Here is a 55,713-nt window from a genome sequence, read left to right on the forward strand (position 1 = left end):
CCGCAGACCGCGCCGGTCGCCGGTCCCGCGGGCAGCGGCGGACGGCCCGGTGCGTCCGTGGTGAGCATCGCGTAGCCGGGGAAGAGAGGAAGCGGTCCAGGAGGCGTTCACCACGGCCGTTCAGCGCTGGCCGGAGACGGGCGTGCCGCCGAGCCCGGCGGGCTGGATCATCACCACCGCGCGCAACCGCGCGATCGACCGGCTGCGCCGCGAGTCCTCCCGTGAGGCCCGACACGCCGAGGCCGCCCTGCTGAACGCCGCCGACGCACCGGCCGAGGAGGGCCCCGTGCGAGACGACCGGCTCCGCCTGATCTTCACCTGCTGCCACCCGGCGCTCGCTCCGCAGGCCCAGGTCGCCCTGACCCTCCGCCTGCTCGGCGGACTCACCACACCCCAGATCGCCCGCGCCTTCCTGGTGCCCGAGCCGACCATGGCCCAGCGCATCGTCCGCGCCAAGGCGAAGATCCGCGACGCCCGGATCCCGTACCGCGTGCCCCGCGACGCCGACCTCCCGGACCGGCTCAAGGGTGTCCTGGCCGTCGTCTACCTGATCTTCAACGAGGGGTACGGCGGCGACCCCGAACTCTGCGTGGAGGCCGTACGCCTCGGCCGTCTCCTGGCCGAACTCATGCCGGACGAGCCCGAGGTCCTCGGCCTGCTCGGGCTCATGCTTCTCGTCGAGTCCCGCCGGACCGCACGCCAGGGCGAGCACAGCGAACTCGTCTCCCTGCCCGAGCAGGACCGCGCTCGCTGGGACCGCGAGTTGATCGTCGAGGGGCAGGCCCTGGTCCGCCGGTGCCTGCGCCGCAACCAGCCGGGCCCGTACCAGATCCAGGCCGCCGTCCAGGCCGTCCACAGCGACGCACAGACCGTCGAAGCCACCGACTGGGGCCAGATCCTGCGGCTGTACGACCAGCTCATGGCGGTCGCCCCCAGCCCGGTCGTGGCCCTCAACCGGGCGGTCGCCGTGGCCGAGACCGCGGGCCCGGCCCCGGCCCTCGACCTGGTCGACGCCCTCGACCTCACCGGCTACCACGTCTTCCACGCGGTCCGCGCGGACCTGCTGCGCCGCCTGGGGCGTACGAAAGAAGCGGCACGGGCGTACGAGACGGCGGCCGAGCTGACCGGGAGCGCGGCGGAGCGGGCGCATCTCGAAGCTGCGCGACGGGAACTCGACGTCACCTGAGCGACCATGCTCAAGGCCGCACGGCGTCCAGTGATCGACTGTGGTCATGGCGTACGGCATCCAGTGATCAACCGTGGTCATGGCGCACGGCGTCCAGTGACCGACCGTGGTCAAGGGCGCACGGCATCCAGCTGCGTGAGCACGTCGAAGTCCACCCCGTCCGCCCGCGCGAGATAGATCCGCTGGTGGACGTGACTGCCGCGCAGGCGGAGCAGGCCGCGCGGTCCCTCGTAGGAGACCGAGTCGGCCGTCGCGCCGATCGCTGTGACGTCCAGTGTTCGGGCCCGGGTGATGAGCGCGGCGAGCAACAGGACGCCCTCGTAACACGATTCGCCCAGGCTGCCGGGCGCGGGCGCCTCGACGCCGAACCGGCCCGCGTACTGGCCGTGGAAGTCGAGAGTGTCCTGGTTGGCGAGCGAGGAGAAGAACCCGGCGGTGCTGTAGAGATCGGCGGTGGCCGTCGGGCCGCTGGCCATCAGCATGTTCTCGTCCATCAGCGTGCTCAGCCGCAGACAGCGCGCGTCGAGCCCGGCCGCGGCGAACGCGCGGTTGAAGCGCACGGCGTCGCTGCCCACCAGCAGCATCAGCACCGCGTCGGCCTCGGAGTGTTCGATGCGGCGCAGCACGTCGTCGAAGTCATGGGTGCCGAGGGGCAGGTAGGAGCGCCCGCAGATCCGGCCGCCCGACTCGTGGGCGTAACCACGTGCGGCCTGTGCCGTGCGGCGCGGCCAGACGTAGTCGTTGCCGACCACGAACCAGCGGCGCACCTTGCGCTCCCGTGCCAACAGCCGCATCGCGGGCCGGAGTTGGGCGTCGGGCGTCTCGCTGGTGAGGAAGACACCGTTGGTGTGCTCACCGCCCTCGTAAAGCGCCGTGTACACATACGGCACCCGGTGCGCGATGCGCGGCGCGAGGGCCTGGCGCACCGAGGAGATGTGCCAGCCGGTGACGCCCTGTACGACCCCCAGGTCCACCAACGCCTCGACGCGGTCGGCGATTTCGGCGGGTTCGGCGCCGCCGTCCACGGGCAGCAGGCGCAGTTCCTTGCCGAGGATCCCGCCCGCGTGGTTGATCTCCTCGGCGGCAAGGCGCGCGCACAACTCGCAGGCGGGCCCGAAGATCCCGGCGGCGCCCTGGAGGGGGAAGACCAGGGCCACGCTGAGCACGGTGTCGTCGACGGTGAACCAGTCGAGAGGGTGGGGGTCGAGCTGGAACATGCGGTCATGATTCCGGGTCCGCCCGGTGAACTCCAGCCCGTCTCGTGGTGCGGTCGGTTCGGTGACGGGATCCGGGTCCGGTGATGGGATCCGGGGCCGGGGACGGTACCTGTGGCCTGCGGGAGGGCACTTGTACGATGGATCCACCCGGGACCGAGGAGAACGATGCCTGCCTCATCTGCGCGTCAACCCCAGGACCTGCTGCAGTTGTTGACGCGCGCGGAGCGTGTGGCCGCGCGGCGGCTGCGGTCCGTGCTCGACGAGGAAGGCTGCTCGCTGGACGCGTGGCGGGTGCTCACCCTGCTCTCCGACGGCAAGGGGCACTCCATGACGGCGGTCGCCGAAGCCGCCTTCCTGCCCGCGCCGACGCTCACCAAACTGGTCGACCACCTCGTCGACCAGAACCTCGTCTACCGCCGCGTCGACCCCCTGGACCGCCGCCGCATCCTCGTCGACCTCACCCCGCGCGGCCAGACGTACTGGCGCCGACTCAGCCGCGAGGTCCGCTCCCGGTGGCCGGTGCTGAACGAGGGCGACGACGAATTGCTGCGGGCGCTGCTGGGGCGGCTGGTGGAGACGCTCGAAGAGACACCGGCAGTCGATTCGGCCTAGAGCCGTCATGGGCAGCCTCGGGGCACCTCGCCTTGGTCGCCTTGGTCGCCTTGGTCGCCTTGGGCCACCTTGGGTCATGAAGCGATCGCGGGCCGTGGTTCCCGGCGATCCGGAATGACTTCTGTACCTTAATGGTTGCTAATTACATCGAGTAGCACCGACCGCACCCGTCCCGGCCCGGCAGGGCCCGCGCACCACCAGCGAGGCAAAGTGAACCAGTCCGCCCCCGAGCAGCCCGCCGACATCGTGGCCCGGCTGCGCGCCACCTTCCGCACCGGCCGCACCAAGCCCGTCGAATGGCGCACCACCCAGCTGCGCCGACTGCGCGAGATGCTCACGGAGCACGCCGACGACCTGGCCGCGGCCCTCCACTCCGACCTCGGCAAGAGCGCCGCCGAATCCCAGCGCACCGAGATCGGGTTCACGGTCCGCGAGATCGACCACACCCTCGACCACCTGGCCGACTGGCTGCGCCCCGAGCCCGCCCCGGTGCCCGAGCGGCTCGGCGCCGACGCCACGGCCTGGACGCAGTACGACCCGCTCGGCGTCGTGCTCGTGATCGCCCCCTGGAACTACCCGCTCCAGCTCCTGCTGACCCCGGTCGTCGGAGCGCTGGCCGCCGGCAACGCGGTGGTCCTCAAGCCCAGTGAGCTGGCGCCCGCCACCTCCGCCGCGGTGGCCCGGCTGATCCCCGAGTACCTGGACACCGACGCGGTCGCCGTCGTCGAGGGCGCCATCCCGGAGACCACGGCCCTGCTGGCCGAGCGGTTCGACCACATCTTCTACACCGGCAACGGCGCCGTCGGCCGGATCGTGATGCGGGCCGCCGCCGAGCACCTCACCCCGGTCACCCTCGAACTGGGCGGCAAGTCCCCGGCGTTCGTCGACCGCGACACCGATCTCGACGTCGTCGCCGACCGGTTGGTCCGCGGCAAGTTCCTGAACGCCGGCCAGACCTGCGTCGCGCCGGACTACGTCCTGACCGACCCGGCCACGGCCACCGCCCTGGAGTCGGCCCTGGTCAAGGCCGTCGACGGGCTCTTCGGCGCCGACCCGAAGGCCTCCGGCGCGTACAGCCGGATCATCAACGAGCGCCACTTCGACCGGCTCTCCGGCCTGCTCGACTCGGGCCGCGTGGTCCTGGGCGGCGACAACGACCGTTCGGTGAAGTACATCGCGCCGACCGTGCTCGCCGACGTCGACCCCGAGTCGCCGGTCATGCGGGAGGAGATCTTCGGCCCGATCCTGCCCATGGTCACGGTGTCCGACCTGGACGAGGCGATCGGCTTCATCAACGACCGGGACAAGCCCCTCGCGCTGTACGTCTTCTCCGAGTCCGACGAGACGAAGTCCCGGATCGCCGGCGAGACGTCCTCCGGCGCCGTCGGCCACGGTCTCCCGCTCGCTCATCTCACCGTCTCCGACCTGCCGTTCGGCGGGGTGGGGGAGAGCGGCATGGGCAACTACCACGGCCGCTACTCCATCGAGACGTTCAGCCACCGCAAGGCGGTCCTGCAGAAGCCGCTGAGCTGACCGACCGCGTCCGAACGCATCCGAGTGGGGCCCTTCGGGGCCCCACTTTCCGTATGCGCCACGGCGGTTGACTGGTCTACACCCTTGACTGGTACAGACCAAAGGAGTTGAGTGTGGCACCACAACCCCCCACCACGGCCGCACCCCTCGCCGGGTGCGGCCGTGCTCCGTAAAGGAGTTGATCCTTGTTCAGGCAACGCATCGCCGCGCTCCTGGCCACGCTCGCCCTCGGAAGCACCGCCCTGGTCCTCCAGTCGGCCCCCACCGCCTCCGCCGCGAGCTTCGTGGTGAGTGAGGCGCAGTTCAACCAGATCTTCCCGGGCCGGAATTCGTTCTACAGCTACAGCGGTCTGACCGCTGCCCTGTCCGCGTATCCCGGATTCGCCAACACCGGCTCCACCACGGTCAAGAAGCAGGAGGCTGCAGCCTTCCTCGCCAACGTCAGCCACGAGACCGGCGGGTTGGTGTACGTGGTCGAGCAGAACACCGCCAACTACCCCCACTACTGCGACTGGAGCCAGTCGTACGGCTGTCCGGCCGGGCAGGCTGCCTACTACGGCCGTGGTCCCATCCAGCTGTCCTGGAACTTCAACTACAAGGCAGCCGGCGACGCCCTGGGCATCAACCTGCTGGGCAATCCGTGGCTGGTCCAGAACGACTCGGCCGTGGCTTGGAAGACCGGCCTCTGGTACTGGAACACCCAGCGCGGTCCGGGCACCATGACGCCCCACAACGCCATGGTCAACAGCGCCGGCTTCGGTCAGACCATCCGCTCCATCAACGGCTCCCTGGAGTGCGACGGCAAGAATCCCGCGCAGGTCCAGAGCCGCGTCAACGCGTACAACCGGATCACGTCCATCCTTGGCGTCAGTCCTGGCGCCAACCTCTACTGCTGACGGCGGTCCGCAGCGTCACGACCGCGGCGGGCGCCCTGTGCGCCCGCCGCGGCACGACGGTTCGGCGTAACATCCGTGCGGGAGTCGGGCCGGGCGTTGCCCACGGCAATGGATGCAATGTATACGTTGTGCATGCCTTCTGCCGGTGACCGTTCCGAAGAACGTCCAGGGATGCACAACCAGGCCGAGATCGCCTATCGGCGGCTGCGCGAGCGGCTGCTGGACGGGCACTACGCCCCGGGCGACCGGCTCACCGAGCTGGGCATCTGCGAGGACCTCGGCATGAGCCGGACCCCGGTCCGTGAAGCGCTGCGCCGGCTGCAGAGCGACGGTCTCGTCAGCTCGACCGGCAGGGGAGTGGTCGTCAGCTCGCTCTCCCCTCAAGAGATGCTGCACGCCACGCAGTTGCACGGTGCGCTGGACGCGCTCGCCGCCAAACTCGCCGCGACCGCGCAGCGCGACGGGCAGTTGTCCCCGGCGCAGCTCAGTGGCTTGAAGGAGGCGTCGCGTCGGGTGGAGGAGCAGGCCGAGTCCAGCGACCCGGCGGGCGCCTGGCGCGCGAATCTCGACTTCCACATGACGCTGGCCCGTCTCTCGGGCAACCCGCTGCTGGTGGACACGCTCGACCGCATCTGGACGCGGTTCGCCATCGTGAGCCTGAGCAACATCAACCGGCGCAGGGATCTCACACCCCGCCAGCACGACGCGATCGTGAGCGCCATCGTCGACGGCGACCCCGAGCGCGCGGAGGCCGCGGCGGCCGAGCACGTCCGCGAAGCGGCGGCGATGTACGAGGAAGGCCCCCGCTGACCGAGGGGTGAGCCCGTCCCTCTCGCGGGCCGGCAGCCCCGGGTCTGGGCCAAGGAGTGCGGTCGTCCCGGCCGAGGGCTGAGTCCGTGCCGGCCCAAGGGTGAGCCCGTCCCGTAGGGAGGACGAGTCCTGTGCCGGTCGAGGACTGAGTCCGTCCCGTCGGGAGGGCAAACCCGTGCCGGTCGAGGACTGAGTCCGTCCCTTCCGCAGGCCGCGTCTCGCGTCCGCCCCGTCCCGCCCCCCTGCGCCGGCCGCCTCGCGCCACCCGCCCGCAAGGGTCGGAGACCTTTTGCGGCAACCCTTGTCCGATCCCTTGTCGAGGCTTCGCGTGCAATGTATACATTGCACATCAGCGGCAAGGGCGCCCGCGGCAGCCCTGGCCGAAGGACTCATCACCGGGCGTGTCCGCACGTCCGGGGAGACGCTCAACGCGCACGGGACATGCGCCAACGGTCGCCTCCGGAACCGAAACTGACGAGCCGTCACCGCTTCCGGTTGCCGCCTTCCGTCTCGCCATCACGATCACCAATTCGAGGTGAATGTCATGCCAGGATTCGGCCGAAGCGGACGACCCACCGCCCTGCTCAGTGCGACCGCGGCGGTACTGCTGCTCGCCACGGCGTGCGGCTCGGGGACGGGATCGAGCAGCGGCGCCATCAAGATCGGCGCCTCGCTGCCGCTGTCGGGCCCGGTCGCCGACGCCTCCAAGCCGGCGTACGAGGGCTACAAGGTGTGGCTCGACCAACTGAACGACAAAGGCGGCCTGTTGGGCCGCAAGGTCGAGCTCAAGGTGCTCGACGACGGCTTCGACCAGAACACCGTCGTCACCAACTACAACCGCCTCATCAGCCAGGAACGCTCCGACCTGCTGCTCGGCACCTTCTCCTCCAAGCTCAACCTGCCGGCCTCGGCGGTGGCGGAGCGGAACAAGATGCTCTACGTCGAGCCTTCCGGCGGCGCCGAGGAGATCTTCACCCGCGGCTACGACTACTTGTTCTTCGCCCAGCCCAGCACCTCGCTGGACCTGCCGGACCAGTTCGTCCAGTACATCAAGTCGCTCCCCGCCGACCAGCGGCCCAAGACCGCCGCCTATCCCACCCAGGACGACCCCAACACGGACGTCACCATCGAGGAGTTCCGCAAGGAGCTGACCGCGCTCGGCGTGAAGACGGTCTACAGCGAGAAGTACGCGCCCGAGACCGTCAACTTCGACCCCATCGCCAGCGCCATCGCCCGCAAGAAGCCCGACCTGATCATCCATGGCGCGGTCACGGCGGCCGACGGCGCGGGCCTGGTCAAGGCCCTGCAGAAGCAGCAGTTCAGCCCCAAGATGATGTTCCAGACCAACGCCCCGAGCCTCATCGGGTCCTACCCCAAGGCGATCGGCGAGAAGAACACCGAAGGCATCTTCACCTCCGCCGCCTGGAGCCCGAAGGCCGACTACAAGGGCAACGCCGAGTTCGTGGCGGCGTACACGAAGGCTTACGGCGCGGCGCCCGGCGACGACGCGGCGAACGCGTACACGGCGGGCCAGGTGCTGGAGGCCGCGGTCGAGGCCGTCGGCAGCCTCGACCAGGACAAGCTCGCCGACTGGCTGCACTCGCACACCGTGCAGACCATCGTGGGCCCGCTGAAGTGGGACAAGCGCGGGGTGCCCGACGGCAACATGCTGCTCGCCCAGTGGCAGGGCGGGAAGTTCGAGTTCGTCGCTCCGGCCAGTCAGAAGACCGTGGACACGGTGGTCAACCCCAAGCCCGGGTGGTCGTCGTGAGCGAACTGCTCCAGACGCTGATCCTGGGTCTCCTGATCGGAGGCGTGTACTCGCTCGCGGCCTCCGGCATGACCCTGATCTTCGGCGTGATGAAGGTCGTCAACCTCGCTCAGGGCGGCATGCTCATCCTCAGCGCGTACCTCACGTACACCCTGTGGGAGGCCACGGGCATCGACCCGCTGCTCCTGGTGTTCATCACGACACCCTGTCTGCTGGTCGTCGGCTGGGTCACGTACTACGTCTTCATCGAGCGGTCGCGGACCACCGATCCCTCGATGGCCCTGGTCACGACCTTCGGTCTCACCCTCGTCATCAAGGGCGTCATCGCGCTGATCTGGGGAAACGAGCCGAAGTCGGTCACCCCGGGCTACGCGAACCGGTCCTTCTCGGTCCTCGGACTGCGCTTCCCGCAGGCCCAGGTGTACGCCTGTCTGGTCGCGGCGCTGGTGCTCGCCGGGCTGTACCTGCTGCTGCGCCGGACCTGGCTCGGGCGGTCCATCCAGGCCACAGCGTCCAGCGCGGAGGGCGCCCGGCTCATCGGCATCGAGGTCCGCACCGTATGGGCCGCCGCGTACGCGCTCGGCGTGGCGGCGGCGGGCGCCGGCGGCACGCTGCTGAGCGTGCTGTACCCGTTCATGCCCAGCTCGGCCGACCACTGGATCGGCCTCGGGCTGTCGATCATCGTGCTCGGCGGCATGGGCAGTCTGGCCGGCAGCGTGCTCGGTGCGCTCGCCATCGCCCTCGCCGAGTCGCTGACCTCCACCTACATCGCCCCCGACTGGGCCGCGGGAGTCCCGTACCTGGCCATCATCGTGGTGCTCGTGGTCCGCCCGCAGGGCCTGCTGGGTGCCCGGCTGCGAGAGGACATGAGCCGCGCATGACCATCAACCGCCTGCGGATCTACGGGATCGGACTGGCCGCCGTCGGCCTCGCCGTCCTCCCGCTCGTCAACGACAACGCCTATGTGCAGAACATGGCGATCATGGCGTTCCTGCTGGCCGTCATGGCGTCCGGCTGGAACATCATCTCCGGCTACGCCGGCTACATCTCCCTGGGACAGAGCGCGTTCCTCGGCGTCGGCGCCTACACCACCGCCCTGATCTCCATCCACACCGGCGTCTCTCCGCTGCTCGCGGCCCCCGTGGGCGGTGTCGTCGCGGCGGCCTCCGCCCTCCTGCTGGGCCTGGTCGGCCGGCGCACCCGGGGCATCGCCTTCGTCATCATCAGCTTCGCCTTCCTGGAGTTCATGTCCCTCGTGGTCTCCAACTGGGGCTCGCTGACCAACGGCAACCACGGACTGGCACTCCCACTGCCGAGTTGGGACCGCGCCTACCTCAACTGGCCTTTCTACTACTACCTGTTGGCGCTGCTCGTGCTGACCGTGTGGGGTTCGTGGGCGATCCGCCGCTCCAAGTTCGGCATCGGACTGATGGCGCTGCGCGACGACGAGTCGAAGGCCGACGGCATCGGACTGCGCACCGACCGCTACAAGATGTTCGCCTTCGCGGCCAGCGCCTTCCCGATCGGCGTAGCCGGGGGGATCTACGGCTACTACATCGCCTTCCTCGAACCGGCGGCGATGTTCGACATCATCATCGCGATGCAGATCGTGCTCGCCGCGCACCTCGGCGGGGTGGGCACGCTGTGGGGGCCGGTGCTCGGCGCCTTCATGCTGGAGCCGCTGAACCAGTTCACCAACCAGACCCTCAGCGGTCCGGACGCCGGTTCCTGGCGGCTGATCATCTACGGGGCCCTGCTCGCGGCCATCGTCCTGTTCTTCCCCAAGGGCGTGCTCACCGAGGGCGCCGCGTGGCTGGCCCGCCGGCGCCGCACCGGACCGCAGGCGAAGGCAGGTACCCGGCTGACCCCGGTCCCCGCCCACCTGCCCGCCGCCGCACTGGTCCGGGACCGCGTCCCCACGACGACCGAGGCACCGCTGCTGCGGGTGACGGACCTGAGCAAGTCCTTCGGCGGAGTACGAGCCGTCGACGGCTGCTCGTTCACCGTCGCGCGCGGCTCGATCACCGGACTGATCGGGCCCAACGGGTCGGGAAAGACAACGGTGTTCAACCTCCTCGACGGCTCGCTCGCCGCCGACCAGGGCACCATCCACCTGGGTGAGCGGCGCATCGACCGGCTGCCGCGCTGGCAGCGGGCGCACGCCGGACTCGCCCGCACCTTCCAGGCGACCAGGGTCTTCCCGCAGCTCACCGCGCTGGAGAACCTCGCCGTACCCAGCCGCTCGTTCTCCACGACCGGTCTCGCCGCCTCGGCGATCAGCGGCAAGGAGGCGGAACGGGCCCGCGAATGGCTCGACTTCGTCGGCATGGCGGCCTACGCCGAACACAAGGCAGGGGACCTGTCGTACGGGCAGCAGAAGCTCGTCGAGCTCGCCCAATCCCTGATGCTGGAGCCGGAGTTGCTCCTGCTCGACGAGCCGGCCGCCGGTATCAACCCGGCCCTCGTGGAGCGGCTCGCCGACATCATCCGCAAGCTCGACGAGGCCGGCACGACCGTGCTGATCGTCGAGCACAACATGCCGTTGGTGCTGTCGCTGTGCGACCACATCCACGTCCTGGCGCAGGGACACGTCATCGCGAGCGGCCCGCCCGGACGCATCGAACAGGACCCCGCCGTGCTGGACGCCTACCTCGGCGACCACACGCCCGGACCGGGCACCAACCCGGCGACCTCGGGAGCCACCGCATGATCACCTTCAAGGACCTGGTGGTCGGCTACGGGCGCGCCGGTGACATCCTGCGCGGCGTCGACTTCACCGCCGCCGAGTCCGCCATCACCTGCATCGTCGGACCCAACGGCGCTGGCAAGTCCACTGTCCTCAAGGCGTGCAGCGGACTGCTGCGCCCGCGTGCGGGCCAAGTACTGCTCGGCGACGAGGAGATCGGCGGCCGGTCACCCGCCGAGATCCTGCGCCGCGGTGTCGTCCAAGTGCCCCAGCACCACGGGCTGTTCCCGTCCCTGAGCGTGCGCGAGAACGTCATGCTCGGCGCGTACGTCAACCGCAAGGAGCGGGTCCGCAACCGGCAACGGTACGACGAGATCGCCGAGTTGTACCCGCTCGTCGCCGAACGCGCGGACGACAAGGCCGCCTCGCTGTCCGGCGGTCAGCGCCGCACCGTCGAGTTCGCACGCGCCCTCATGCTGCGCCCCAAGGTCGTCCTCCTCGACGAGCCGACCCTCGGGCTCGACCCCAAGGCGAGCAAACAGCTTGCCGACTCCGTCACCACCCTCAACAAGGCGGGCGTCACCGTCCTGATGGTCGAGCAGAACGTGCGCTTCGGCCTCACCCTCGCCGACCACGCCGTCGTCATGGAGGGCGGCCGGGTCCTGCACACCGGCGACGCCGACGCCCTGCTCGCCGACCCGCACATGGCCCAACTGTTCTTCGGAGCCCCACCCCGGCAGGAAGCGTCATGACCAGCACCCACCTGAACCTGATCCAGACCATCCCGGCCTCCGGCGCCCGCGCCGCCCAACCCTTCACCGTCGGCGGCCTGGAACTCCTCGCGATCCCCCAACTCGCCTACGACATCCCCGGCACCCCCGCCCACATGAACGGCGGCGACAGCGAGACCGAGACGCTGCTGCTGCGCCGGGACGGCGACCGGTTCGAACCCTGGGGCAGCCTCCCGGACCCCGGCGGCGAAGACGCCGAGTTCTTCACGATCGGCGACCGGTCCTTCCTCGCCGTGGCGAGCATCCGCAACGGCGCCGGGCCCTACGAGTACGCCATCAGCTCCATGCTCCACGAATGGGACGGCATCCGGTTCACGCCCTTCCAGGCCTTCGACGGGTTCGCCGCGAAACAGTGGAAGCACTTCACCGTCGAGGGCCGGCACTTCCTCGCCCTCGCGCAGGGAGTCGCGCTCCCGCACCTCGCCGAGCAGAACAGGCCCTCCGTCATCTACTCCTGGGACGGCACGCGCTTCACGCACTTCCAGGACATCCCCTCGCGCTGGGGTTACAACTGGCACCCGTTCACGGTCGGCGGCCACACCATGCTCGCCCACGCCGACCATGTGGACCCCAGCGTCCTGTACCGCTGGGACGGGTCACGATTCGTGCCGCACCAGACGCTCGCCGACGTGGCGGGCCGAGCCTTCGCCACCTTCGACGACCCCGGCGGTAACGGGACGTACCTGGTCGTGGCCCGCATCGACGACGGCTCGCAGCTCCTGCGCTGGGACCCCGCCGCCGACCGGTTCGTGGAGCGCCAGAAGCTCACCGGCGCGGGCGCCCGCGAACTCGCCCTCCTCCGCACCGACCGCGCGCTCTACCTGATCCGCGTCAACTTCATCCACGGCACGCCGGCCGATCCCACCGCCGCGCTGCTGTCACAGCTCTACCGCTGGGACGGGGAACGGCTGGACGTGATCGAGGAGTTCCCGACGACCGGCGGCACCGACATCGCCGTACTCCCGGGCGCCACCGGCCCGTTGATCGTGCAGACCAACGCGCTGACGGCCGATCTGCGCTTCGCCGCCGAGAGCCGTGTCTACCGCTTCGCCGACTGAAGCCGCCGCCCAGCTGACGGCCATCGCTTCGCCGACCGAAGCCGCCGCCCCGCCGACGGTCCACCGCCGCGCGGACCGAAGCGCCCGCCCCGCGAAGGAGAGATCGACTTGTCCGAACACGAGAGTCGCGAACTCATCGACCTGTTCACCGCGTACACCGCCGGCCCCCACTCCATCGGAGCGCATCTGCGCGCGGCGGCGGCCGAGGCGCACGCCCGCGATCCCCTGCTGGTGGTCACCGGTGCCGACATGGCCCTGTACCCGGGCGACGGACGACCGCCGACGGTCCTGCCCTACCGGCTCAGCAACCGCGGCTTCAAGGAGCTGGCCGCCGTCTCCCACCTGGGCACGGCCCTGGCCTCGCTCGTCGAACTGCACCGCCACGACCCCGGAGGCGTATGGCGGGCCGACGCCGAGAACCTGCTTCATCAGGTACGGCGCTCCCGTGCCGCCAACAGCACCGCACTGTGGCGTGACCGGATCGCGGCCGTCACCCACCGGGGCCGCGAGGAGTCCATCGCGACGATGGTCGACTACGCCTGTGCCGTGACCGAGCGCTATCTCGTCCGCGCGCTGACCGACCCGTCCTGCCTCGATCACCGGACCTTGCGCGAGGAGTACTTGGAGGACGGGCACCCCGAACTCCCGGTCTCCTTCAACCGGATCATGGTCGCCACCTTCTTCCTGGTCGGGATGGACAACGCGCACCGGCTCATCGCCTGGTGCGACGACCAGGACATCGACTGGGCCCGCACCATGGTGGTCGTCGTCGGCCAGATCGGCCGCCCCACCGCCGGCGTCACCTGGCGCACCAACGGCGTCGCCGGCACCGTCCTGGCCGCCTCCCGGCACACCCTGCCGCTGGACCGCCTCTACATCGCCCCGCACGCCCGCGGCTTCGCCACGCCCACCGGGGGAGACCTCACCGAAGTGCGGGCCCTGGAGCCGGTGTTGCGGCAACTGTGGGCCGGTACCCGAGTGACGGTCGAGCTGGGCGGGTCGATGTTCGAGGGTTACCCGGCCTTCTCGCCCGGCGACGACCGCCCCGGACTCCTGGGCGAGCGGACGGTCTCACGGGCCGACGAGGTCATCACCGAACAGCCCCGCATCCGCTCGCCCAAGGACTGGTTCACCCTCGTCACCCGGCTGCGGCTGGTCATGGAGGACCCCCGCCAACTGCTGTCCGGCGCGGTCACCGACTACGCGGCCCAGCAGCTCATCGAGCACGGCAACGACCCACGCGCCCTCACCGTCCCCGGCCTCGACGACGAGCCCTACCCCGCCTACGGCTCCGTCTCCGCGGCGGCCTGACCCGAAAGCGACCGAACCCATGCCTCAACTCCCTTCCTCCGAAGGGTTCCTGGAGCGTCTGCACGCCGGCGAACCCACCCTCATGCTCACCGTCCGCACCGGCCGGACCCTGGACGTCGTCCACATCGCCCGCTCCAGCGGCCACCACAGCATCCTCGTCGACCTCGAACACTCCACCATGTCGACCGACACCGCCGCCCAACTGTGCACGGCCGCCGACAGCCTCGGACTCACGGCACTGGTCCGGGTCCCCGAGCGCGAGTATGGAATGATCGGCCGTCTCCTGGACGGTGGCGCCCACGGGATCGTCGCGCCACGCATCGAGACGGTCGACGAGGCACGCGACGTCGCCCGCGCCTGCCGCTTCGCACCCCGCGGCCAGCGCTCCCAGACCAACATGGTCCCCCAACTCGGCATGCGCCCCACGCCCGCACGCGATCTCAACCCCGCGCTCGACGACACCACGATCGTGCAGATCCTCCTGGAGACACAGGCCGGCATCGACAACGCGGACGAGATCGCCGCCATCGACGGCGTCGACATGCTCGCCCTCGGCGCCAACGACTACACCGCCGAACTGGGCGTGCCGGGACAGTACGGCGACCCGCGCGTCCGCGACGCCGTGGAGACGCTGGCGAACGCCTGCCACAAGCACGGCAAGCTCATGGTGCTCGGCGGCATCGGCGACCCCGCGCTCCTCGACACCCTCGTCCCCCTGGGTGTGAGCCCGCTGCGCATCACGGGCACCGACAGCGCCTTCCTCTTCGAGGCAGCCCACGCGCACGCCCAGCAGGCACTCGCCGAGTTCCGCCGATAGCCGATAACGGCAGCCCCCGCGCATCCCCGGATCCCCCCGACAGTCAGGACGGACGATGACCGCAGACCTTCCCCAGCCGACCCCCATGCGCGCCGCCGAGAGCAACACCAAGCCCAACTTCGAGGTGCCGCCGAACAGTTGCGACACCCACTTCCACGTCTTCGAGCCCGGATACCCCACGGTCCCCGACCCCCTGTACGGATTCCCCGACGGCACGCTCGATCAGTACCTGCGGATGACCGAATGGCTCGGCATCGAGCGCATGGTCCTCGTACAACCCACCTACTACGGCACCGACAACAGCCTGCTCGTCGACGTCCTGAAGAAGGTCGGTCCGCGCTGCCGCGGTGTCGTACGCATCGAAGAGGACGCCACCGACAAGGAGTTGGACGAGTACCACGAGTTGGGCGTGCGGGCGATCCGGCTCGACCTGTTCGCGCGGGCGACCTGGCCGATCGCCGACCTCATCGCGTACGTCCGCAGGATGGCCGACCGGGCGCGGCCGCGCGGCTGGCACCTGCAGTTCTACACACCGGGGACGGTCGTACGGGATCTGCTGCCGTTCTTCGCCGACCTGGAGGACACCTTCGTCATCGACCACATGGGATACATGAAGGAGTCGGACGGGCTGACCAGGGCGGACTTCGACCGGCTGGTGCGGGTCCTGGACGGGGGCAGCTGCTACATCAAGCTCTCCGGTGCGTACCGCATCGCGAAGGACCAGCCGCTGTCCACCGTCGAGCCCCTCGGCCGAGCTCTCGTGGCCGCCCGGCCCGACCGGCTCGTGTGGGGATCGGACTGGCCGCACCTGACCGACGGCCAGCGGGACACCGGCGAACTGCTCAACCTGCTCGCCGACTGGGCACCCGAGGAGGCCGACCGCCGGCAGATCCTGGTCGACTCTCCCGCCAGGCTGTTCTACACGGACTGACCTGCTCTTCTCCCAGGCTGCCCCGCAGGTCGGACGACCCGCGGGGCATACACTTGTCGTGCGCGGCGTTTTACGTATAACCTCACCCGTCAATCGCCCGCGCACCCGCGCCCGTACTCGGCGCACCCGCTAGCCCGCGCACCCGCACAGAGAGGCCCCGATGAGACGCATCGCCCTGGTCACCCTCGTCGTCGACGACTACGACGAGGCGATCCGCTTCTACACCGAGGCCCTCGGATTCCGGCTGGTCGAGGACGAGGCGCGGCCGGACGGTTCCCGCTGGGTCGTCGTCGAGCCGGGGACGGACGGCGCCGGCACGGGGCTCCTGCTGGCCCGCGCCAAGGGCGAGGCGCAGAGCGGCCGGGTCGGGGACCAGACCGGCGGACGCGTCGGGTTCTTCCTGCACACTGACGACTTCGCCCGCGACCACGCCCGGATGCTCGCCGCCGGTGTGACCTTCCTGGAGGAGCCGCGACACGAGAGCTACGGCTCGGTCGCCGTCTTCCAGGACCTGTACGGCAACCGCTGGGACCTGCTCCAGCCCGCGGCCTGATCCGCCCCGCTCGCAGTCTCACCCGAACCTGCTCACCGCCTGATCCGCCTCAGCTCACCGAACGACCGAGGAACGACCCCACATGTCTTCTACGCGCATAGATGCCGACATCATCCGCCGCCTGCCCAAGGCCGTCCTGCACGACCACCTCGACGGCGGCCTGCGCCCCGCCACCGTGGTGGAGCTCGCGGCGGAGATCGGTCACACCCTGCCCACCACCGACCCCGACGAGCTGGCCGCCTGGTACTTCGAGGCCGCGAACTCGGGCGACCTGGTGCGCTACATCGCCACCTTCGAGCACACCCTCGCCGTGATGCAGACCCGCGAGGGCCTGCTGCGCACGGCCGAGGAGTACGTCCTCGACCTGGCGGCGGACGGTGTGGTCTACGCGGAGGTGCGCTACGCCCCCGAGCTGAACACCAAGGGCGGGCTCACCCTCGCCGAGGTCGTCGAGACCGTCCAGGAGGGGCTCGCGGCGGGCATGGCCAAGGCGGCGGCCGCGGGCACTCCGGTGCGGGTCGGCACGCTGCTGTGCGGGATGCGGATGTTCGACCGGGTCGGTGAGGCGGCCGACCTGGCCGTGGCGTTCCGGGACGCGGGTGTCGTCGGCTTCGACATCGCGGGCGCCGAGGACGGCTTCCCGCCCGCCGACCACCTCGACGCCTTCGAGCGACTGCGCCGCGAGAGCGTGCCCTTCACCATCCACGCCGGTGAGGCGCACGGCCTGCCCAGCATCCACCAGGCGCTCCAGGTCTGCGGTGCCCAGCGCATCGGGCACGGCGTCCGGATCACCGAGGACATCGTCGACGGGAAGCTCGGCCGGCTCGCCGGCTGGGTCCGCGACCGCCGGATTGCCCTGGAGATGTGCCCGACGTCCAACCTCCAGACCGGCGCCGCCACTTCCATCGCCGAGCACCCGATCACCGCCCTGAAGGACCTCGGCTTCCGGGTCACCCTCAACACTGACAACCGGCTGGTGTCCGGTACGACGATGACCCGGGAGATGTCGCTGTTGGTCGAGGAGGCCGGCTGGACAGTCGAGGACCTGCGCACGGTCACGGTGAACGCGGTCAAGAGCGCGTTCATCCCGTTCGACGAGCGCAGGTCCCTCATCGAGGACGTGGTCCTGCCGGGTTACTCCGCCTCGCTCTGAAGCATGCCCCGCAGATAGGCGGCCTGTCCGACGTGCTGGAGATCGTCGGACAGGACGCTGACCAGCCGGACCCCGAGGGTGACCGGCGGGTCCCAGCGTTCGTCCACGACGCGTTCGAGGTCCGCGGCGGCCAGATCCCGCAGCACGGTCAGGGTCTGCGCGTGGACGGCGTCGTAATAGCCGGTCAGCAGCTCACCGTCGTCGACCCGCACCTTCGCGACCTTCGCGGCGCTGTGGCCGTATCCGATGTCGTGACGGGGCAGGTCGAGCGCGAACCGCTTCTCCCAGTCCTGGGTGAGCCAGACCTGGTCCAGCCCGAAGGCGTCGGCGACATGGTCGTCCTGGACGCGGGCGAGATGCCAGACGAGCCAGGAGATGGAATTCGCGTCGGGCGTGGGGCGGGTGTTGAGGAGGTCGGGGGCGAGCCCTTCGACCGTGTTGTGGACTTCTTCCTGGATGCGGCTGTAGGAGTCGATGAGGATGTCCTTTGCATGCATGCCACCACCCTCGCAAATCCCGATCGCTCACGCGTCCGGAATCCAGCTCCCGTGGAAACCCAGCGGCACACGCCCCGGCAGATGGATCCGCGCCAACGGTTCGCTCGTGAAATCCTGCGCCGCGAGGATCACCAGGTCGGCCGCCCCGCGGTCCGGGTTGTGCGCGTACGCGATCGCGTAGCCGTCGTCCTCGGCCTTGGCGCCCCGCCGGGGCACGAACACGGCCTCGCCCGCCGCCGCGCCGCGCGGCAGCCGGTGGACCTGGGTGGTCCCGCGCAGCAGGTCGTGTTTGATCAGGGCGTTGCTGAAGGCGCTGTCCGGCGGAGGGGTGCCGTCGACGGCCAGGTACGCCGCCGTCATCTCGGCGGACGCCGCCGTGTACGCGTACCGGTGCCGGCGCGACACCAACTCCTCGCGCACGCGCGGGAATTCCTGCGGCCGGTCGTCGATCGTCCGGGTCCGCACCCGCCCGCCCGGCACGTCGATCGTCCAGCGCTCCAGTGACGCGGTGCCCGCGCCGTAGGGGCCGTCGGCGCCGCGTCCCGCGACGTAGAAGGGCGCCGGGTAGGTCGTCATGTCGACGACCACGGACGAGCCCTCGTCGTAGGCGTTGAGGGTGTGCGAGTAGTACACCGGATCCACCTCGAACCAGCGGACGGCGCCGCCCTTGCGCGGCAACAGGCCGACCCGCATGGGGTGTTGGTCGTTCCAGATGTACGGCACGATGTCGCCGCGCTCGGCTGCCGCCGGGTCGAAGGTGATGGGCACGTCGAAGATCACGACGTACTTCTCGGTGAGCGCGAAGTCGTGCATCATCGGCGCGTCCGCCACCGGGATCCGGGTGGTGCGTACGACCCGTCCGGTGTGGTCGATGACCTGGTGCCGGACGTGGTCCCAGGTCGGGTAGTAGGCGATCGCGTGCAGTTCCCCGGCCACCGCGTCGAACTTGGTGTGCGCGGTGAAGGCCCCCTCCAGCGTGCCCCGGAAGTCGTACGTGCCCACGGTGTTGAGCTCGTGGTCGAGTTCGTACGGCAGCGGTCCGCTCTCCTGGAGCGCGAGGATCCGGCCCCGGTAGGGGATCACGTGAGTGTTGCTGGGGAAGTCGTCCGGCGGCACCGGGCGCGGGTAGGGCTCGCCCAGCTTCTTCGCGACCTGCGAGGAGCGGATCCACCGGTTGCGGTACCACTCGGCGCGTCCGTCGCGCAGTCGCACGCCGTGCACCATGCCGTCGCCGAGCATCCAGTGGTGGGCCCGCGGATCCTCCAGGCCCAGCACGTTGGGGCCGTTGCGCAGGTAGCGGCCGTCGAGGTCGCGCGGGATGCGGCCCGTGACCGGCAGGTCGAAGGCGGTCAGCTCTTCGGTGACCGGCTTGAACGCGCCCTCCAGGAACGGGAAGTGACGTGTCGTCACTTCCGGCTGCGGCTGCCGGGAAACGGCCGACGCCTGGAGGCTTCCCGTGCCGATGAGGCCGCCCGCCGCGGTGATCGCCGCCGCGCCGCGCAGTACGTTCCGTCGTGTGTGATCGCTCATGTCCCGTACTCCTGATCGCAGTTGTCGTGAGGAACAGTCACGATTCTGCGATCGGGATCGGGCCCGGTCAGGAGAGGTGAACACCCTCCGGGGGTGGTGCTAGACCCCCTCTTCCAGCCCTCCCTTTTCGAGCCTGCTCGTCTCCAGCAGGGTCATCAGCGCCCGGGCCGCCGGACTGGTCGCCTGGGGCGGGGGCAGCAGGGCGATGGTCTCGTAGACCGTCTCGCCGGTGCCCTTCACGGGCAGCGCGGTGAGCCGGTCCCGCTTGTGCCGGAAGTGCCGGGGCACGACGGCCACGCCGAGGTTCTCGTCCACCAGGTCCAGGAGGCTGTGCACGTCGTTCACCTCCAGCGCGACCGTGCGCCGCACGCCGGCGGCGGCGAAGGCGGTGTCGGTGGTGCGGCGCGGCCCCCAGTCCGGGTGGAAGTCGACGAACACCTCGCCGCCGAGGTCCTCCGGGGTCACGGCCGCGCCGCCCCGTGCCAGCCGGTGGGTCGGGTGGCACAGCACCGTCATCGGCTCGGCGGTCAGCGCCACCGAGCGCAGCTGGTCGGTGTCCGCCTGCGTCCGGTAGGCGAAGGCGAGGTCGAGCCGCCCGGCCGCGACCTCCTCGGCCAGCTCGCCCGAGCCCGCCTGCCGCAGCCTGATCTCGACGTCCGGGTGCCGGTGCCGGAACGCGGCGAGCAGCTCCGCCACGTGCACGCCCGCGATGCACTGCTCGGTGCCCAGCGAGAGCGTGCCCCGCAGCACCCCCTGCACGGCCGCGACCGCCTCGTGCGCCGACCGCACCTGGGCGAGGATCCGCTCCGCCTCGCCCAGCAGGGCCCGCCCGGCCTCGGTCAGCGTCACCCGACGGGTGGTCCGGACGAACAGGGGCGTCTGAAGCTCGCGCTCCAGGGCCCGGATCGAGGCGGACAGGCCCGACTGGGACACCAGAAGGCGTTCGGCGGCCCGGGTGAAGTGCTGGTCCTCGGCGACCGCGACGAAATGCTGGAGATGGCGCAGTTCCATGATTGAGAAGCCTAGCCGCTGAGTTCCATCGGATTCTCCTGTTGGACCACTGCCCGCAGGTCGCGCGAGAGTGGGTACCCGGTTCCCTGGAACCGTCTTCTCGTGTGCCAACCCCTCTGGAGTCGCGTTGTACACCGCACACCCCGACCGCTACGCGGACATGCCCTACCGGCGCACCGGACGCAGCGGCCTGAAGCTCCCCGCGATCTCGCTCGGCCTGTGGCACAACTTCGGGCCCGACCGTCCCGTCGAGACCCAGCGGGCCATCCTGCGCCGCGCCTTCGACCTGGGCGTCACGCACTTCGACCTGGCCAACAACTACGGCCCGCCGCCCGGCGCCGCCGAGTCCGCCCTGGGCGAGGCGCTGACGGCGGACTTCGGCGGTCTCCGGGACGAGCTGGTGATCTCCACCAAGGCCGGCTATCTGATGTGGCCGGGCCCGTACGGCGAGTGGGGCTCCCGCAAGTACGTCCTGTCCTCGCTCGACCAGAGCCTGAGCCGCATGGGCCTGGACCACGTCGACATCTTCTACTCGCACCGCCCGGACCCGGAGACTCCCCTGGAGGAGACGATGGGCGCCCTGCACACGGCGGTCCAGCAGGGCAAGGCGCTCTACGTCGGCCTGTCCAACTACTCGGCCGAGCAGACCCGCGAGGCCGCCCGCATCCTCGGCGAGCTGGGCACCCCGCTGCTGATCCACCAGCCGCGCTACTCGATGCTCGACCGCCGCCCCGAGGACGGGGGCCTTCTGGATGCCCTCGACGAGCTGAAGGTCGGCTCGATCGTCTTCTCCCCGCTGGAGCAGGGCCTGCTCTCCTCCCGCTACCTCGACGGCATCCCGGAGGGTTCCCGGGCGGCGAGCGACAGCCCGTTCCTGAACTCGGACGCGGTCACCGAGGACCTGGTGGGCCGGCTGCGCGCCCTCGACGAGATCGCCAAGGGGCGCGGCCAGACCCTCGCACAGCTGGCTCTGGCCTGGGTGCTGCGCGGCGGCCGGGTGACCTCCGCGCTGGTCGGCGCGAGCAGTCCGCAGCAGATCGAGGACAGCGTCGCGACCACCCGCAACCTGGACTTCGACGCCGACGAACTGGCCCGCATCGACGCCATCGTCAAGCCGTAAGCCGCTCGCTGACCTCCCAGAGGCGGGCCGCCGCCACCGGGTCCACGGCGTAACCGAGGACGCCGGGCGTCTCCGCACCGGCGCGCCAGGCGTCCTCGTCCGCGGCGGCGACCAGCGGGCTGATGTCGCAGTTCTCGCAATAGTCCCCGCCCCGCCCGTCGAGCCGCGCGCTGGTCGCGCACCAGACACTGGTGGCCGCGCCCTGCTCGATCGTCTTCAGCTGCCGGGCGGGGTCGCGGACCGGGCGGCCCTCCTCGTCGACAGCTCCGGCCGCGCGGATGACGTCGTCGGAGATGTGCTTGGCGAGCCCGGTGTCGATGATCGTGCCCGGGTGCACGGAGAAGGCGCGTACGCCCTCGGCCCGGCCGCGCCGGTCCAATTCCACGGCGAAGAGCGCGTTGGCCGTCTTCGACTGGCCGTAGGCGACGAAGGGCTCGTAGGGCCGGTGCTCGAAGTTCAAGTCGTCGAAGTCGACGCCGGCGAAGCGGAAGCCACGCGACGAGACCGACACGACCCGCGCGCCATGAGCCGCCACAAGGGCCGGCCACAGCCGCTCCACGAGCTGGAAGTGCCCCAGGTGGTTCGTCGCGAACTGCACCTCGTATCCGCGAGCGTCCCGCGTCAACGGGGTCGCCATGATCCCGGCGCTGTTCACCAGGATGTGCAGCGGCCGCCCGGACGCCAGGAACTTCTCCGCGAAGGCGTCGATCGACGCCGGGTCCAGCAGGTCCAGGTGCGCGATCTCGACGCCGGGCACGTCCTTGAGCGCGGCGGCGGCCCGCTCCGGATCCCGCGCCGGTACGACGACCTCGGCACCGGCGTCGTGCAGGACGCGTGCCGTCTCAAGGCCGATGCCGGAGTAACCGCCGGTGACGATCGCGACCTTGCCGGTCAGGTCGATCCCCTCGATCACGTCCTCGGCGGTGGACGCGGCGCCGAAGCCGGAACCCACGGGCTGCTGTGCGGTGGTCATGTCTGATCTCTCCTCGATGTGAACCGTCCTGACCACCGTAGGACGCCGGATCCGCACGATGAATGCTTGAGGATCCGCATTACTTGCGTGATAGTTCGAGCATGTCCGCAGACCCGCTGTCCGACGCCCTCGCCGTCGCCGACGCCCGCAGTGTGCTCTCCGGCGGCTTCACGGCCGGCGGGGACTGGGCGATCAACCTGCGCGGCCGTGACCGGCTGAAGGTGAACGCCCTCGTGCGGGGCGAGTGTCTGCTGTTCCGCGAGGCGGGCGGTGAACCGGTGCGGCTCGCGGAGGGCGACATCGTGGTCTCCGACGGCGCGAAGCCGTACGTCCTGTGCAGTCGGCCCGGCATCCGGCCGCTGGACTCCGCCGACGTCACCGTCGACCCGGTCACCCGCATGGCCCGGCTCGGCGACGGTGAGACGGACGTCGTCTGCGTGTCCGGGCACATCGACCTCAGCCGCGACCGTGGCGACCTGCTGCGCCGGGCCCTGCCGGAACTCGTCCACGTACGGGCCGACATGGCCGAGGCCGGCGCGCTGCGTTGGCTCATCGGGCAGCTGTCGGAGGAGATGACCACGCGCAGGGCCGGGGTCGAGTTCGCCTCGGACCATCTCTCGCAGCTGATGTTCGTCCAGGTGATGCGCGTCTGCCTGACCGAGGCGGACGGGCTGCCGCCCGGCTGGCTGCGGGCGCTGGCCGACGAACGGCTCGCCCCGGCGCTGCGGTTGATGCACGAAGACCCGGCCCACCCTTGGCAGTTGGAGGAGCTGGCCCGGGCGGCCGCGATGTCCCGCACCACCTTCGCCGTACGGTTCAAGGAGGCGGCCGGGGTGCCGCCTCTGACGTACCTGCTGAACTGGCGCATGAGCCTGGCCGCCCGGTCCCTGAGGCAGGACACCGCCCCCGTGGCGGAGCTCGCCCGCTCCGTCGGCTACACCTCCGAGAGCGCCTTCAGCAACGCCTTCAAACGGACGGTCGGCGTGGCTCCGCGGCGGTACCGGGAGGAGGCCGCGGCGGTTGGGGAGGAGGCGGCGGCTAGGAGTTGAGCCGCTCTTCGAGGCGTACGGTCACCTGGTCGCCCTCCGCCTTGCCGATGGCCTTGCGCAGGTCGGCCTTCACGGGCAGTTTGTGCGTGCCGTCACCCAGGGCCATGAACGAGCTGCGGAACGGGTGTCCGTCGATCGTGCCGCGGACCTTGACCAGCCCGCGGGTGCCGAAGAACTCCACCGACCTCGGCCAGACCAGATAGGTCCAGCCGCCCTCGTTCGGGCTCTTGCGCAGGACCGCGGTGAACTCCTCGGCCAGCTTCTCGGTCGTCGTCATGATCGTCTCCTCGCTCCCGGCGGCCAGGTACGCGGCCGTGTGCTCTGCCGTGTACTCAAGAGACCACCGGGAGCGCGAAAACTCATCGCGGACGCCGGCCCTCAGGCCCCGGCGGGCACCCGGTCCAGGAAACCGAGCACGGAGCGGATCCGCCCGTCCGCGTCCAGTGTGATCACGTCGAAGCCCGCCACCGGCGCCGAGCCATCGGCCTCGTTCACCAACTCCCAGGCGAACCGGGCGGTTTCATGGTGACCGTCCACCGCGCCGGCGAGTTTGAAGGAGAATCCGGGGAACTGCTCGTGCGCCCCCGCGATCACGGCCGCGATCTGTTCGTGCCCGCTGACGTCCGTGAGGGGGTCGGTGTAGCCTCCGTCCGCGGCCCACGCGGTGGCGACCGCCTTCGCCAACTCCTCGGGTTCGCCCGCGTTCCAGGCCTCGAAGTAACGGGCGGCGGCAAGCTCGTAACGGTCGGTGTTCGCGGACATGGCGATCAGCCTCCATCGAGGTGGTCGTTGCTGGTCAGGACCCGTGGCCGCGCTCTCGGCGACCCGGTACGACCACCCTGCCCGGCCGTGCGCCGGACGTCGATTACCTCTCGGGTAATGACGGGACCCGTCGCGTTTCGGCCAACTCGACCTGTGAATATGCCAGGAGAGTGGCCGGAAATCCGTGGTGACAGTGTTTCGCAAGTGAACATACTCAACTGTTAGGAACTTCACATCGAGCGAAGAACCGATCACGCACAGCAGTTGGGTAAACCCAGAGCGACACCGCAGCACAGCACATGAGCCGCACCGAAAGCGAGGCCTGCCGACAGGCGTAGGAAGCGACGGGGGAGCGAACGTGCATGACGAGTTCTTATGCCACGTGACGGCATACGGCACCTGCGCGGGCGAGCGCATCGGTGTACCTCTGGGCACCTATCGCGCCCCGACCCTGGCTCTCGCCCTGTGGTGGCTGCGGGACCGCGCGAACTGGATCGCCGACCGTCTGGACCCCCTGCCCGAGGCCGAGCACTTCCCGCCCAGCTCACTCGTCCCGGTCGCGGACACCGTGCTCGACGTGCCCGCCGTGCTGCGTGCCTGGTGCGGCGATGTCACCCAACAGGAGCTGGTGGCCAACGAGTTGGCCGCCGGGCGGCTGGTGCGGATCGCCCTCTATGACGACACCACCGAGTACGAGCTGATGGCCGAGTCCATCGACGCGCTGCGGATGCAGCGGATGAGCCCCGGACTGTACGTGTCGGTCGGCTGACCGGCGGCCCGCTCGCCGCGCCGGGCGCACATGGGTACGAATCGGTAGAATTTCCCGCATGGCAGAGCGGGTGATCGCGCCGAGCGCGCCCGAACTCGTCCTGGAGACCGACACGGGCTCCACGGTGATGAGTCCGAGCCACGACTACCACGTCGGACGTGACCCGATGTGCGACATCGTCATCGATGACGCCCGGGTCTCCTGGCACCACGCGGTGCTGCGCCCCGAGGCCGACCACTGGACCCTCGCGGACGAGAACAGCACGAACGGCACCTACGCCGACGGCCGCCGCGTCCAGGAGTGGGGCGTCGGCGCGGGCAGCGTCATCCGCTTCGGCAACCCCGCCGACGGCCCCCGCGCCGTCCTGGTCGACCGCCCGGCACCGGCCCCGGAGCGCCCCTCGGCGGTCTCCATGCCCCGCCTCACCAGCACCTTCCGTCAGCCCACGACCGTACGACCGTTGCCCGCCCGCACCGTCCGCATCGGCCGCGGCCCCGACAACGACCTGATCGTCGACGACCTCGTCGCCTCCCGCCGGCACGCCGAACTGCGCGCGCTGCCCGACGGCACCTACGAGATCGTCGACGTGGGCAGCCACAACGGCACCTTCCTCAACGGCTCACCCGTCACCCGCGCCCCGCTCGGCCCCGGCGACATCGTCGGCATCGGCCACTCCGCGTTCTGCCTGGTGGGCGACGAGCTCCAGGAGTACGTCGACACCGGCGAGGTCTCCCTCGACGTCCAGGACCTCACGGTCGCCGTCGACCGGGGCCGCAAGACGCTGCTCGACCACGTGGCGTTCCCGGTGGGGGAGAAGTGCCTGCTCGCGGTCGTCGGCCCCAGCGGCGCCGGGAAGTCCACACTCCTGGGCGCCCTCACCGGCCAGCGCCCCGCCGACCACGGCACCGTCCTCTACGACGGCCGCGACCTCTACCGCGACTACGCCGAACTGCGCCAGCGCATCGGCCTCGTCCCCCAGGACGACATCCTGCACGCCCAGCTCACCGTCCGCAGCGCCCTGTCCTACGCCGCCGAACTGCGCTTCCCGCAGGACACCGCGAGGGCCGAACGGCGGGCCAGGGTCGACGAGGTGATCCGCGAACTCGGCCTGGAGGAGCGCGCGGGACAGCACGTCCACAGCCTCTCCGGCGGGCAGCGCAAGCGGGTCAGCGTGGCCCTGGAACTGCTGACCAAGCCGTCCCTGCTCTTCCTGGACGAGCCGACCTCGGGCCTGGACCCCGGCATGGACCGCTCGGTGATGCACATGCTGCGCGGCCTCGCCGACGACGGCCGCACGGTCATCGTCGTGACCCACAGCGTGCTGAGCCTGGACGTCTGCGACCGGCTCCTCGTCCTCGCCCCCGGCGGCAAGGTCGCCTACTACGGCCCGCCCGAGGACGCCCTCGCCTTCTTCGGCTTCGAGCAGTGGCCGGAGGCCTTCGAGGCCTTCGAACGGGACCGCGACCGCGACTGGGCGGGCGACTTCCACGTCTCGCCCTTCCACCGGCAGTACGTCGCCGACTCCTCCGCGCAGCCCCGCGTGGACCGGTCGGGTCCTGTGGTGTTCACCCCGCCGCCCCGCCCGCGCAGTCGAAGTGCCCAACTCCGCACCCTGATCCGCCGCTACACCGCCGCCCTCGCCGCCGACCGCACCTTCCTCGCCATCATGATCGCGCTGCCGTTCGTGATGGGCGCCATGGCCCGGGCCCTTGCGGGCAGCAAGCTGACGCAGGAGACCGCGATGAACGCGCTGCTCATCCTGTGCGTCGGCGGAGTCCTCACCGGAGCGGCCAACGCGGTGCGCGAGCTGGTCAAGGAACGCACCATCTACCAGCGCGAGCGGGCCGTCGGCCTGTCCAGATCGGCGTACCTGCTCTCGAAGGTCGTCGTGCTCGGCACGATCACCGTGCTCCAGGCGGTCGTACTGACCCTGGTGGCGCTGCTCGGCGTCGACCTCAACGCGCCCGGTGGCGAAGGCGTGTTGATGCCACCCCTTGTCGAAATCACCGTGGCGGTGGCCCTGTTGGCCTTCACCGCGATGATGCTCGGCCTGCTGGTCTCGGCCCTGGTGCGCAAGGAGGAGGTGACGATGCCGCTGCTCGTGCTGCTCGCCATCGTCCAAGTCGTCTTCTGCGGCGCCCTGTTGAAGCTGCACGGCGTGCCGGGCCTGGAACAGCTGTCCTGGCTGGTGCCCTCCCGCTGGGCGCTCGGCGCGATGGCCGGCACCGTCGGACTGTCCCGGATCGTGCCGGGCGAACTGACCGGCGACCCGCTGTTCCGGCACTCGACCGGGGTCTGGCTGCTCAACATCGGCATGCTGATCGTCCTGTCGGCGGTCTTCGGCTGGGCGGTCTCCCGGCTGCTGCGCCGGCACGAACCCGCCGTGATGCGGAAGTAGGGGTGGCCGCCCGATGACGACCCCCGGCTTCCGGCCCACCCACGTCGTCCCCCAGCACGGCATGCCCGCCTGGGAGGCCCCCGACCCGGCCCGCCCCACCATGCCCCTCGACCCGCTGCTGCCGGTCCAGCTCGTCGAGCGGCGCGGCGACTGGGGACACGTGCAGTGCGCCAACGGCTGGTCGGCCTGGGTCGACGGCCGCCATCTGGTCGCCGTACCCCAGGACCCGCCCACCACCGGCGACCCCGAGGCCCGCACGGCCGACCCGCGCCCCCTCATCGCCCGCGCCGAACAGACGCTGGCCCACTACCGGGCCGCCGTCGAGGAGTTGGCGGGCGGCGGCCTCGACGGTGAGACCTTCCGCGTCCGCACCCGGGGCCTGCGGATCGGGATCGTCGTCGACGGAGAGTCGGTGTGGCTCTACGACACCGACCACGGCCGCTGGGTCTACGGCGACGGAACCCGCCTGAGCACCTACGCGACGGACGACGGACCCCGCGCCGCCGCACCGGACCCCGGCCACGGCCGAGCCGCGGCACCGGACCCCGGCCACGCCCCCACCCAGGTCGTGAGCCCCGATGGCCCGTGACACGAGCCTCTTCTCCGGCCGCCCCTCCGAGCTGATCGGCCGGCAGGTCGCCGGCTACCGCATCGAGCGCGAGATCGGCCGGGGCGGCATGGCCGTCGTCTACCGGGCCCGCGATCTGCGCCTGGACCGCGCGGTCGCGCTCAAGCTGCTCGCCCCGGAACTCGCCCGCAACGACACCTTCCGGCTCCGCTTCACCCACGAGTCCCGGGCCGCCGCGGCCATCGACCACCCGCACATCGTGCCCGTCTTCGAGGCGGGCGAGACGGACGGCGTCCTGTACATCGCCATGCGCTACGTCGAGGGCAGCGACCTGCGTCATCTCCTGGACCGCCAGGGCCCGTTGGCGCCGCCCGCCACCCTGCGCATCGCCGCCCAGGTGGCCTCCGCGCTGGACGCGGCGCACGACCACGGCCTGGTCCACCGGGACGTGAAACCGGGCAACATCCTGGTCGCCCGCGGCACCGACAGCGACCACCCCGAGCACGTCTACCTCACCGACTTCGGCCTGACCAAGAAGTCCCTCTCCCTGACCGGCTTCACCTCGGTCGGCCAGTTCGTCGGCACCCTCGACTACGTGGCCCCCGAGCAGATCTCCGGCCGCCCGGTCGACGGCCGCTGCGACGTCTACGGCCTGGCCTGCGTCGTCTACGAGTCCCTGGCGGGCCGCCCGCCCTTCCGCCGCGACGACGACATGGCTCTCCTGTGGGCCCACCAGTACGACGAACCGCCCCCGCTGACCGAATCCCGCCCCGACCTCTCCGCACCGGTCGACGCGGTGTTCGCCAAGGCCCTCGCCAAGTCACCCGACGACCGCCACGACTCCTGCCTCGCGTTCATCACCGCCCTGCGCTCCGCCACGAACGGCGAAGTGCCGGATGCCCACCCGCCGACCGAGGTCGACCTGCGCGTGGTGGCCCCCGGGAAGGAGCGCCCCGCACCGCCACCGCGCTGGGCGGCGCCGGTCTTCGGAGGCCGTCGCTAACGCCCGGCCCGCGCACCCCGCCGTCGCACCGGCTTCGCCAGGAGCGCGCCCAGGAAGCCCGCCACCAGTCCCCACGCGAGGGCGAGGCCCAGCGCGGACCACACCTTGGGCTTGAGGAACAGGTCCCCGGACAAGCCGCCGCCCAGGTCGCCGATGCCCAGGACGGAGAGCCCGTAGTGGGCGGAGATCCGGCCGACCAGGCAGATCATGAGCACGGTCAGCGCGAGGGCGACGGCCATGTGCAGGGCGTGCTGCCAGGCGCGGACCCGGGCCGGGGAACGGGCGGCCATCACGAACGCCGCGGCCAGCAGCAGGACCGCGTCGACGGCCACCAGCCACCACACGTTGCCGTCGTGCTCGGCGAGGGTGCGCACGTTGAGCGTGGAGACGTCCGGGGTGCGCAGCGCCTCGTCGAGGACGTGCGGCATGGGCAGGCCGAACGGTCCCTCCACCCGGCCGCTCCACGTGACACCGAGGCCGAGCGTGAAGGCGAGCCAGACCAGGTTGGGCAGACCGAGCAGGAGCACGGCGAGCGTCTCGGGGGCATGCCCCTTCGTCGCCGCGGTCACCAGCGCGACGACGGCGCCCAGAGCGACGTACGCGAGAAGTAGGACGACCATGGCGTACGCGGCCGGTCGGACCGACTCCTGGAAGCGCAGCAGGCGTCCCGGCAGCGGCGCTCCGCGTGAGACCAGCAGAGACAACACCAGTACGCCCGCCAGCCACAGCAGGCCGAAGAACAGGGTCTGCGGCACGTCCGTCGTGAAGCCGACTTTGGGCGAGGCGTCCAGGAGGTCGCCGAGATCGCCGAGCGTGCTGTCACCGACCGAGAGCTTGAAGGTCTGCCGGGCGCCGAAGGCCAGGCCCAGCAGCGCGAGCAGCCACAGCACGGCGAGCCGCACGGCCCAGCCGACCAGTTCCGGCGTCCCGGCGACCGCCCGGTGCCGCAGCGGCCGTAGAAAGCCCACGGCGAGGACGAGAGCGCCGGCGAGGGTGACGGAGAGCGGGATGACCGTCAGGCCCGCCTTGGTGTCGGCGAGATCGCCGGCGTTCCCGGAGAGCTCGATCGTGCCGCCGACCGCCGTGACCACCGTCGCCGCGACGACCCGCGGGAAGGCGCCGTCCGGAAGATCCGCCGCCCCGGCCGCCCACAGCCCCAGGGCCGCGACGACCCCCATCACAAGGATCGGGGCCAGTACCGCGGCCAGTGCCTGGAGCCAGCCGTGGCGGGCGAATGCCTGGTGGGAGGGGGTTCGGAGGCTCACTCTCGCCACGCTAGACAGCCTCGGCGCGGCCCGCCCGCCGGGAGGGCCGTCCGCGTCGGCTTGCGAGCGACACCGAACCGGAGCACACAATGGGCACAAGGCATGACATTGCGGCCAAATCGGGGCGAGCCGCAGGAACCGCGTCGGGAAGAAGACCTCGTGAGCGTCGAACCGCCGTCATCCGGCCGCCCCACAGGCCCGCCCTCAGGACCCCTGTCGGGCCCCTCCGAGCCGCCCTCGGGTCCGCCCTCCCAGCCACCCGGCAGCAGCGGTGGCACACCGTCGCCGGAACCCCACCATCCCTGGTGGAAGTCCGCGCCCCGGGTCGCGATCATCGCCACCGTCGCGGTGGCCGCCGTGGTGCTGGGCCTCGTGTTCTCCCGCTCCGACGGCAGTTCGAACAGCGCCTCGGACAGCGGCGGCGAGGTCTTCCTCCAGTCCGCGGCCAAGACGGGCCCCGATCCGTTCACGGAGTCGACGGCCAAGGACAGCTCGGCCGCGCCCGTCTCCGCGAGCCCGGCCACCGAATCGGCGCCCGCGAACGCGGTACGCGGGGTCGACGGCGGAGCGGCCGGACTCTACGGCGGCAGCCTCAACGTCTCCGCCTGTGACGTGGAGAAGCAGATCAAGTCCCTCCAGGCGAACCCGTCGAAGAACCGGGCCTTCGCCTCGGTCGAGGGCATCCAGCCCGACCAGGTCCCGAGCTACCTGCGCTCCCTCACGCCCGTGCAACTGCGTATGGACACGCGCGTCACCAACCACGGCTACCGCAACGGCGCCGCCACCAGCTACCAGGCCGTCCTCCAGACCGGTACCGCCGTCCTCGTCGACGGCCACGGCGTGCCCCGGGTCCGCTGCGCCTGCGGCAACCCGCTCACCCCGCCCGTCGCCCAGCGGACCGCACCGAAGCCGACGGGCGACTCCTGGGCCTCGTACCGCTCCTCGAACGTCGTCGTGGTCACCCCCGCACCGCAGATCATCAACATCTTCGTGATCTACGACCCCCACCACGACCAGTGGATCGCCCGGCACCGCGGCGACACGGGCCACAAGGACGAGCACACCAAGCCGCCGGTGGACCATCCCTCGCCGTCGGTCAGCGTGTCCACCCCGACCTCGCCGTCGACCTCGACGTCCGACTCCCCGTCGCCGTCCCCGTGCGTCTCCTCGCCCACCGCGAGCCCCGGCACCGCGACCCCTTCGGGCAGCCCGTGTCCGTCGACGTCGACCGCCCCCTCCTCGAAGACACCGTCCTCCGAACCGCCCACCAGCGAGCCGGAGTCGTCGGGTTCCTCGGCCTCCGAGCAGCCGATCGCCCCGGACACGGCAGACACGACGACGGCCTCGAACTCCTCCGCGCCGGGGCTCGCGTCGACGTACAGTGCTCCGGGGTCGTCCGCCACCACACCGGCGTTCTGAGACGAACGGGACACACCGGGACTGCGCGGCGCGGCTCGGGGTACGAGCACTGGTGCAAGAGCGTCCGGCCAGTCCGGCTTCCGAGAGAGAAACGCATGACCGAGCACGTGGGCGGGGCAGTGGTACCGACGGGGTTCGACGTGCCCGTGGAACCGCTGCGGCGCGCCGCGCACTACACGGGTGAACCGGGATGCATCGCCGAGGCGCGGTCCTTCGCCGCGCTCTTCGTCGAGCAACTGCGGACCGAGTGGTGCGCCATGATCGACGACCGCGTCCGGGACGAGCTGCTGCTCGTCGTGAGCGAACTGGTCACCAACGCCGACCGGCACAGCAACGGGCCGTACATCCTGGAGCTGGAGGGCACCGACACGGCGGTGACCGTGTGCGTCTGCGACAGCAGCGCCGCGCTTCCGCACCGGTTCCCGCGGGACCCGCAGCGCATCGGCCGGCACGGCCTGGAGATAGTGCACGCGCTGGCGGCCCGGATCAGCGTCGAGCGGGTGCCGGTCGGCAAGCGCGTGAGCGCGGTGCTGCCGTTGAACGGCGAGTGAGCCGACTGCTGTTTGTCGCAGGGCAGACGACAGAGCGACCGTCCCGCCGCCCGGTCGGCGGCTGAGACGGTCGCTCTGTGCGTCGGACGTAGTTGTCAGGCGTAGTCGAGCTCGCCCAGCATGCCTTCACGCAGTCGCGTGATGATCCGCTTGATCAGCCGGGACACATGCATCTGCGAGCAGCCGAGGCGTTCGCCGATCTCCGCCTGGGTGGCTTCCTCCACGAACCGCATATGGATGATCTGCCGGTCGCGCTCGCCGAGTTCGGCCATCAGCGGGGCGAGGGACTGGCAGTCCTCGACGAGTCGCAGCCCGTCCTCCTCCACGCCGATGAAGTCGGCGAGGACGGACTCGCCGCCCTCCGCTCCGTCGCCGGTGAGCGCGGCGTCCAGGGACGAGGAGTTGTAGCCGTTCGAGGCGATCTGGCCCTCGATGACCTGGCTCTCGGAGATGTTCATGAGCGTGGCGAGTTCGGCGACCGAGGGCTCCCGGTCCAGCCTGCTGGCGAGTTCCTCGCGGGCCTTGGCCAGCTCGACGCGCAACTCCTGGAGCCGGCGCGGTACATGCACCGCCCAGGTCGTGTCACGGAAGAAGCGCTTGATCTCGCCGACGATGTAGGGGATCGCGAAGGAGGTGAACTCGACCTCCCTGGACAGCTCGAACCGGTCGATCGCCTTGATCAGACCGATCATCCCGGTCTGGACGATGTCCTCCATGTCGTCCCCGCGCCCCCGGAACCGCCCGGCGGCGAAACGGACCAACGACATGTTCATCTCGATCAGCGTGTTGCGCGCGTACTGGAACTCCTCTGTGCCCTCTTCCAGTTCGCTCAGCCGCTGGAAGAACTGGCGGGACAGCTCGCGCGCGTCACGCGGGGCGACGGCCCGCGGCTCGGCGATTCCCGGCAGCCGTGCGCCACTCGTGCTGGTCCCGGCGGTCCTCTCCCTGACCTGTGCCTTTGACCGGTTCACGGCGGTGTCCATTACCTCTCCCACGAAAGTCTCGGCCCGGCGGCGGTCCGCCGGCCTCGGTTCCTTCGCAGAGCGGGTACCCCGGGTCCGGGATCCCATGCCCAACAACCTTCGGGAAAAAGAAAACTGACCGCGGCTTCACCCAGAGCGGAACGCCGACCTCTTCCCCTGGAGTCGAAGATATCTAGGCTGAAGAGGGTGAGCAGCCAAGCGCCGAACGAAGCCCGAGTCATCCCCCTGCGTCCCGCGCGGCCGGCCGACTCCCCAGCGCCGGGGCGGGCCCCCGAGGCGCCGGTGACCCCGGTCACCCCCGCGCCGAGGGAGCCGCTGTGGCGCGACCTGGTCGGTGACGTCCTGCGGCGCGAGCGGCTCGCCCAGGAGCGCACACTCAAGGACGTGGCCGACGCGGCCCGGATCTCCATGCCCTACCTCTCCGAGGTGGAGCGCGGCCGCAAGGAGGCCTCCTCCGAGGTCCTCGCGGCCGCCGCCCACGCCCTGGGCCTCGGCCTCGGCGACCTGCTGTCGCTGGCGCACGGCGAGCTCACCCGGATCGAGAGCCGCCGGCAGCGCAGGAGCCGCGGCGCGTCCACCTCGTCGTACGACGGGCTGTGCCTGGTCGCCTGAGACGGTCCGCGGGCCGGCGTCTCACACCCGTGCCAGGCGCCGGCTCACCACCTCGTCCGCCAGTCCGTAGGCGACCGCCTCCTGGGCGGTGAACACCTTGTCGCGGTCCATGTCCGCGCGCAGGGTCGCGATGTCGTGGTGGGTGTGCCGGGACAGCACCTCCTCGACCTGCGAGCGGATCCTGACCATCTCCTTGGCCTGCAGGGCCAGATCGGAGACCGTGCCCTGCCGGCCGCCGCTGGCGGGCTGCCCGAGCAGCACACGCGCGTGCTCCAGCACGAACCGGCGTCCCGGATCCCCGCCGGCCAGCAGGACGGCCGCCGTGGACGCGGCCTGTCCGACGCAGAACGTCGAGATCGGTACCTGGACGTAGGTCATCGTGTCGTAGATCGCCATCAGCGAAGTGAACGAGCCGCCGGGCGAGTTGAGGTAGATCGCGATCTCGTTGTCCGGGGCCGCCGACTCCAGATGGAGGAGTTGGGCGATGACGACGTTGGCGACGCCGTCGTCGATCTCGGTGCCGAGGAAGATGATCCGCTCGGACAGCAGTTTGCTGAACACGTCGTAGGACCGCTCGCCCTGCGGGGTCCGCTCGACGACGTTCGGAATCGTGTAGGTCCCCATGTCACAGCCCCATCCGTCGTCGTGCGGCGGCCGGGCGGATGTCGGCGAGCGACTCCAGGACCCGGTCCACCATGCCGTACTCCTTGGCCTCCTCGGCCGTGAACCAGCGGTCGCGGTCGCCGTCCCGCGAGATCGTCTCCGGGCTCTGGCCGGTGTGCTCGGCGGTGATCCGCTCGATGGTCCGCTTGGTGAAGTCCAGGTTGTCCGCCTGGATCTCGATGTCCGCAGTGGTGCCGCCGATGCCCGCCGACGGCTGGTGCATCATGATCCGAGCGTGGGGGAGGGAGTAGCGCTTGCCGGCCGTGCCGACGCTGAGCAGGAACTGGCCCATGCTCGCCGCGAACCCCATCGCGAGCGTGGACACGTCGTTCGGGATCAGCCGCATGGTGTCGTAGATGGCGAGCCCCGCGTGGACCGAGCCGCCCGGGCTGTTGATGAACAGCCCGATGTCGGTCCGCGGGTCCTCCGCCGACAGCAGGAGCAGCTGGGCGCAGATCCGGTTGGCGGAGGTCTCGTTGACCTCGGTCCCGAGGAACACGATCCGCTGACCGAGGAGTTGGGAGGCGAGGTGGTCGTCGAAGCGGGTGGGCGGGGATTCGCCCTCCTCGGCCTGGGGTGCGGTGAGGGGAGTCATCGGTCCTCCTGGGTTGTTCGGTCGAGGCGTTGTCGCCGTCGACTCCACTCTTGGCCCAGGTCGGCGCGTCGATGCGCTTTCTCTGCCCGCGGCAGATTCGCCACGGGCAGAGCGCGTCCTCAGTCCTTCTCGCGCAGCTGCCGGAAGAACGCCCGCACGTCCGTGACCAGTAGGTCCGGCTCTTCCATCGCGGGGAAGTGACCGCCTCGGTCGAACTCCGTCCAGCGGACCAGGTTCTCGGTCCGCTCCGCCTTGTGGCGCAGGGGGAGTTGGGGCTCGGCCGGGAAGACGGCGACGGCCGTCGGGGCGGCGGACGGCTCGGTGGGGCGGGCGGCGCGGCCGGTGGCGTGGGCGCGTTCGTAGTAGATGCGGGCCGCCGAACCGGCTGTGCCGGTCAGCCAGTACAGCATCACGTTGGTGAGCATCCGGTCCCGGTCGACGGCGTCCTCGGGGAGCAGGTCCGAGTCCGTCCACGCCTGGAACTTCTCGACGATCCAGGCGAGTTGGCCGACCGGCGAGTCGGTGAGCGCGTACGCGAGGGTCTGCGGCCGGGTGGACTGCAGGACGGCGTACCCGGTGCCCTCGCGCGACCACTCGCTCCAGCGGCGCCACGACAGGAGCGCCCGCTCCTGCTCCTCCGTGTCGAGGGTGTCCAGCTCGTCGGGGGTCGGTTCGGTGGACTGCTGCCCGCCGGGCAGCAGATTCAGATGTACGCCGATCACGCGGTCGGGGTGGGCGCGCCCCAGTTCGCGGGAGATCGCGGCGCCCCAGTCGCCGCCCTGCGCCCCGAACCGCTCGTAGCCGAGGCGCCGCATCAGCTCGGCCCACGCGTCGGCGATCCGCCCGGCCTCCCAGCCGAGGTCGGCCGGCGGCCCGGACAGCCCGAAGCCGGGGATGCTCGGCACCACGACATGGAACGCGTCGGCCGCGTCCCCGCCGTGCGCGACCGGGTCGGTGAGCGGTCCCACGATGTCCAGGAACTCGACGATCGAGCCCGGCCAGCCGTGCGTGATGATCAGCGGGGTGGCGTCCGGCTCCGGCGAGCGGACGTGCGCGAAGTGGACGTTCGAGCCGTCGATCGTGGTCGTGAACTGCGGCCACTCGTTGAGCAGCGCCTCCGCCGCCCGCCAGTCGTACGCGTGCCGCCAGTGCCGGACGAGTTCGCGCAGATAGTCGGCCGGCACGCCGTACGCCCAGCCGGTGCCGGGCAGCTCGTCCGGCCATCGGGTGCGGTCGAGACGGTCGTGGAGATCGTCGAGGTCGCGCTGCGGGATGTCGATGCGGAAGGGACGGATGCTCTCGGCGGGCGAAGACGTCATGGTGGGGAGCCTAGTTCGGGGCCGGGAGACGGCCATCCGGATTACCTTCCGCTCGACCGATGAGTTCGGGGCAGCGGACCGGTCGATACAGATGACGGCGTTCCACGCAGCTGACCGTGTTCCACGGACTGCGTTCCATCCACCCCGCTCCACCGCCCAGGAGGTGCACATGACCACCGACGGATTCACCACGTGTCTCTGGTTCGACGGCCAGGCCGAGGAGGCCGCGCACTACTACGTCTCGGTCTTCAAGAACTCCAGCGTCGGCAAGGTGGCCCGCTACACCGAGGGCGCCATGCAGCCGGCCGGCACGGTCCTGACCGTGGAGTTCACGGCCAACGGCCACAAGTTCCTCGCGCTCAACGGCGGCCCCCAGTTCAAGTTCAACGAGGCCGTCTCCTTCATGATCGACTGCGCGGACCAGGAGGAGGTCGACTACTACTGGACCAAGCTCATCGAAGGCGGCGGCGAGCCCGGCCCCTGCGGCTGGCTCAAGGACCGCTACGGCCTGTCCTGGCAGGTCGTGCCGGACCGCCTGGAAGCCATGATCAGCGACCCGGACACGACGAAGTCGTCCCGCGCGATGGCCGCGATGATGAAGATGGGCAAGCTCGACATCGCGGCCCTGGAGAAGGCGTTCGCGGGCGAGTAGCCCTCTCGGTGGCGGGGCGCACGCAGCCCTAGCGCTCGGTGGCCTCCGGCGGCCGGCCCGACCCCTCCGCGTCCGCGGCGAGGGCGGCCCGGCCGCCGGCCGCCAGCAGGGCGAGCACGGCGAGGACGGCCAGCAGGACCAGGGCGAGGAGTACGACGGTCAGTACTGTCGGGTCGTTCCACAGGGCGAAGACCAGCGCCACGACGAGCAGCGCGCCGAGTGTGATCCAGCGGCGGTGCGCCTGAGCCAGCGTTCCGGCGCGACCGGCGTGGATCTGATGGCCGTACGCCCAGGTCGCCGCCGAGTCGGCCGTGCGCTCGGACGTCCTGCGGACGGCGACCGGCAGCCGGCCGGGGCCGATCAGATAGGCGCCCAGCGCGATCACCACGCCCAGGACGACGGCCGTGCGCAGGCTGAACTTCAGAAAGCGGAGCAGGGTGTCGAAGATCTCCGCCGCGGCGGCCGGTGACTGGATCTGCGCCGGGAGATGGTCCAGGTAGTACCGGCGCGCCACGACGAGGGCGATCCCCACGAGCAGCGCGGCGAAGGCCGCCCCCAGGGCGGTACGGGCCAGGGCGCGCCGACGCTCGCGTGCCAGCAGCACACCCGACGCGCCGAGCACCACCAGCAGGACGGGCAGCCAGTTCCCGACCACGTCCAGCAGCCGCGCGCCACCCCGGATGCGATCCAACTGGTCGGACCGGAGGAGCACCAGCTCCTTCTCCACCTGCGGGATCTTGTCCGCCGGCGCCAGTCCCTCGGCCACCAGTTCCTTCTTCACCTGGTCGACGGCCGCCCCGACGTCCAGCGTGACCGTGCCCTCGTCGACGCCGACCGCGCCCCGGCCCTCACCGGTGAGGGCGTGCACCACGGCGTCGTGGGCGGTCCGGTTGGCGGACGTCCACACCTTCGCGAAGGCGTCGCTGCGCACGACCCGGGTCACCACCTTCTTCACCGCCTCGTGCACGGCGTCGTCCACCTGCGGACCCAGCATCCGCACGGCGGCCGCGGCCCGGGACGGCAGACCTTGCGACTCCAGCCAGGTGGAGATGTCCCCGACGGCCTGCGTGCCGTCCACGCGCACGGCCACAGCGTCGGTGATCCGGTGTACGGCCGCGTCCCGTACGCCGGGGCGCGTCGCCAGCGGGGACACGGTCGCCACATAGCGGTCGGTGTCGAGGGCGATGTCGTGCACCCAGGTGGCGAGCAGGGCGACCGGGACCAGGACGCAGGTCAGCACCAGGAGGATCGCGGAGGTGATGGCGCGGGCGATCCGGCCGGGCCGGGGTCTGTGTGGGCCGGGATCCTGCGGGGCGCTCATGGTGCCTCCCGGTTCCGTCCGGCCGTCCGCTGCCCCCATTCCCGCCGGAGCTCAGGACGTCGGCACGCCGGGAGGGGCCGTACGGGCGAAACCCGGAGACCGAAACCTGGAGAGCGAAACCCGGAGACCGCTATGCCACCGCCGCCACCTGCGTCGGCACCTCGGCGATCACCTGCAGGGCGTTCGGCCCTACGACGCGTCCTCGCCGATCACCCGTGTGATCTCCCGGCCGATCCGCAGGATGCCGGGGGAGCGGACCGGGCACGGCTTCGGTGTGGACGTGGTCGGGGCCAGACAGAAGTGCAGATAGTCCTTGCCGTAGTGCAGGGCCGTGCGGTCGGTGCCGGGATCGGTGCAGTAGGAGGGGTGTGCGTGCTCGTAGGCCGTGCACGGCAGGTACTGCGACCAGGTGTAGCGGGCCCCGGCCGGGCTCACCGTGGCGCCCGCGTCGGCGACCAGGTCGCCCGAGGCGGCGGCCTGCTTGTCGTAGAGGTCGTTCACCCGCCGGACCCGGTCCGGCGTGATCGGGTCGGGGCCCTGCAGCACCCAGACGACCTTCGGGCGCCGCGACCCGCCCGCGTCGGCGATCTGCGCGGTGAGCCTGCGCATGTCGGCCGCGTACCGCTCGAAGTACGTCTTCGGGGACGCGTCGTAGGTGATCCCGTCCATGCACCACGTGTAGGCCCACGCGTTGCCCCAGAACTGCAGCACCACGTAGTCCGGATGCCGCTCGCGGACCAGCGCCGCGGCCTTGGCCGTGTCGGGGACGAGCGACTTCTCACCGGTGCCCTCCAGGTAGTCGCACGGTGTGGTCCCCGAGTACGGGGCGCTCGTGTACGTCGCTCCCAGATCCCGGCGGAGTTCCTGGCCGACCACGTTCTGGGCCTCCATGGCGAGCGAGTCGCCGAGGTAGAGGACCCGGGGTGCCACGGCGGGACGGGTGCGCGGCGAGGCGGACGCGGAGGGGGGCGCCTGCTGCGGCTGGTGCGTGGTCGCGGCGGGCGTACCCGGCAGGCTGGGGGTCGGCGGCGCCTCCTCCGGCCCGGACGCGGGGTCCCCGCAGGCGCCGAGCAGCAGCACTGCGGAGAGCAGCGCCCCCACGATCCACGGCTTCCGCATGCAACAACTCCCGCCCCGGAGCCCGAAATCGGCTCACCAGGCAAGCACAGCGCGGCACAACGGGGAAGACATCGGGCGTTGTTGAGGCCGTGCCGAGGCCTTGCGGTCAGGGCTCGCCGAGGTGTTCCAGGAGATCCAGCAGGTCCGTCAGGGGCAGCGGCTTGGTGAGGTGGGCGTCGAAGCCCGCGGCCCGGGACAGCGCACGGTCGGTGCCCTGACTGAAGCCGGACACCGCGATCAGGCGGAGGCCGGTGCCGTCCGGTCGGGACCGCAGCGCGCGGGCGATCGCGTAGCCGTCCATGTCCGGCAGCCCCAGGTCGCACAGGACGACGTCGAAGGGGTGCGACTCGGTGACGGAGAGGGCGTCGGTGCCCGTGTGCACCGCCGTGACCTGGTGGCCCTGCCGTTCCAGCAGGGTGCGGTAGGTGGCGGCCAGGTCGGTGTTGTCCTCGACGATCAGGATCGACAGGGCGCGCGGGGCGGTCCGGAGGGGTGCCGGGCGGGGGTGTTGCGGGGCCGTGGAGTCGGTGGTCGGGAGGACGGCCGTGAACGTGGCGCCCTTGCCCGGGCCTTCGCTGTGCGCGGTGATCTCGCCGCCGTGCAGCTCCAGCACCGTCCGCACGACCGCGAGCCCGAGTCCCAGGCCCTCCGGGGTGTCGGGGCCGGCCGGGGCCGCCCGCATGAACACCCCGAACAGCTCCTCCGCCTGGGCGGGTTCGAACCCGATGCCGTCGTCGCGCACGGTCAGGCGGGCCAGTCCGTCCCCGGCGGTCAGACCGACCTCCGTGTGACCGCCGGGCCGCGTGTACTTGAGCGCGTTCGACAGCAGGTTCGTCAACACCTGGGCGAGCCGCAGCCGGTCGCCGTCCACGACCACCGGGCCCGGCGGCAGGACGGCGCCGAGCGTACGGCCCTCGTGCTCGAACAGGCCGTGGATGTCGGCGCACGCCCCGTCGACGACCGAGCGCAGGTCGACCGGCTCGCGCACCAGCTCCATGCGCCCGGTCACCGCCCTCGTACCGTCCAGCAGGTCGTTGCTCATCCGGGCCAGCGTGCCCAACTGCCGTTCCAGGACGGACAGTGCCGGATGGCCGTCGGGGATGTCGAGGGCCAGCAGCTCGGTCGCCGCGGACGCTGCCGCCAGCGGGTTGCGCAGCTCGTGCGAGAGCGTGGCGATGAACCGGTCCTTGGCCCGCTGCTCCTCCCGCAACCGGCGCCCCGCCGCGTCCAGTTCGGCATTGGCGCGGCTCAACTGCTCGTTCACCTCGCGGATCTCCCGTGCCCGCACGAACAGGTCGATCTCCATGCCCTCGGCCCGCATCTGCGCGTCCGCGACCGCCCGCCGCTGCTCGCGCCCCACCCGGCGCAGATGCACGAACTCCGTGACGTCCTCGACCCGGTGGATGATGAAGACGACCTGCCCCTCGGCGTCGACGACCGGGGAGTTGACGGGACTCCAGTACCGCTCGGCGAAGACTCCCTCCTCGCTCGTCGGGATGTCGTACCGCTGCAGTGCCATCGTGTCCGTACGTCCGCTCGCCCGGACCGTCTCAAGGGACCGCCGCAGATTGGCGACCCCGTCCGCCGACGGGTCCTCCGGGTTGTCGGGGAACACGTCGAAGACCGGCCTGCCGACGATGCTCCGCTCGGTCCGGGTGGCGCTCAGATAGGCGCGGTTGACCTCGACGATGGTGAAGTCGGGGTCCAGGATGAGCAGCGGGGACAGGGTCGCGTCGAACAGGAGCCGGAAGTCCGGGACATCGGGCACGGTCGGACCTCCGGGGGCCGGTGCGGGGACTCAGGGGTCGAGGCGGTAGCCGTAGCCCCGGACGGTGGTGATGCGCGGGGCCGGCGGGGGCAGGTCCGCGAGTTTGCCGCGCAGCCGGTACACGTGCTCGACCACCGTCGCCGGCTGCTGCCAGGACGAACCCCAGATCCGCTCCAGCACCTGCGCGGCCGAGAACACCCGGCCGGGCGCCGCCGCGAGCATCTCCAGCAGGGCGTACTCCTTGGGGCGCAGGACGAGTTGGATGTCCCCGCCCGATGCCTGCCGGGCCGCGGTGTCGACGCGCAGCGAGCCGACCTGGAGCACCGTCGCCGTGTCCGGCGGCTGCGAGCGGCGCAGCACGGCGTGGATACGGGCCACCAACTCCCGTTGCGAGAACGGCTTGACCAGGTAGTCGTCGGCGCCGATCTCCAGGCCCGCCACCCGGTCGGCCTCCGCCGCGCGCCCCGAGACGACGATGACCGGCAGCCGGCTCGTGGACCGCAGCGCGCGCAGCAGTTCGAGCCCGCTGCCGTCCGGAAGACCCAGGTCGAGGACGGCCAGATCGACACCGCCCTCGTACAGCACGGACTTTCCGGCGCGCGCGTCCATGGCCCAGGTGACGATGAATCCGGCGCGTTCCAGATAGGAACGGCACATCAGTGCGAAGTCGGGCTCGTCCTCGATCAGCGCGAGGTGCGGACGCATTCCGCATCACCCGGCCCATCTGCCGCCCGCTCGTTGTGTCGCTGATGAGCGGCCGTTGATGCCCCGACCATGTGGCGAAGGTAGAACAGTAATCGCCCACGGTTCAAGGGGAGCCGACCGGGGGGAGTCCCGGCGCGGGCCGGTGCGGGGCGGGGATGGAGCAACCCCCGCACCGGCCCGTGTCGGGGCACGCGGGATGCGCAGGGAACGGGGACCGAGGCACGTGCACGAGAACATTCTGGAACCCGTGAGCAGGGTCTGCTGGCCACCGCCCGGCGACGAAGGCGTCCTGCCCGCCGCCGACGGCCTGCTCCTCGCCGAGTTGCACGGCGACATCGATCTCGCCAACACCGTGGAGCTGCGCAGCTGGCTGGACTCCGTCGTGGCGCTGCGCGCACCGGCGTACATCGTCGACCTGCGGCCCGTGACCTTCGTGGACTCCACCGGCCTGAACCTGCTGCTGCGCCTGCGCCGCCGCGTCCTGGCCGGCGGCGGCGCGTTCGCCCTGCTGTGCCCCGAGCGCACCCTGCGGCTGCTGCACGCCCACGGCTCACTGGAGCTGTTCGATCCGGCGACCACCTTCCCGCAGGCGGTGTCCAGGGTCACCGGAACGAGCGAACGCCCCTGGGCCTGACCGGAGTTCAGACCCGGTCGGCCACGATCAGCAGATACTGGAAACTGCCGTTCTTGTACGCGCTCAGGAACGTTTCCTCGATGCCCATGACCAGGTGACCGGCCTCTTTCCGCAACTCCCAGTAGGGGAGGGTGTCCGCGGTGAGGTCCTGCACATGGACGGGGACGAGCCGGTTGCGGGCCATCGCCCGGAAGTACTCCGAGCGCGGGTGGATGTCGCAGATGTAGTGCGCGTTGATGAGGGACACCTCGCGCGAGGCCCGCCCGTAGGTGTCGTTGTAGCAGCCGGTGACGACGACGTACCGGCCGCCGCGGCGCAGCAGCCGGGCGTGCTCGGCGAACAGCAGCTCCAACTCCACGTACATCGTCGACTCGTTGTTCCACGACGCCGCGTACGCGCCGGTCGCGAAGCCGGTGTCGAGCATGTTGCGGTGGTGGTAGCGGACCTTGTCGTCGATGGCGCGCCGATGTGCCTGCTCGTTGGCGAACGCGGCCTGCTTCGCGGAGATCGTCACGCCGTCGGCGTGACAGCCGTAGCGCAGGTTCGCCACGACACTGCCGCCGCCACGCCCGCAGCCGGCGTCGAAGACCCGGTCCGCGGGGGTCAGCGGGCCGAGGTGCGAGGCGAGCAACTCGGCCTGGGCGTGCTCGAGCCGGTGCAGCTCGGCGGTGATCAGCTCCCGCCGGAGCGCGTCGTCCGGTTCTTCGAGCACCGACCGGTCGGCCGGTCCGATGCCGTAGTGGTGGTGGTAGAGGTCGTCGATCCGGCCGAGTTCCAGGTTGACCGGGTTCTCCTCGGCGTTCCAGTAGTCCGCGACACGGGTCTGGTACGTGGACTGGGTCGGCACCGGAGCGTTCCGGGTACTTGCGGCGGCGATGGTCAACGGTGACTCCTCTTTGTCCTGCTGATGGTTCATCGGAGCTGCGCCTACCAGTAGTTGGGAAGGTGGTAGCGGTGGGTGTTGGTGGCGTGCCACTCGTGGTTGCCGGCCACCCAGTCGGACAGGCCCTGGGCGTAGCGCTCCACGAGCGGGGAGACGGCGGCCAGGAGGGCGGACTCGTCCTCGAACGCGGCCATGATCTCGTTGTGGATCTCGACGGCCCTGAGATAGGCCGCCTTCAGGCCGCACCGCTCGTTGGCGGCGATGACCTGCGGGAGGTTGAGGTGGGTGGGGTCGCCGGCCAGTTCCTTGGTGAACGAGTACAGGTCGTTGACGATCGTCGTGGCATTGCACGCGAGCGCCGTGATCCGCTGGATCTCGGGACGGGCGTAGACCGGCTCGGGCAGTTCGTAGCCGTCGACCGCGTCGACGATCGACAGACAGGGCCGGAAGTTGTTGAACTGCCGCATCACCAGGTACTCCCACACCTGGGGCACATGCCGGGTCTCCGCCCAGGCGGCCTCGGCGAGATAGCCCAGGTGCAGGCGGGCGATGTCGTGCACGAAGCGGTCGGTCTGGCTCGGCGTGGCGAAGCCCGCGTAGTCCTTGACCGCCCAGTGGTACGAGCGCAGCGGTCCGTCGGCCTGCATGCCCTCGCGCCATTGCGCCTCCAGCGCGGGCGTCCCGTGGTACGGGTCGATCGCCGACTGGGCCAGGATCAGCGGGCCGCCGAGCCCGCGGCGGGAGGCCCCGCGACCCTCGTCCTCCTCGCAGTAGCAGCTGTCGACGAGGTTCTCGGCGAGCAGCAACTCCCCGGCCACGGTGAGCCGTTCGAGATCGAGCGCCCCCGGGTGCTGGAGCACCACGGCCCGGCCGAACTGGAACCCCGAGAAGTCCCCCTTCCACGCGGCCGGGAACAGGTCGAGGCCGCGGGCCCAGGCCTCAAGGCGCCGGTCGACCTCGGCGACCTTCTCCGGATCGGCGGGGACGGCGGGCCGGTACCTGAGTCCCGGGACCGCCCCGGTGCGCCGGGAGTTGACGCTGCGGGCGAGGTTCGGCGGACCGGGCAGAGAGGATGTGGACGTGGGCGTGCTCATTCCGTACTCCACCGGGTCAGTCGGCCGTCCGGCCGATCTGGACGTTCTCCAGGATCCCGGCCGCGTCGGGCACGAGGATGGCCATCGAGTAGTAGGCGGTGACGAGGTAGCTGATGATCGCGGCGGTGTCGATCCCCATGAACCGCACGTTCAGGCCGGGTTGGAACTCCTCGGGGATGCCCGTCTGGTAGAGCCCGACGACTCCCTGGTCGGCCTCGCCGGTGCGCAGCGCGATGATGCTGCTGGTGTGCTGCCGGCTGACCGGGATCTTGTTGCACGGGAAGATCGGCACCCCGCGCCAGGCGGGCACCTCGTGCCCGTCGACGCTCGCCGTGCCCGGCACCAGGCCGCGCCGGTTGCACTGCCGGAAGAAGGCCGAGATCGCCTTCGGATGCGCCAGGAACACCTTGGTCTTACGGCGCATGGCGAGCAGTTCGTCCATGTCGTCAGGGGTCGGCGGACCGGTGAAGGTGCTCACGCGCTGGCCGTAGTCGACGTTGTGCAGCAGCCCGAACTCCCGGTTGTTGACCAGCTCCCACTCCTGGCGCTCGCGGATCTCCTCGACGGTCAGGCGCAGTTGCTGCTCGGTCTGGTCCATCGGGTCGTTGTAGAGATCGGCGACGCGGGTGTGGACCCGCAACACGGTCTGGGTGAGCGAGAGTTCGTACTCGCGCGGCGCGAGGTCGTAGTTGACGAAGCCGCCGGTGATCGTCGGCTCGCCCACATGGCCGGCCTGCACCGGGACATCGGCCTCGCCCTTGCGGTTCATCGGCAGCCGCTGCGACTCGGCGTACGCCTCCAGGTGCTCGGCGAGCGACGCCACCCGGTCGGTGAACTCCCGGACCACGTCCCAGGGAAGCACCAGCAGCACGCCCGAGGTCTCCGCCCGTACCGAACTCAGCCACAGCGGATCGGACTGCCCGATGGCCTCGTCGCCCATCTGGTCGCCGTCGGAGACCACCCCGAGGATCTCCTCCTCGCCGTACTTGCCCGCCGTGTAGCGGGTGAAGCGGCCGTGCACGATCAGATAGGTCTCCGTGACCGGCTGCCCGGCCTCGAACACCACCTGACCGGCGCGCACTTCGCGCACCCGGAACCGGGTGGAGATCTCCCTGAGGACATCGATGTCCTCGTATCCGCGCAGCACGGGCAGTTCGGTGAGTGTCTCGGGGATGACCTTGATGTCGTCGGCGCCGTTCTGCTCGAAATGCACCCGGCCGCGCCCGATCCGCAGCTGGAGGCGCCGGTTGACCCGGTAGGTGCCGCCCTTGATGTCCACCCACGGCAGGGACTTGAGCAGCCATCGCGAACTGATGGCCTGCATCTGCGGTTCGGACTTGGTGGTCGTGGCGAGCTGGCGCGCCGCCCGCGTACTGAGACTGGTGAGTTCGGCCGCCGCGTCTGCGGGGGCGGGTTCGTCGGTGGCGGGGTCGGTGACGCTTTCGGGGGCGGACACATTCCCTCCCTGAGGGTGTACAGGGGTGAGCGGAGTGGTCGGAGGTGAAGGCGGCGAAGCGGTGGCTGACAGGTACGCACCGCCTGTACAAGGCAACAGGGGCGGCGGTGGGCTCGGTACAGCGCGAAGGGGGCGGTTTCGCCTCCCCGAGGCGCAAACTCCGGGATCGGGGCAGGCGGTTGGAGGCGCCGCGCTCGCGCGCCGGTGACGTGCCACCCGGGCGCTCAGAACAGGTCGTTCACCAGTACGGCGGCACCGTCGAAACGGCCCGCTTTGAGGTCGTTCAGCGCCCCGTCGGCCCGCGACAGGGGGTACGTGTGCGTGGTGGCGCGCACGCCGTGCCGGGCCGCGAGCTCCAGGAACTCCCGCGCGTCCGCACGGGTGTTGGCGGTGACGCTGCGCAGCTGCTTCTCGTAGAACAGCTCGGTCTCGTAGTGCAGCGGCGGTGTGTCGCTGAGGTGGATGCCGGCGACGGCCAGGACCCCGCCGCGGTCGAGGGCGCGCAGGGCGACCGGGACCAGGTCGCCGACCGGCGCGAACAGGATCGCGCTGTCCAGCGGCTCCGGCGAGCTCGCGTACGCGTCCTGCGCGGAGGCGGCGCCCAGGTCGAGCGCCAGCTGCCGGGCGGCGGCGCCGCGGGTCATGACGTGGACGCGGGCGCCCTCGGCCAGTGCCACCTGCGCGCACAGGTGGGCGCTGCCGCCGAAGCCGTACAGACCCAGGCGCCCGCCCGGCGGCAGGGCCGCCCGTCGCAGCGCGCGGTAGCCGATGATGCCGGCGCACAGGAGCGGGGCGAGCGCCACGTCGTCGACCCCGTCGGGGAGCCGGTGGGCGAAGGCGGCGGGCACGGTCGTGTACTGCGCGTAGCCGCCGTCCGCGTCCCAGCCGGTGTACCGCGACGCCGGGCACAGGTTCTCGGCACCGCGCGCGCAGTACCCGCAGGTCCCGTCGGTGTGCCGCAGCCAGGCCACGCCCACCCGGTCGCCCACGGCGAAACCGTCGGCCCCCGCCCCGAGCCCGGCGACCACGCCGACCACCTCGTGCCCGGGCGTCACCCCCGGCCGGTGCACCGGCAGATCGCCCTCGGTGACGTGCAGATCGGTCCGGCACACCCCGCACGCGCGCACGTGCACCAGCAACTCGTCGTCACCCGGCACCGGAACCGGCTTCTCGACGAGCCGGAGCGCCCCTTCCTCCACCGGCCCCGGCTCGACCACCGACCACGCGCGCATCACCCCGTCCGCCATCCCGCACCCCGTCCGTCGTGTCGAAGGGCCCCCGTCCAGTCTGGGACGGACCGCCGCGTTCGGCGCGCGCTCGGCCGGACGGATGACTAGCGTGAGGAAACGGACCAACCACCGATTCGGGAGAGGGCCGCGATCATGGCCGTACAACCTGAGGGAACCCCCTGTTGGACCGACGCGATGTTCGGTGACGTCGAGGTCGCCAAGAGCTTCTACGGCGATGTCCTCGGCTGGACCTTCGGCGAGGCGTCGTCGGAGTACGGCAACTACACGCAGGCCTACGCGGACGGCAAGGCGGTCGCCGCGGTCGTCCCGCCGATGCCCGGCCAGGAGGGCCAGTCGCAGTGGTGCCTCTACCTCGCCTCCCCGGACGCGTCCGCGACCGCCGGCCGGATCCGGGACAACGGCGGCGAGATCCTGATGGAGCCCATGCAGGTCGGCGAGTTCGGCTCGATGTGCCTGGCCCGTGACCCGAGCGGTGTCGTCTTCGGCATCTGGCAGGCCGGCATCCACGAGGGCTTCGAGGCACCGCCCGAACAGACCGGCGCGTACTGCTGGGCCGAGGTCTTCACTCGCGAGCCCGAGAAGTCCGACGTGTTCTTCCCCGCGGTCTTCGGCTACACGGCCAAGCAGGTGCAGGACGACAACGTCGACTTCCGCATGTACGACCTCGGTGAGAACACGGTCCTGGGCCGCATGCGGATGACGGACGAATTCCCGCCCGAGGTAACGCCGTACATCAACGTCTACTTCAGCGTGGACAACTGCGACGACGCCGTCGCCAAGGCCACCAAGCAGGGCGGCATCCTCCGATTCGGCCCGATGGACAGCCCGTTCGGCCGGTTCGCGTCGCTCAGCGACCCGCAGGGCGCGAACTTCTCGGTGATCGACGTGACGACCACGGCGGGGGAGATGCCGCAGAGCGTCGACGTCTCGTAGGCCCGGCCGGACGCGCGGCGCGGCCATGGCATGATCGGGCGCATGGGTGAACGTGTGGTGGCCGCGTGCGACGGCGCTTCGAAGGGAAATCCGGGTCCTGCGGCCTGGGCCTGGGTCGTCGCGGACGAGACGGAGAACGTGACCCGCTGGGAGGCGGGACCGCTCGGCAGGGCCACCAACAACGTCGCGGAACTCACCGCGCTGGAACGCCTGTTGACGTCGACCGACCCGGACGTGCCCCTTGAGGTGCGGATGGACTCGCAGTACGCCATGAAGGCGGTCACCACCTGGCTGCCCGGCTGGAAGCGCAACGGCTGGAAGACCTCGGGCGGCAAGCCCGTCGCCAACCAGGAACTGGTCGTCCGCATCGACGAACTGCTCGTTGGCCGCACGGTCGACTTCCGCTACGTCCCCGCCCACCAGGTCGACGGCGACCCGCTCAACGACTTCGCCGACCGCGCCGCCAGCCAGGCCGCCATCGTCCAGGAACCCGCGAGCAGCGAACTCGGCTCACCCGAGCCGCCGCCCTCCCCGGACACCCCCAAGTCCAAGGGCGCCCCGCGCCGCAAGTCCGCCGCGGCCAAGCCGCGCGGGGGCGCTTCGCGCACCATCAAGGCCAAGTTCCCGGGCCGCTGCTCCTGTGGCCGCGCCTACGCCGCCGGCGAGCCCATCAGCAAGAACGGGCAGAGCTGGGGCCACCCGGAGTGCGCCACGGTCGAGGCCTGACAGGTCAACGTCCAAGCCGTATCACCCCGACGGGCTGACGCGTCCCCGAGCGGCCCTGACCCGCACCCGCCTCCTGCTACTCTGCGTTGCCAATTGACCGCATTGGGTAGCTCATAGGGGTGCGTGTGAAGGTCGCCTGCGTCGGCGGCGGGCCCGCCGGCCTGTATCTCTCGATCCTGCTGAAGAGGCAGGACCCGTCCCACGACATCACCGTGTACGAGCGCGATCCGGAGGGCTCGACCTACGGCTGGGGCGTGACCTACTGGCGCGGACTGTTCGACAAACTGCACGCGCTCGACCCCGAGTCGGCACGCGCGCTGTCCGAGCACTCCGTCACCTGGAACGAGGGCACGGCCCGCGTCCGCGACCTGACGACCCGGCAGCCCGGCGACGACGGCTTCGGCATCGGCCGGCACCGGCTGCTGGAGATCCTCGCCGCCCGGGCCCGCTCACTGGGCGTACGGCTGGAGTTCGAGCACGAGATCACCGAGGGGAACCTGCCCGCCGCCGACCTGGTCGTCGCGGGCGACGGAGTCAACAGCGCGCTGCGCACCCGGCACGCCGACCACTTCGGCGCCGAACTGCGGCCCGGCCGCAACCACTACATCTGGCTCGGCACCAGCAAGGTCTTCGACTCCTTCACCTTCGCCTTCGTGGAGACCGACCACGGCTGGATCTGGTGCTACGGCTACGCCTTCAGCCCCGAGCGCAGCACCTGCGTCGTCGAGTGCGCCCCCGAGACCTGGGCCGGGCTCGGCCTCGACACCGCGAACGAGGCCGACGGACTGGCTCTCCTGGAGAAGCTCTTCGTCGACGTCCTGGACGGCCACCCCCTGATCGGCCGCTCGACCGGCGACGGCAGCGCCCCGTGGCTCAACTTCCGTACCCTGACCAACCGCACGTGGTACAGCGACAACCTCGTCCTCGTCGGCGACGCCGCCCACACCACGCACTACTCGATCGGCGCCGGCACCACGCTCGCCCTGGAGGACGCCATCGCGCTGGCGGACGCGCTGCGTGGGCACCCCGAACTGCCCGACGCCCTCGCCCACTACGAGCGGGAACGCAAGGCGGCCCTCCTGTCGATCCAGAGCGCGGCCCGTTACAGCGCCCAGTGGTACGAGAACCTGCCCCGCTACATGCATCTGCCGCCGGAGCGGATGTTCGCCCTGCTCGGCCAGCGCCACTCGCCACTGCTGCCCTACGTGCCGCCCCAGCTCTACTACCGGATGGACCGGGCGGCCGGGCGACTGGAGGCGCTGCGCAGGTTCAAGCGCTGGCTCGGACCGAAGGTCGCCCGCACGGTGCACGCGCGGGCGCTGGCCTCCCGCAAGTAGGCCCCGCACCGGCCCCACCTTGGGTGAATGGCAATTCACCGGCTATGGTGAATTGCCATTCACCCTTTCTTTTTCGCCTGGAGCGCCGATGGACCAGCCCGCACCGATAGCCGAGCCCTCCGTCCGGAGGGCCCTGCGGGACCGGCTCACGATCCCGGTGCTGGCGTTCGGCGGCATCCTCATGGCCGTCATGCAGACAGTGGTCGTCCCTCTGCTGCCCGACCTGCCCCGGCTGACCAACTCCTCGGCGGGCGCGGTCTCCTGGCTGGTCACGGCGACCCTGCTGTCCGGCGCCGTCCTCACCCCCGTCCTCGGCCGGGCCGGTGACATGTACGGCAAACGCCGGGTGCTGACCGGGGCCCTCGCCCTGATGACCGTCGGTTCGGTGATGTGCGCCCTGTCGTCCGACATCGTCGTGCTGATCGCGGCCCGCGCCCTGCAAGGCGCCGCCGCCTCCGTGGTGCCGCTGTCGATCAGCATCCTGCGTGACGAACTGCCGCCCGAGCGCCGGGGCTCCGCGGTGGCCCTGATGAGTTCGACCGTCGGCATCGGCGCCGCGCTCGGCCTGCCGCTGGCCGCGCTCGTCGTGCAGTACGCCGACTGGCACACCATGTTCTGGCTGACCAGCGCCCTGGGCGCGCTGGGCGTGGCGGGCGTGTGGTGGGCGGTCAAGGAGTCGCCCGTACGGCAGCCGGGCCGCTTCGACACGGTGGGCGCCCTCGGACTCGCCGCCGGACTGGTGTGCCTCCTGCTCGGGGTCTCCCAGGGCGGGCAGTGGGGGTGGGGGAGCCCTTCGGTGCTGGGCCTGTTCCTCGCCGCCGTGACCGTGCTCGGTCTGTGGTGGTGGCAGCAACTGCGCACCGAACTCCCGCTGGTGGACCTGCGGTTGGTCTCCCGGCCGCGCGTGGGTCTGTCGCATGTGGCCGCCTTGCTCACCGGGTTCGCGTTCTACGCCAACTCCCTGGTGACCGCCCAACTGGTACAGGCGCCGAAGGCCACCGGGTACGGGCTCGGCCTGTCGATCGTGGCCACCGGCCTGTGCCTGCTGCCCGGCGGCATCACCATGCTGCTGTTCTCGCCCGTCTCGGCCCGCATCTCCGCGTCCCGCGGTCCACGGATCACGCTCGCCCTCGGGGCCGCCGTCATCGCCTGCGGCTACGCGGTGCGCATCGCCGACAGCCGCGACCTCTGGATGATCATCCTGGGTGCGACGGTCGTCGCCACCGGCACCACCCTCGCCTACTCGGCGCTGCCCACCCTGATCCTGCGCGCGGTCCCGGCCGAGCAGACCGCCTCCGCCAACGGCGTCAACGTCCTGATGCGCACCATCGGCCAGGCCGTCTCCAGCGCGGCCGTCGCCGCCGTACTGGTCCACCACACCAGCCTCGTCGGCGGCGCCCCTGTGCCCACCCTGCACGGCTATCTGCTCGCCTTCGGGATGGCCGGCGCCATCGCCCTGGCCGCCAGCGCCGCGGCCCTGACCATCCCTGGCGACGACCCGGCGTCCGACGGGACGAAACGCGCCCAGGACCGCACCCGGAGCAGCCGGGACGAGGCGTTGGAGGGAGCATGAGTGCCGTGAGCACTCCTCCCACCGCGCCCACCCGCCGCGACGCCGAGGCGACCAAGGCGGCCATCCTCAAGGCCGCCCGGCATCTGCTGGCCCGGCACGCCCACGCCGACATCACGCTCAAGGCGGTCGCCGAGCGGGCCGGCGTCAGCGCGCCGCTGATTCTCAAGTACTTCGGCAACAAGGACGCCCTCTTCGCCCGCGTCATGTCCTTCGAGGCCGACGCGGACGTGCTGCTGGACGCCCCGCTCGACGAACTCGGCCGGCACATGGTCCGGCACGTGCTGTTCAGCCAGTCCCAGCAGGGCGCCGACCCCCTGCTGCGGATCGTGTTCGCGCCCCTGCACGGCGAACAGGGCGACATCCTGCGGGCCAACTTCCGCAGCCAGGTGACCACCCGCCTCACCGCTCGCCTCGACGGCCCCGACGCGGGACTGCGCGCCGAACTGGCCGTCGCCGCCCTGCTAGGACTCGGCGTGATCTACGGCATCGCCCGCGGCACCGAACTGCGCCAGGCACCCCTGGAGGACGTCGTGGACCGCTACGCCCCCGCGGTGCAGACGCACCTCACGCCGAGCGCGTGAACCCGGCGGTCGTAGCCACGAACCGCGCGGGGTCGTCCAGCCACGGGAAATGACCGGCGCCCGCCTGCACCACGACCTCGGCCTTCGGAAAGAGCCCGGCGACCTCCCGCACCACGGGCGGCGGGGAGTTGAGATCGACCTCGCCGGCGAGCAGCAGAACGGGCGCGTCGAAGCGGGCCAGCGCGGCCCGCGTGGCCTCCGGATCGAAGGCCCCTTCGCCGCCGTAGGCCGCCGCGGCCTCCTGATTCCTCTGGGCTTCTCCGGCCGCGTGATGCGCCTGCGCGGCCGCGTCCCAAAGGCCGTAGAAGAACGGCGATACGGCCGCCCAGTGCTCGGCGGCGGCCCGCCCCGCGCCGATCTCGCCCAGCGCCTCGAAGGCCGCCGCGAACCACGGCTCGTCCCGGCGCAACAGGGCGGTGTCGCGCCGGACATCCCCGGAGACCGGGATCCCGACGGCGTACACACTCGGCGCGACCAGCGTCAGGCTGCGGACGCGCTCCGGGTGGCGGGCCGCGTACAGCAGCGCGAGGTTCGTGCCGCCGGAGTGCCCGAGCAGGTCGAGACGGTCGAGGCCGAGGCGCTCGCGCAGAGCCTCCACGTCGTCGACCTGACGGTCGCAGCGATACGAGGACGAGTCGTCCGGCGTCGCGGACTCCCCGGTCCCGCGCAGGTCGAGCAGGACGAGCCGCCGGTGCGCCGACAGGCCACCGAGGTCGCCGAGGTAGGCGGAGGCCTGCATGGGGCCACCGGGGACGCAGACCAGGGGTGGGCCCTCTCCGGTCAGGTGGTAGGCCAGTTCGGTTCCGTCGGGCGCGGAGAAGGCAGGCATGATCACGACCTTCTCAGCGCCCTTCGGACGACCGCAACCGCTTATCGCGGCGGTCACACCTGGTCGCAGTGGTCGATCAGCGCAGCAACCGGTCGAGGAACGCGTTCCCGAAGACGCCGTGCGGATCCAGCCGGTCCAGCACCCCGGCCGCCTGCCCCCAGGTGCTCTCGCCGAACGAGGCCGGTACCACCGTGCTCAGCACCTCGTCGTCGCTCCAGACCGCCTCGTCCGTGTAGGCCCAGCCCTTAGACCACTCGACCCGGGTGAGCGCGTGCTCCCCGTCGTAGGTCGCGAGGAGGAACTGCTCCAACTCCCGCAGGAAAGCCTCCGCATGAGGTGTGCCGGGCAGCGTCAGGACGTCCAGCCAGACGGCCGTGTCCCACTCGGGGTGCGCGTCGCTCGGCCGGAGCGCCGACAGCAACGGGGCCCGGGCGCCGTCCAGTTCGACGTCGGCGGGGTCGTCGAGACCGGTCACCCGAATCTCGACCGAGCCGTTGACCGGGAACCGCCCCTGAGCCGCGTACGCGATGAGGCGCTCCCGGTAGAAGGACGTGAACTCCGCGACCACGCGCTGCACTTGGGCCCGGCTGGTGAGCACCGCGTAGCCGTTCGCGGTGACCCTCAGGGTGGTCGGTCTGATGTAGAGCAGCGTGTTCTTCGACGGCCCCCAGATGTCGGCGGACAGCGTCGTCACCAGGCCGAGCGCGGCCACGTCGAACTGCGTGTTGCCGAGCACCGGCGCCAGGTACCAGGCCGCGCCCGAGACCATCCGCCCGACCAGGTCGGCCACCAGGGTCGGCACGTTGTCGGAGAACGGGTAGTTGTACGGCGAGGTCACGCGCCGCGAGGTCAGCGGCCGGGTCGGCGACACGCTCCACACCTTCAGCCACGGGACCTCGGTGAAGGCGAACCAGATCGCCTCCACGCGCCCCGACTCGTCGAGGAAGCCGGCGAGGGTGCGCCCGTCGGAGCCCGGCGCGGCGAAGAGTTCGGCGGCCGGGATGTCCGTACGGCTCACGCATCGCAGCTGGGCGTTCGCGCCCACGCGCAGCACGACCTCGGTCACCAGCGAGCGGCCGAGGTGGGTGAGCAGCGCGGCGCAGTCGGCCTCGTCGCGCTCGTACGTCCGCAGCGCGTACGCGCGCGTGTCCTCGTCCCAGACCACGGCGGTCAGCGACAGCACGAGGTTGCTGAGCGAGCCGTAGGTGTGTCCTGGCGTCCGTCGCTCGCCCCGGGCCGGTACGGCGGTGCCGTGCGCGTCGATCGCCAGGGCGCCGCCGAGGGTGAGGTCGCCGGGAGCAGGCGCGGCGGTGACCCCGAGCCCGTGCCCCTCCAGGTAGGTGAGCAGCGCCTCCAGGGTGACGCCGGCGCCGGCGCGGACGGCGGTCGGCGAGTCGAGGGCGAGGCCGGTGAGGTGCGGGGCCGTGTCGACGAGGAGCACGGGCGCGTCCGACGGTGTGCCCTCGGTGATCGTCAGGGGCGACCAGCCGTGCGAGGCTCCACGCGCGCGTACCGTCCAGCCGTGTCGCCAGGCCCAGTTGACGACGTCGACCACCTGGTCGGGGTCGCTCGGGGCGCAGGCCCACAGGCCGTCGGCGGTGATCTCGCCGACCCAGTTGCGGTACGCCGAGCGGTACAGGTCGACGTCTGCGGGGAAGTCCGGCAGCTCCTGCGCCGCCGACGCCGGATCCGCGGCGATCAGGACGGGCACGGTGGCCAACGCGGCAGCACTGAGCAGGAAGCCGCGCCGGGTCCAGGAAGGGTCGCAGGGCGGGGCACTGGACCAAGCGCCGGAGGGGGCACGGGACGGGGCGTCCGAAGGGGTGCCGGACACTAAGTTGTTCATTGAACGGTCAGTCACGGCCACACGCTAGGGCGCTGTTGACACGTGCCGTCCATTCGTCGAATCCCATCACTCGTGTGAGTGAAAGATTCACAGATGTGGCATCGGAACGCGCGGGTCCGCGCACCGGAGCAACCGGTTCCGCGGATGTCGGTGGCGGATGACAGACTGACGCCATGGACGAGCGCACTTTCGGTAGGTCGGGTCAGCAGGCATCCGTCGTCGGTCTCGGCACGTGGCAGCTGGGTGCCGACTGGGGAGACGTCGACGACAAGGAAGCCCTCGCGGTGCTGGAGGCGGCGGCCGAGTCGGGCGTGACCTTCTTCGACACGGCCGACGTGTACGGCGACGGACGCAGCGAGGAGACCATCGCCGGCTTCCTGCGCGGCCGTCCCGACCTGCACGTCCTGGTGGCCACCAAGATGGGCCGCCGGGTCGACCAGCTCCCCGAGAACTATGTGCTCGACAACTTCCGCGCATGGAACGACCGTTCGCGGCGCAACCTCGGCGTGGACCGCATCGACCTGGTCCAGCTGCACTGCCCGCCGACCGCCGTCTACTCCTCGGACGAGGTGTTCGACGCCCTCGACACCCTCC

At 70.9% G+C, this 55,713-nt stretch carries 53 protein-coding genes and 1 pseudogene (1 of these 54 only partly in view); 32 read left to right on the forward strand and 22 right to left on the reverse strand.

Going from position 1 to position 55,713, the window contains the following annotated elements; genetic code table 11:
• Window positions 1-85: 85 nt before the first annotated feature.
• Window positions 86-1,186, forward strand: a pseudogene (locus tag ACWDR3_RS16445) (RNA polymerase sigma factor); the annotation flags it as partial.
• A gap of 110 nt (window positions 1,187-1,296) precedes the next feature.
• Here the strand turns inward: ACWDR3_RS16445 and ACWDR3_RS16450 are convergent.
• Entirely contained in the window at window positions 1,297-2,403 is a 1,107-nt protein-coding gene (locus ACWDR3_RS16450) for a substrate-binding domain-containing protein (RefSeq protein WP_450353167.1), read from the reverse strand.
• A gap of 165 nt (window positions 2,404-2,568) precedes the next feature.
• On the opposite strand from ACWDR3_RS16450, the gene ACWDR3_RS16455 reads away from it, so the two are divergent.
• The 14 genes from ACWDR3_RS16455 to ACWDR3_RS16520 all read left to right on the forward strand — a co-directional run bounded on the left by ACWDR3_RS16455 (window position 2,569) and on the right by ACWDR3_RS16520 (window position 17,325).
• Entirely contained in the window at window positions 2,569-3,015 is a 447-nt protein-coding gene (locus ACWDR3_RS16455; RefSeq protein ID WP_450353168.1) for a MarR family winged helix-turn-helix transcriptional regulator, read from the forward strand.
• Window positions 3,016-3,225: 210 nt separating this feature from the next.
• Complete coding sequence (locus ACWDR3_RS16460) at window positions 3,226-4,548, forward strand: aldehyde dehydrogenase family protein (protein WP_450353169.1); 1,323 nt, start codon at window positions 3,226-3,228, stop codon at window positions 4,546-4,548.
• 242 nt (window positions 4,549-4,790) lie between these two features.
• Window positions 4,791-5,444, forward strand: coding sequence for a chitinase (locus tag ACWDR3_RS16465; protein WP_450353236.1), 654 nt, complete (start codon window positions 4,791-4,793; stop codon window positions 5,442-5,444).
• Between the two features lie 171 nt (window positions 5,445-5,615).
• The gene (locus ACWDR3_RS16470; protein ID WP_450353170.1) at window positions 5,616-6,254 is read left to right on the forward strand and encodes a GntR family transcriptional regulator; all 639 of its coding nucleotides are present in this window, start codon (window positions 5,616-5,618) and stop codon (window positions 6,252-6,254) included.
• A 544-nt stretch (window positions 6,255-6,798) separates the two neighbouring features.
• Window positions 6,799-8,025 (forward strand): amino acid ABC transporter substrate-binding protein, encoded by a 1,227-nt coding sequence (locus tag ACWDR3_RS16475; protein ID WP_450353171.1) that lies wholly within the window; start codon window positions 6,799-6,801, stop codon window positions 8,023-8,025.
• Entirely contained in the window at window positions 8,022-8,906 is an 885-nt protein-coding gene (locus ACWDR3_RS16480; RefSeq protein WP_450353172.1) for a branched-chain amino acid ABC transporter permease, read from the forward strand. The genes ACWDR3_RS16475 and ACWDR3_RS16480 overlap by 4 nt, the downstream gene beginning before the upstream one ends.
• Entirely contained in the window at window positions 8,903-10,735 is a 1,833-nt protein-coding gene (locus ACWDR3_RS16485) for a branched-chain amino acid ABC transporter ATP-binding protein/permease (RefSeq protein WP_450353173.1), read from the forward strand. Before ACWDR3_RS16480 ends, ACWDR3_RS16485 begins: the two co-directional genes overlap by 4 nt.
• The gene (locus tag ACWDR3_RS16490; protein ID WP_450353174.1) at window positions 10,732-11,463 is read left to right on the forward strand and encodes an ABC transporter ATP-binding protein; all 732 of its coding nucleotides are present in this window, start codon (window positions 10,732-10,734) and stop codon (window positions 11,461-11,463) included. The genes ACWDR3_RS16485 and ACWDR3_RS16490 overlap by 4 nt, the downstream gene beginning before the upstream one ends.
• Window positions 11,460-12,560: a hypothetical protein gene (locus ACWDR3_RS16495; protein ID WP_450353175.1), complete on the forward strand. Its 1,101-nt coding sequence runs from the start codon at window positions 11,460-11,462 to the stop codon at window positions 12,558-12,560. Before ACWDR3_RS16490 ends, ACWDR3_RS16495 begins: the two co-directional genes overlap by 4 nt.
• Before the next feature lie 108 nt (window positions 12,561-12,668).
• The gene (locus ACWDR3_RS16500; protein WP_450353176.1) at window positions 12,669-13,871 is read left to right on the forward strand and encodes a DUF5624 domain-containing protein; all 1,203 of its coding nucleotides are present in this window, start codon (window positions 12,669-12,671) and stop codon (window positions 13,869-13,871) included.
• A 19-nt stretch (window positions 13,872-13,890) separates the two neighbouring features.
• On the forward strand, window positions 13,891-14,688 hold the full coding sequence (locus tag ACWDR3_RS16505) for an HpcH/HpaI aldolase family protein (RefSeq protein ID WP_450353177.1): 798 nt from the start codon (window positions 13,891-13,893) through the stop codon (window positions 14,686-14,688).
• A gap of 55 nt (window positions 14,689-14,743) precedes the next feature.
• Window positions 14,744-15,619: an amidohydrolase family protein gene (locus ACWDR3_RS16510; protein ID WP_450353178.1), complete on the forward strand. Its 876-nt coding sequence runs from the start codon at window positions 14,744-14,746 to the stop codon at window positions 15,617-15,619.
• 160 nt (window positions 15,620-15,779) lie between these two features.
• The gene (locus tag ACWDR3_RS16515; RefSeq protein WP_450353179.1) at window positions 15,780-16,172 is read left to right on the forward strand and encodes a VOC family protein; all 393 of its coding nucleotides are present in this window, start codon (window positions 15,780-15,782) and stop codon (window positions 16,170-16,172) included.
• 82 nt (window positions 16,173-16,254) lie between these two features.
• Entirely contained in the window at window positions 16,255-17,325 is a 1,071-nt protein-coding gene (locus tag ACWDR3_RS16520) for an adenosine deaminase (RefSeq protein ID WP_450353180.1), read from the forward strand.
• Here ACWDR3_RS16520 and ACWDR3_RS16525 read toward each other — a convergent pair.
• The 3 genes from ACWDR3_RS16525 to ACWDR3_RS16535 all read right to left on the reverse strand — a co-directional run bounded on the left by ACWDR3_RS16525 (window position 17,307) and on the right by ACWDR3_RS16535 (window position 20,363).
• On the reverse strand, window positions 17,307-17,822 hold the full coding sequence (locus ACWDR3_RS16525) for a mycothiol transferase (protein WP_450353181.1): 516 nt from the start codon (window positions 17,820-17,822) through the stop codon (window positions 17,307-17,309). The genes ACWDR3_RS16520 and ACWDR3_RS16525 overlap by 19 nt on opposite strands.
• Before the next feature lie 27 nt (window positions 17,823-17,849).
• The gene (locus tag ACWDR3_RS16530) at window positions 17,850-19,352 is read right to left on the reverse strand and encodes a carotenoid oxygenase family protein (RefSeq protein ID WP_450353182.1); all 1,503 of its coding nucleotides are present in this window, start codon (window positions 19,350-19,352) and stop codon (window positions 17,850-17,852) included.
• 99 nt (window positions 19,353-19,451) lie between these two features.
• Window positions 19,452-20,363 (reverse strand): LysR substrate-binding domain-containing protein, encoded by a 912-nt coding sequence (locus ACWDR3_RS16535; RefSeq protein ID WP_450353183.1) that lies wholly within the window; start codon window positions 20,361-20,363, stop codon window positions 19,452-19,454.
• A 127-nt stretch (window positions 20,364-20,490) separates the two neighbouring features.
• Here ACWDR3_RS16535 and ACWDR3_RS16540 point away from each other — a divergent pair, with 127 nt between their 5' ends.
• Window positions 20,491-21,483 carry an aldo/keto reductase gene (locus ACWDR3_RS16540; RefSeq protein WP_450353184.1) on the forward strand — a complete coding sequence of 331 codons (993 nt, stop codon included), beginning with the start codon at window positions 20,491-20,493 and terminating at the stop codon, window positions 21,481-21,483.
• Here ACWDR3_RS16540 and ACWDR3_RS16545 read toward each other — a convergent pair.
• The gene (locus ACWDR3_RS16545) at window positions 21,473-22,456 is read right to left on the reverse strand and encodes an oxidoreductase (RefSeq protein WP_450353185.1); all 984 of its coding nucleotides are present in this window, start codon (window positions 22,454-22,456) and stop codon (window positions 21,473-21,475) included. The genes ACWDR3_RS16540 and ACWDR3_RS16545 overlap by 11 nt on opposite strands.
• A 101-nt stretch (window positions 22,457-22,557) precedes the next feature.
• Between ACWDR3_RS16545 and ACWDR3_RS16550 the strand changes: the two genes are divergently transcribed.
• On the forward strand, window positions 22,558-23,505 hold the full coding sequence (locus ACWDR3_RS16550; protein WP_450353186.1) for an AraC family transcriptional regulator: 948 nt from the start codon (window positions 22,558-22,560) through the stop codon (window positions 23,503-23,505).
• Here ACWDR3_RS16550 and ACWDR3_RS16555 read toward each other — a convergent pair.
• Entirely contained in the window at window positions 23,495-23,782 is a 288-nt protein-coding gene (locus ACWDR3_RS16555; protein ID WP_450353187.1) for a DUF1905 domain-containing protein, read from the reverse strand. The genes ACWDR3_RS16550 and ACWDR3_RS16555 overlap by 11 nt on opposite strands.
• A 101-nt stretch (window positions 23,783-23,883) precedes the next feature.
• Window positions 23,884-24,267 (reverse strand): nuclear transport factor 2 family protein, encoded by a 384-nt coding sequence (locus ACWDR3_RS16560; RefSeq protein WP_450353188.1) that lies wholly within the window; start codon window positions 24,265-24,267, stop codon window positions 23,884-23,886.
• A 358-nt stretch (window positions 24,268-24,625) separates the two neighbouring features.
• Here ACWDR3_RS16560 and ACWDR3_RS16565 point away from each other — a divergent pair, with 358 nt between their 5' ends.
• From ACWDR3_RS16565 to ACWDR3_RS16580, 4 genes are read left to right on the forward strand one after another with little or no spacing between them, the layout of a single operon-like run.
• Entirely contained in the window at window positions 24,626-25,036 is a 411-nt protein-coding gene (locus ACWDR3_RS16565) for a hypothetical protein (protein ID WP_401723667.1), read from the forward strand.
• 58 nt (window positions 25,037-25,094) lie between these two features.
• Window positions 25,095-27,434, forward strand: coding sequence for an FHA domain-containing protein (locus ACWDR3_RS16570; RefSeq protein ID WP_450353189.1), 2,340 nt, complete (start codon window positions 25,095-25,097; stop codon window positions 27,432-27,434).
• Window positions 27,435-27,447: 13 nt separating this feature from the next.
• Window positions 27,448-28,023: a hypothetical protein gene (locus ACWDR3_RS16575; RefSeq protein WP_450353190.1), complete on the forward strand. Its 576-nt coding sequence runs from the start codon at window positions 27,448-27,450 to the stop codon at window positions 28,021-28,023.
• The gene (locus tag ACWDR3_RS16580; protein ID WP_450353191.1) at window positions 28,013-29,005 is read left to right on the forward strand and encodes a serine/threonine-protein kinase; all 993 of its coding nucleotides are present in this window, start codon (window positions 28,013-28,015) and stop codon (window positions 29,003-29,005) included. Before ACWDR3_RS16575 ends, ACWDR3_RS16580 begins: the two co-directional genes overlap by 11 nt.
• On the opposite strand, the gene ACWDR3_RS16585 is transcribed toward ACWDR3_RS16580, so the two are convergent.
• On the reverse strand, window positions 29,002-30,270 hold the full coding sequence (locus ACWDR3_RS16585) for a streptophobe family protein (protein WP_450353192.1): 1,269 nt from the start codon (window positions 30,268-30,270) through the stop codon (window positions 29,002-29,004). The genes ACWDR3_RS16580 and ACWDR3_RS16585 overlap by 4 nt on opposite strands.
• Window positions 30,271-30,429: 159 nt before the next feature.
• Between ACWDR3_RS16585 and ACWDR3_RS16590 the strand changes: the two genes are divergently transcribed.
• Both ACWDR3_RS16590 and ACWDR3_RS16595 read left to right on the forward strand, forming a co-directional pair.
• Window positions 30,430-31,689, forward strand: coding sequence for a DUF6777 domain-containing protein (locus tag ACWDR3_RS16590; protein ID WP_450353193.1), 1,260 nt, complete (start codon window positions 30,430-30,432; stop codon window positions 31,687-31,689).
• A gap of 95 nt (window positions 31,690-31,784) precedes the next feature.
• A complete protein-coding gene (locus ACWDR3_RS16595; protein ID WP_450353194.1) occupies window positions 31,785-32,240 on the forward strand; it encodes an ATP-binding protein in 456 nt (151 codons plus the stop codon).
• 95 nt (window positions 32,241-32,335) lie between these two features.
• On the opposite strand, the gene ACWDR3_RS16600 is transcribed toward ACWDR3_RS16595, so the two are convergent.
• Window positions 32,336-33,223, reverse strand: coding sequence for an RNA polymerase sigma factor SigF (locus ACWDR3_RS16600; RefSeq protein WP_450353195.1), 888 nt, complete (start codon window positions 33,221-33,223; stop codon window positions 32,336-32,338).
• Between the two features lie 186 nt (window positions 33,224-33,409).
• Here ACWDR3_RS16600 and ACWDR3_RS16605 point away from each other — a divergent pair, with 186 nt between their 5' ends.
• Entirely contained in the window at window positions 33,410-33,835 is a 426-nt protein-coding gene (locus ACWDR3_RS16605; RefSeq protein ID WP_450353196.1) for a helix-turn-helix domain-containing protein, read from the forward strand.
• Window positions 33,836-33,856: 21 nt separating this feature from the next.
• On the opposite strand, the gene ACWDR3_RS16610 is transcribed toward ACWDR3_RS16605, so the two are convergent.
• The 3 genes from ACWDR3_RS16610 to ACWDR3_RS16620 all read right to left on the reverse strand — a co-directional run bounded on the left by ACWDR3_RS16610 (window position 33,857) and on the right by ACWDR3_RS16620 (window position 36,412).
• Entirely contained in the window at window positions 33,857-34,459 is a 603-nt protein-coding gene (locus ACWDR3_RS16610) for a ClpP family protease (protein WP_124001343.1), read from the reverse strand.
• 1 nt (window position 34,460) lies between these two features.
• The gene (locus ACWDR3_RS16615; RefSeq protein WP_450353197.1) at window positions 34,461-35,093 is read right to left on the reverse strand and encodes a ClpP family protease; all 633 of its coding nucleotides are present in this window, start codon (window positions 35,091-35,093) and stop codon (window positions 34,461-34,463) included.
• A gap of 119 nt (window positions 35,094-35,212) precedes the next feature.
• Window positions 35,213-36,412 (reverse strand): epoxide hydrolase family protein, encoded by a 1,200-nt coding sequence (locus ACWDR3_RS16620; protein ID WP_450353198.1) that lies wholly within the window; start codon window positions 36,410-36,412, stop codon window positions 35,213-35,215.
• A gap of 169 nt (window positions 36,413-36,581) precedes the next feature.
• Between ACWDR3_RS16620 and ACWDR3_RS16625 the strand changes: the two genes are divergently transcribed.
• Window positions 36,582-37,064 carry a VOC family protein gene (locus ACWDR3_RS16625; RefSeq protein ID WP_450353199.1) on the forward strand — a complete coding sequence of 161 codons (483 nt, stop codon included), beginning with the start codon at window positions 36,582-36,584 and terminating at the stop codon, window positions 37,062-37,064.
• Between the two features lie 28 nt (window positions 37,065-37,092).
• Here ACWDR3_RS16625 and ACWDR3_RS16630 read toward each other — a convergent pair whose 3' ends face one another.
• From ACWDR3_RS16630 to ACWDR3_RS16645, 4 genes are all read right to left on the reverse strand, one after another.
• The gene (locus ACWDR3_RS16630) at window positions 37,093-38,385 is read right to left on the reverse strand and encodes a hypothetical protein (protein WP_450353200.1); all 1,293 of its coding nucleotides are present in this window, start codon (window positions 38,383-38,385) and stop codon (window positions 37,093-37,095) included.
• A gap of 189 nt (window positions 38,386-38,574) precedes the next feature.
• Complete coding sequence (locus tag ACWDR3_RS16635) at window positions 38,575-39,504, reverse strand: SGNH/GDSL hydrolase family protein (protein WP_450353201.1); 930 nt, start codon at window positions 39,502-39,504, stop codon at window positions 38,575-38,577.
• Window positions 39,505-39,610: 106 nt separating this feature from the next.
• Window positions 39,611-41,272: an ATP-binding protein gene (locus tag ACWDR3_RS16640; RefSeq protein ID WP_450353202.1), complete on the reverse strand. Its 1,662-nt coding sequence runs from the start codon at window positions 41,270-41,272 to the stop codon at window positions 39,611-39,613.
• Between the two features lie 30 nt (window positions 41,273-41,302).
• Window positions 41,303-41,977, reverse strand: coding sequence for a response regulator transcription factor (locus ACWDR3_RS16645; RefSeq protein WP_450353203.1), 675 nt, complete (start codon window positions 41,975-41,977; stop codon window positions 41,303-41,305).
• 223 nt (window positions 41,978-42,200) lie between these two features.
• On the opposite strand from ACWDR3_RS16645, the gene ACWDR3_RS16650 reads away from it, so the two are divergent.
• The gene (locus ACWDR3_RS16650) at window positions 42,201-42,611 is read left to right on the forward strand and encodes an STAS domain-containing protein (protein ID WP_450353204.1); all 411 of its coding nucleotides are present in this window, start codon (window positions 42,201-42,203) and stop codon (window positions 42,609-42,611) included.
• A gap of 7 nt (window positions 42,612-42,618) precedes the next feature.
• Here the strand turns inward: ACWDR3_RS16650 and ACWDR3_RS16655 are convergent, their stop codons facing one another.
• The 4 genes from ACWDR3_RS16655 to ACWDR3_RS16670 form a co-directional block, all read right to left on the reverse strand.
• Window positions 42,619-43,494 carry a geranyl diphosphate 2-C-methyltransferase gene (locus tag ACWDR3_RS16655; RefSeq protein ID WP_450353205.1) on the reverse strand — a complete coding sequence of 292 codons (876 nt, stop codon included), beginning with the start codon at window positions 43,492-43,494 and terminating at the stop codon, window positions 42,619-42,621.
• A 44-nt stretch (window positions 43,495-43,538) separates the two neighbouring features.
• Window positions 43,539-44,588, reverse strand: a complete 1,050-nt coding sequence (locus ACWDR3_RS16660; protein ID WP_450353206.1) for a family 2 encapsulin nanocompartment cargo protein terpene cyclase — start codon at window positions 44,586-44,588, stop codon at window positions 43,539-43,541.
• A 16-nt stretch (window positions 44,589-44,604) separates the two neighbouring features.
• Complete coding sequence (locus tag ACWDR3_RS16665) at window positions 44,605-46,044, reverse strand: family 2B encapsulin nanocompartment shell protein (RefSeq protein WP_450353207.1); 1,440 nt, start codon at window positions 46,042-46,044, stop codon at window positions 44,605-44,607.
• 224 nt (window positions 46,045-46,268) lie between these two features.
• The gene (locus tag ACWDR3_RS16670) at window positions 46,269-47,276 is read right to left on the reverse strand and encodes a zinc-binding alcohol dehydrogenase family protein (protein ID WP_450353237.1); all 1,008 of its coding nucleotides are present in this window, start codon (window positions 47,274-47,276) and stop codon (window positions 46,269-46,271) included.
• 150 nt (window positions 47,277-47,426) lie between these two features.
• Here ACWDR3_RS16670 and ACWDR3_RS16675 point away from each other — a divergent pair, with 150 nt between their 5' ends.
• The 5 genes from ACWDR3_RS16675 to ACWDR3_RS16695 all read left to right on the forward strand — a co-directional run bounded on the left by ACWDR3_RS16675 (window position 47,427) and on the right by ACWDR3_RS16695 (window position 52,444).
• Window positions 47,427-48,227, forward strand: coding sequence for a VOC family protein (locus ACWDR3_RS16675; protein ID WP_450353208.1), 801 nt, complete (start codon window positions 47,427-47,429; stop codon window positions 48,225-48,227).
• 30 nt (window positions 48,228-48,257) lie between these two features.
• Window positions 48,258-48,953 (forward strand): ribonuclease H family protein, encoded by a 696-nt coding sequence (locus tag ACWDR3_RS16680; RefSeq protein WP_450353209.1) that lies wholly within the window; start codon window positions 48,258-48,260, stop codon window positions 48,951-48,953.
• Between the two features lie 119 nt (window positions 48,954-49,072).
• On the forward strand, window positions 49,073-50,290 hold the full coding sequence (locus tag ACWDR3_RS16685; RefSeq protein ID WP_450353210.1) for an FAD-dependent monooxygenase: 1,218 nt from the start codon (window positions 49,073-49,075) through the stop codon (window positions 50,288-50,290).
• An 88-nt stretch (window positions 50,291-50,378) separates the two neighbouring features.
• Window positions 50,379-51,863, forward strand: coding sequence for an MFS transporter (locus ACWDR3_RS16690; protein WP_450353211.1), 1,485 nt, complete (start codon window positions 50,379-50,381; stop codon window positions 51,861-51,863).
• On the forward strand, window positions 51,860-52,444 hold the full coding sequence (locus ACWDR3_RS16695) for a TetR/AcrR family transcriptional regulator (protein ID WP_450353212.1): 585 nt from the start codon (window positions 51,860-51,862) through the stop codon (window positions 52,442-52,444). The genes ACWDR3_RS16690 and ACWDR3_RS16695 overlap by 4 nt, the downstream gene beginning before the upstream one ends.
• Here ACWDR3_RS16695 and ACWDR3_RS16700 read toward each other — a convergent pair.
• Window positions 52,428-53,273: an alpha/beta fold hydrolase gene (locus ACWDR3_RS16700; protein ID WP_450353213.1), complete on the reverse strand. Its 846-nt coding sequence runs from the start codon at window positions 53,271-53,273 to the stop codon at window positions 52,428-52,430. The two genes, ACWDR3_RS16695 and ACWDR3_RS16700, sit on opposite strands and share 17 nt — an antisense overlap.
• A gap of 76 nt (window positions 53,274-53,349) precedes the next feature.
• Complete coding sequence (locus tag ACWDR3_RS16705) at window positions 53,350-55,119, reverse strand: cholesterol oxidase substrate-binding domain-containing protein (protein WP_450353214.1); 1,770 nt, start codon at window positions 55,117-55,119, stop codon at window positions 53,350-53,352.
• 173 nt (window positions 55,120-55,292) lie between these two features.
• Here ACWDR3_RS16705 and ACWDR3_RS16710 point away from each other — a divergent pair, with 173 nt between their 5' ends.
• A protein-coding gene (locus tag ACWDR3_RS16710; RefSeq protein ID WP_450353215.1) for an aldo/keto reductase crosses the window boundary here: on the forward strand, window positions 55,293-55,713 show its 5' portion. 563 nt of this gene lie beyond the right edge of the window; only the first 421 of its 984 coding nucleotides appear in the window; the start codon lies at window positions 55,293-55,295; its stop codon lies off the right edge, out of view.

The sequence above is a fragment of the Streptomyces sp. NPDC001002 genome (assembly GCF_053599215.1).

What these genes read in the sequence shown, in the direction of transcription:
- ACWDR3_RS16450 (WP_450353167.1), bottom strand. Translation starts at nt 2,403, where the DNA reads ATGTTCCAGCTCGACCCCCACCCTCTCGACTGGTTCACCGTCGACGAC.
- ACWDR3_RS16455 (WP_450353168.1), top strand. Translation starts at nt 2,569, where the DNA reads ATGCCTGCCTCATCTGCGCGTCAACCCCAGGACCTGCTGCAGTTGTTG.
- ACWDR3_RS16470 (WP_450353170.1), top strand. Translation starts at nt 5,616, where the DNA reads ATGCACAACCAGGCCGAGATCGCCTATCGGCGGCTGCGCGAGCGGCTG.
- ACWDR3_RS16475 (WP_450353171.1), top strand. Translation starts at nt 6,799, where the DNA reads ATGCCAGGATTCGGCCGAAGCGGACGACCCACCGCCCTGCTCAGTGCG.
- ACWDR3_RS16485 (WP_450353173.1), top strand. Translation starts at nt 8,903, where the DNA reads ATGACCATCAACCGCCTGCGGATCTACGGGATCGGACTGGCCGCCGTC.
- ACWDR3_RS16490 (WP_450353174.1), top strand. Translation starts at nt 10,732, where the DNA reads ATGATCACCTTCAAGGACCTGGTGGTCGGCTACGGGCGCGCCGGTGAC.
- ACWDR3_RS16495 (WP_450353175.1), top strand. Translation starts at nt 11,460, where the DNA reads ATGACCAGCACCCACCTGAACCTGATCCAGACCATCCCGGCCTCCGGC.
- ACWDR3_RS16505 (WP_450353177.1), top strand. Translation starts at nt 13,891, where the DNA reads ATGCCTCAACTCCCTTCCTCCGAAGGGTTCCTGGAGCGTCTGCACGCC.
- ACWDR3_RS16510 (WP_450353178.1), top strand. Translation starts at nt 14,744, where the DNA reads ATGACCGCAGACCTTCCCCAGCCGACCCCCATGCGCGCCGCCGAGAGC.
- ACWDR3_RS16515 (WP_450353179.1), top strand. Translation starts at nt 15,780, where the DNA reads ATGAGACGCATCGCCCTGGTCACCCTCGTCGTCGACGACTACGACGAG.
- ACWDR3_RS16520 (WP_450353180.1), top strand. Translation starts at nt 16,255, where the DNA reads ATGTCTTCTACGCGCATAGATGCCGACATCATCCGCCGCCTGCCCAAG.
- ACWDR3_RS16525 (WP_450353181.1), bottom strand. Translation starts at nt 17,822, where the DNA reads ATGCATGCAAAGGACATCCTCATCGACTCCTACAGCCGCATCCAGGAA.
- ACWDR3_RS16530 (WP_450353182.1), bottom strand. Translation starts at nt 19,352, where the DNA reads ATGAGCGATCACACACGACGGAACGTACTGCGCGGCGCGGCGGCGATC.
- ACWDR3_RS16535 (WP_450353183.1), bottom strand. Translation starts at nt 20,363, where the DNA reads ATGGAACTGCGCCATCTCCAGCATTTCGTCGCGGTCGCCGAGGACCAG.
- ACWDR3_RS16545 (WP_450353185.1), bottom strand. Translation starts at nt 22,456, where the DNA reads ATGACCACCGCACAGCAGCCCGTGGGTTCCGGCTTCGGCGCCGCGTCC.
- ACWDR3_RS16550 (WP_450353186.1), top strand. Translation starts at nt 22,558, where the DNA reads ATGTCCGCAGACCCGCTGTCCGACGCCCTCGCCGTCGCCGACGCCCGC.
- ACWDR3_RS16555 (WP_450353187.1), bottom strand. Translation starts at nt 23,782, where the DNA reads ATGACGACGACCGAGAAGCTGGCCGAGGAGTTCACCGCGGTCCTGCGC.
- ACWDR3_RS16560 (WP_450353188.1), bottom strand. Translation starts at nt 24,267, where the DNA reads ATGTCCGCGAACACCGACCGTTACGAGCTTGCCGCCGCCCGTTACTTC.
- ACWDR3_RS16570 (WP_450353189.1), top strand. Translation starts at nt 25,095, where the DNA reads ATGGCAGAGCGGGTGATCGCGCCGAGCGCGCCCGAACTCGTCCTGGAG.
- ACWDR3_RS16575 (WP_450353190.1), top strand. Translation starts at nt 27,448, where the DNA reads ATGACGACCCCCGGCTTCCGGCCCACCCACGTCGTCCCCCAGCACGGC.
- ACWDR3_RS16580 (WP_450353191.1), top strand. Translation starts at nt 28,013, where the DNA reads ATGGCCCGTGACACGAGCCTCTTCTCCGGCCGCCCCTCCGAGCTGATC.
- ACWDR3_RS16595 (WP_450353194.1), top strand. Translation starts at nt 31,785, where the DNA reads ATGACCGAGCACGTGGGCGGGGCAGTGGTACCGACGGGGTTCGACGTG.
- ACWDR3_RS16600 (WP_450353195.1), bottom strand. Translation starts at nt 33,223, where the DNA reads ATGGACACCGCCGTGAACCGGTCAAAGGCACAGGTCAGGGAGAGGACC.
- ACWDR3_RS16610 (WP_124001343.1), bottom strand. Translation starts at nt 34,459, where the DNA reads ATGGGGACCTACACGATTCCGAACGTCGTCGAGCGGACCCCGCAGGGC.
- ACWDR3_RS16615 (WP_450353197.1), bottom strand. Translation starts at nt 35,093, where the DNA reads ATGACTCCCCTCACCGCACCCCAGGCCGAGGAGGGCGAATCCCCGCCC.
- ACWDR3_RS16620 (WP_450353198.1), bottom strand. Translation starts at nt 36,412, where the DNA reads ATGACGTCTTCGCCCGCCGAGAGCATCCGTCCCTTCCGCATCGACATC.
- ACWDR3_RS16625 (WP_450353199.1), top strand. Translation starts at nt 36,582, where the DNA reads ATGACCACCGACGGATTCACCACGTGTCTCTGGTTCGACGGCCAGGCC.
- ACWDR3_RS16630 (WP_450353200.1), bottom strand. Translation starts at nt 38,385, where the DNA reads ATGAGCGCCCCGCAGGATCCCGGCCCACACAGACCCCGGCCCGGCCGG.
- ACWDR3_RS16635 (WP_450353201.1), bottom strand. Translation starts at nt 39,504, where the DNA reads ATGCGGAAGCCGTGGATCGTGGGGGCGCTGCTCTCCGCAGTGCTGCTG.
- ACWDR3_RS16645 (WP_450353203.1), bottom strand. Translation starts at nt 41,977, where the DNA reads ATGCGTCCGCACCTCGCGCTGATCGAGGACGAGCCCGACTTCGCACTG.
- ACWDR3_RS16660 (WP_450353206.1), bottom strand. Translation starts at nt 44,588, where the DNA reads ATGAGCACGCCCACGTCCACATCCTCTCTGCCCGGTCCGCCGAACCTC.
- ACWDR3_RS16670 (WP_450353237.1), bottom strand. Translation starts at nt 47,276, where the DNA reads ATGCGCGCGTGGTCGGTGGTCGAGCCGGGGCCGGTGGAGGAAGGGGCG.
- ACWDR3_RS16675 (WP_450353208.1), top strand. Translation starts at nt 47,427, where the DNA reads ATGGCCGTACAACCTGAGGGAACCCCCTGTTGGACCGACGCGATGTTC.
- ACWDR3_RS16680 (WP_450353209.1), top strand. Translation starts at nt 48,258, where the DNA reads ATGATCGGGCGCATGGGTGAACGTGTGGTGGCCGCGTGCGACGGCGCT.
- ACWDR3_RS16690 (WP_450353211.1), top strand. Translation starts at nt 50,379, where the DNA reads ATGGACCAGCCCGCACCGATAGCCGAGCCCTCCGTCCGGAGGGCCCTG.
- ACWDR3_RS16695 (WP_450353212.1), top strand. Translation starts at nt 51,860, where the DNA reads ATGAGTGCCGTGAGCACTCCTCCCACCGCGCCCACCCGCCGCGACGCC.
- ACWDR3_RS16700 (WP_450353213.1), bottom strand. Translation starts at nt 53,273, where the DNA reads ATGCCTGCCTTCTCCGCGCCCGACGGAACCGAACTGGCCTACCACCTG.
- ACWDR3_RS16705 (WP_450353214.1), bottom strand. Translation starts at nt 55,119, where the DNA reads ATGAACAACTTAGTGTCCGGCACCCCTTCGGACGCCCCGTCCCGTGCC.